This is a genomic window from Pseudomonas duriflava (assembly GCF_007830155.1).
GTDB lineage: Bacteria > Pseudomonadota > Gammaproteobacteria > Pseudomonadales > Pseudomonadaceae > Chryseomonas > Chryseomonas duriflava.
Genome location: NZ_VLKY01000008.1, coordinates 115343 through 173013, shown reverse-complemented (window position 1 = coordinate 173013; position 57671 = coordinate 115343). Strand labels below are relative to the sequence as shown.

Below are 57671 nucleotides of genomic sequence, written 5' to 3'. Positions count from 1 at the left end.
GGTCAGCTTACCGGCCTTAGCTTTCTTACCAAAATCGGAAATGGTGCCTTCTACTTCGGCCAGACTCATGAACTCAGCATTACGCAGGACCGGTACGACCAAGCCGCGATCGCTAGATACAGCAACCCCGATATCTTGATAACCGTGATAAACAATGTCGTTTCCGTCGATTGAAGCATTGACACCCGGGAATCGCTTGAGCGCCTCGGTGGCTGCTTTCACAAAGAAGGACATGAAGCCCAAACGTACTCCGTTGTGCTTCTTCTCGAACATGTCCTTGTACTTGGAGCGCAAGTCCATAATCGGCTTCATGTTGACTTCGTTGAACGTTGTCAACATGGCCATGCTGGACTGGGCTTCAACCAAACGCTCAGCCACTTTGGCACGCAAGCGCGTCATCGGTACACGTTTTTCGACACGATCCCCTGCAGGCACATTGACAGCAGGCGCAGCCACCGACGGGCTTGTAGAAGTAGCAGCCGGAGCGGACTTCTTGGCCTCGATAGCTGCAACTGCGTCTTCCTTGGTTACTCGTCCGCCTTTGCCAGTGCCTTTGATAGTCGCTGGATCCAGGCCATTTTCTTCAGCCAACTTACGTGCAGCAGGAGCTAGGATAGGATCTTCATCGGAGCTCCCTGCCGTAGCGGCTGGGGCAGCGGGCGCTGCTGCGGCCGGTGCGCTAGCAGGTGATGCTGCTGCCGCACCCTCTTCTACCCGGGCAATGACTTCTTCGCTCAGAACGGTATCACCTTCGTTCTTCAAAACTTCAGCGAGCACACCATCAGCCGGAGCCACCACTTCCAAAACAACCTTATCGGTTTCGATATCAACAAGCAGCTCATCCCGCTTGACTGCCTCGCCAGGCTTTTTGTGCCAAGTCGCTACGGTGCCGTCTGCAACCGATTCTGGAAACGTTGGGGCTTTGATCTCGATAGCCATTCTCAGGGGTTCCTTAATTCGTTTTTATACGAGCGCGTTAAACTATGAAAGCATCGGAAAGCAGCTTTTCTTGCTGCTCGGCATGCATTGAAGCGTAACCAACAGCCGGGGCAGCCGACGCCTCACGTCCTGCATACTTCAAGTCCAGATTTGGTTTCTGGGCAGCAATTACCCGACGCATATGATGCTGACTGCAGTACCAAGCGCCCTGGTTCATCGGCTCTTCCTGACACCAAACGATGTCGGTAAGATTTTCGTAAGCAGAGAAGATTTCAGCGAGATCATCCTCAGGGAACGGATATAACTGCTCGATACGTATGATGGCAATATCGTTGCGCCCTTCGTTACGGCGCTTTTCCAACAGGTCGTAGTACACCTTACCACTGCACATGATCAGTCGGGTTACGCTCTTCGGATCAAGCGTGTCTAGCTCAGGAATAACAGTCTGGAACGAGCCTTCCGCCAAATCTTCTAGAGTGGAGATTGCCAATTTGTGGCGCAGCAAGGATTTTGGCGTCAGCACAACAAGCGGCTTGCGCAACGGACGAATTACCTGACGACGTAACAAATGATAGATCTGAGCAGGTGTTGTCGGTACACAGACCTGGATATTTTGCTCAGCACAAAGCTGCAGATAACGCTCGAGTCGCGCGGAAGAATGCTCCGGCCCCTGCCCTTCATAACCATGGGGTAACAGCATGGTTAAACCGCATAGGCGGCCCCACTTAATTTCGCCACTGGTAATGAACTGGTCAATAACAACCTGCGCACCATTAGCAAAGTCGCCAAATTGCGCTTCCCAGATGACTAATGCATTAGGCGTCGTTGTCGCATAACCATACTCAAACGCCAGAACGGCTTCTTCCGACAGTAATGAGTCGTAAATTTCGAAGCTGGGCTGATTTTCGCTTAGATGCTGAAGCGGGACATAAGGTACAGCATCTTTCTGGTTATGCAGCACAGCATGACGATGCGAGAAGGTACCGCGACCAACATCTTGTCCAGTTAAGCGGATAGGATGCCCTTCATGGAGCAGCGTGGCATAGGCCATTGTTTCAGCGAAACCCCAATTGATAGGCAGTCCACCTGCAGTCATCTTCTGACGATCTTCCAGGATCTTGCCTACCTGACGCTGAACGACCACACCCTCTGGCAACTGAAGCAGCTTGTTGGAAAGCTCCTGAAGTGTCTTCAGATCAAAACGCGTGTCATGACGAGCAGTCCATGCATGTCCCAGGTAAGGGCGCCAGTCAACGAACAGACCTTTATTAGGCTCTTTAACAAGGCTTTCTACGACATGACGACCTTCATCCAGAGCACTACGATAATTCTCAAATTGAGCCTGGACTTGCTCGGCACTCATGACTCCAGCTTGAACCAGGGCATCAGCATAAAGATCACGAGTAGTACGCTGCTTGGCAATCTGCTGATACATCAACGGTTGAGTACCGCTGGGCTCGTCGGCTTCGTTATGTCCACGGCGACGATAGCAGACCAGATCAATAACCACATCACGCTTAAATTGCATGCGGTAATCAACAGCAAGTTGCGTGACGAACAGGACAGCTTCCGGATCATCGCCATTCACATGAAGAATAGGCGCTTGAATCATCTTCGCTACATCGGTTGCGTACTCAGTTGAGCGCGCATCTTCCTGACGACTCGTAGTAAAACCAACCTGATTGTTGATGATGATGTGCAGTGTTCCACCCGTCTTGTAAGCACGAGTCTGAGACATCTGCAAGGTTTCCATCACTACGCCTTGCCCAGCAAATGCAGCATCGCCATGGATGGAAACCGGCACAACCTTCTCGCCGCTTCTGTCTTGACGGCGGTCCTGACGAGCACGAACAGAGCCTTCCACTACAGGAGAAACGATTTCAAGGTGAGAAGGGTTAAACGCCAAAGCCAGATGAACTTCACCGCCAGCCGTCATTACGTTAGACGAGAAACCTTGGTGGTATTTGACATCACCAGAGCCCAGCTCTACGACTTTCTTGCCTTCAAATTCATCAAACAGATCACGAGGGTTTTTGCCCAAGGTATTAACCAGGACATTGAGTCGTCCCCTGTGAGCCATACCGATGACCAGCTCTTGAGCGCCATACGAGCCCGAACGCTGAATAATTTCATCAACTAGAGGAATTAAGCTTTCGCCCCCTTCTAGACCGAAGCGCTTGGTGCCAGGGTATTTAGTACCTAGATACTTCTCGAGACCCTCAGCAGCAGTTAGCCGCTCTAGTAGATGCGTCCGTACTTCGGCGGAGTACTGTGGACGGCCACGCACGCTTTCAAGACGCTGCAAGAACCAACGGCGCTCTTCAGAATCCACGATATGCATGAACTCCGCACCGATGGTGCGACAATACGTCTCTTGCAGAGAATCTCTAATTTCGCGGAGAGTTGCTTCTTCTTTACCGAAGAAAAGCTCACCCGTACGGAACGTAGTATCAAGATCAGCGTCGGTCAGACCATAATTGTTAATAAAAAGATCTGCAGGCGCTTGGCGCTGCCAAAGTCCTAGCGGATCAAGTTGCGCCGCCTGATGACCACGCATGCGGTAAGCCTGAATCAGTCGAAGGACTTCAACCTGCTTTTTTTCATGCTCACTGCTAACAGTACCAGCAGATACCGGCTGAGCACGGCGCTGATTTTTGGCTAGCAGGACGAAATGATCACGAATCGCTGAGTGCGAAACATCAGGAGAGAAACTTCCATCAGACGGAAGCTTCTGAAAATAGGAGCGCCATTCCTCTGGAACGGCATTGGGATCGTGCAGATAGAGCTCATAGAGTTCTTCGACATAGGCAGCATTCCCACCTGATAAGTGAGCGCTTTCCCACATCCGCTGCATAACACTTTCGTGCATTTAAGTCACCCCTCGGCCAGGGACAACGCCATCATGCGATACAGCTGAGCGTAAATGCTGCAGTGATATCGATTGATGTCCGGGCACCAACCCAGTTGCCCCTAATAATATATTCAACCAACCCATGCACGTATGCCGGGAATAGCTGTACTAAAGGACCGGCAATCCGAAGGAAACCTCTGATTGCCGGTACCAATTCGTCATGCGTTATGTTCCGCTCTGAAGCAGCATATTACGGACATGGCCGATAGCTTTCGTCGGATTCAGCCCTTTGGGACATACAGTGACGCAGTTCATAATAGAACGGCAGCGGAATACGCTAAAAGGGTCATCCATTGCTGCTAAACGCTCCTGCCTATGCGTATCACGGCTGTCAGCCAGGAATCTATAAGCCTGCAGTAGCGCCGCAGGACCTAAAAACTTGTCTGGATTCCACCAGAACGACGGGCAAGAAGTCGAACAGCACGCACATAGAATACATTCGTACAGCCCATCAAGCTTCTCTCGTTCTTCAGGTGACTGAAGGCGCTCAATAGCCGGTGCCGGCGTTTCGTTTTGCAGATACGGCTGAACCTTTTCGTATTGCCGATAGAAGATGCTCATATCAACAACAAGATCACGAATGACAGGCAGACCTGGCAAAGGGCGAACGATCAGCTTGTTGCCCTTGACTACGCTAGAAAGCGGCGTAATACAGGCCAAACCATTCTGACCATTGATATTCATGCCATCGGAACCACACACGCCTTCACGGCAAGAGCGACGGTACGAGAATGTAACATCTTGTTCTTTGATCAACGCTAGCACATCAAGAACCATAAGGTCCTTGCCGCCCGTATCGATCTGAAAATCCTGCATGAAAGGAATTTCATCCTTTTCAGGGTTGTAGCGATATACACTGACTTGCAACATGACGGCAAACCTCAGTATGTACGAACCTTAGGTTCGAACGTAGGAACAGTCTTCGGAGAGAAATTGACAGCACGCTTGGTAACGCGCTTGTCCCCAGGGAAGTACAAGGTATGGCAGAGCCAGTTCTCGTCGTCCCGCTCTTCAAAATCTTCGCGAGCATGTGCGCCGCGACTTTCCTTGCGGGTTTCCGCTGCAATAGCAGTGGCTTCAGCAACTTCCAATAGATTCTGTAGCTCGAGCGCCTCAATACGGGCCGTGTTGAATGCCTGGCTCTTATCTGCAATCTTCACGTTTGCAATGCGCTCGCGCAGCTCGGCAAGCTGAGCGATCCCCTTCTGCATGTATTCGCCCGTACGGAATACACCGAAGTAGTTCTGCATGCAGCTCTGAAGCTCTTTACGCAGCGGAGCTACGTCTTCTCCAGTGCTACGCTCGTTAACACCTGCAATACGGGAAAGTGCATGCTCGATGTCGCTACCGCTAGCATCTCGCTGCTCGATCCCTTCTTTCAGGGCCTTTTCCAAGTGGAGACCTGCAGCTCGACCAAATACAACCAAGTCAAGCAGTGAATTACCACCGAGGCGGTTTGCACCATGCACCGATACACATGCCACTTCACCTACGGCAAACAGACCATCAATGATCCTGTCATTGCCATTGGCATCTTGAGTAATGGCTTGACCATGAATATTTGTAGCTACGCCGCCCATCATATAATGGCACGTCGGGATAACCGGAATCGGTGCCTTAACCGGATCAACATGTGCAAATGTCTTGGACAATTCACAGATACCAGGCAGTCGGCTATGCAACACCTCTTCACCCAAATGATCTAGCTTGAGCAACACATGATCGGCGTCCGGGCCGCAGCCATTACCGGCAATGATTTCCTTGATCATGGAACGAGCAACAACGTCGCGCCCCGCTAGATCCTTAGCATTAGGCGCATAACGTTCCATAAAGCGCTCGCCATGCTTATTGACAAGGTAACCACCTTCGCCACGACAACCTTCAGTCACCAGAACACCAGCTCCAGCAATACCGGTCGGATGGAACTGCCACATTTCGATATCTTGGACCGGGACGCCTGCACGCAGGGCCATACCAATACCATCACCAGTATTGATCAAAGCATTAGTAGTAGACGCGTAAATACGACCCGCTCCACCTGTTGCCAGCACAGTAGCCTTAGAGCGGATATAAACGGTCTCGCCAGTCTCAATACAGACCGCAATGATGCCTACGATTGCACCGTCCTGGTTCTTTACTAGGTCAACCGCATACCACTCATTCAAGAAGACCGTATTATTCTTCAGGTTATTCTGATACAGCGTATGCAGGAGAGCATGACCAGTACGGTCAGCGGCAGCGCAAGTACGAGCGGCCTGGCCGCCTTTGCCGTAATCCTTTGACTGACCACCGAACGGACGCTGATAGATACGGCCCGTTTCGGTACGGGAAAAAGGCAGCCCCATGTGCTCAAGCTCAAACACAGCTTCAGGGCCAACTGAGCACATATATTCGATAGCGTCTTGGTCACCGATATAGTCCGAGCCTTTGACAGTATCGTACATATGCCAGCGCCAATCATCATTCGGATCTGCCGAAGCGATGGCACAAGTAATGCCACCCTGAGCGGAAACAGTATGAGAGCGAGTCGGAAAGACCTTCGTAACTACGGCTGTCTTATGGCCCGACTGGGCCAACTGCAGCGCAGCACGCATGCCGGCACCACCACCACCTACGATGATGGCGTCAAAAGAAAGAGTACGGATATTGGACATGACTCAGACACCCCAGAGAATCTGTACGCCCCAGACAAACAAGGCGAACATAATGACGCCGCATACAGCCTGGAACAGGAAACGTACAACAGTGGCTCCCTTGCCTAGTGCCATGGGAGTCAGATAATCGGTAGAAATGGTCCACATACCTACCCAGGCATGAACGCCCACCGAAACCAGTGCCAGAAGACTGAAGATACGCATCCAGCCATTACTGAAAAGCGCATGCCACTGTTCAAAAGACATATTGGGGTGCAGCACGACATATCCAAGCAAGAACAGCGTATAAATCGCCAGAATTACTGCAGAAACGCGCTGTGCCATCCAGTCATAAAGACCTGAACGCGAAAAGTTAGTGACGCTAGTTACCATATCCAGACCCCCACCAAAACAATCAGCACCGCCGATATGATCAATACGATCTGAGAGCCCAACTTACCGCCTCGAAGCGTCTCACCCACCCCCATATCCATCATCAGATGACGCACGCCAGCGACAAGGTGATACAGCAGAGCGGACAGTACAGCCCAGATCACAAGCTTGACCAACGGATACGCCAGGAATGCTTTCACCTGACCAAACCCTTCCTCCGAAGCTAGCGATAGGTCGAGCCCATATAGCAGCGCAGCCAGGCCGACAAAGAGAATAACGCCAGAAATACGGTGAAGGATCGAGGTGTAAGCTGTGATAGGGAGTTTTATGGTCCTGAGGTCTAGATTTACAGGTCGTTTACTATTCACGGCTTCTTTCACACTGAGAGCCCAAAGTTGCCGGGCTAGTTATTGGGAGTTGCTTAAATAGACATCCATTACTGGATTGACAACCGCATTTGAAGAGGCGCATTGCCTGTAGCGGTCGGCCACGAAGTATAGACAGTTAGGCCCCTCATGACAACGTAAAGCCCCTTACGAATAGACTTATGTCGCCGCCAAAAATGTGGCTCAATAGTGTAAGTTATCGGCACGTTTGAAACCGAAACATTGAATGGCAATATATTTTCGTAAATTGACTTTCAAATGATTGCCTCTATAGTGGCCTTGGCCCTGCGTGGGGGTTGTATTAATGATTTCAAGCATAAATAAGGAGGCCTTTGATGGCTGACAAGAAAGCGCAGCTAATCATTGAGGGCGCAGACCCAGTACAGCTGCCCGTGATGTCTGGAACTCTAGGTCCCGATGTTGTGGATGTTCGTAATCTTACGAACTCGGGCGTTTTCACCTTTGATCCAGGCTTTATGTCAACTGCCTCCTGCGAATCGAAGATTACCTTTATTGACGGAGATCAAGGCGTTCTCCTTCACAGGGGTTATCCCATTGAGCAACTGGCAGAGAAGTCCGACTATCTAGAAACTTGTTACCTTTTACTCAAAGGTGAATTGCCAAACGAAGAACAAAAGCAGCTCTTCGTAAGCACAATCAAGAACCACACGATGGTTCACGAACAACTCAAGACATTCTTTAACGGTTTCCGTCGTGACGCACACCCAATGGCCATCATGTGCGGTGTTGTAGGCGCACTTTCTGCCTTTTATCACGATTCACTTGATATTCAGGACCCTCATCACCGCGAAATCTCGGCCATGCGTCTTATCGCCAAAATGCCGACCCTAGCAGCCATGGTATATAAATACTCCATGGGCCAACCCATGATGTACCCTGATAATCGCTTGGGCTATGCAGAAAACTTTTTGCATATGATGTTCAATACGCCCTGCGAGATAAAACCCGTAAACCCGGTTCTTGCCAAAGCCATGGACCGCATTTTTATTCTGCATGCAGATCATGAGCAAAACGCTTCCACCTCAACCGTACGCCTGGCTGGATCTTCTGGAGCCAACCCCTTCGCCTGCATCGCGGCAGGTATCGCTGCACTTTGGGGCCCTGCACATGGCGGCGCGAACGAAGCTGTATTACGCATGCTTGATGAAATCGGTGACGTTAGCAATATTGATAAGTTCGTTGCCAAAGCTAAAGACAAGAATGACCCATTTAAATTAATGGGATTCGGCCATCGGGTCTATAAGAACTTTGATCCTCGCGCCAAAGTCATGAAACAAACGTGCGATGAAGTTCTTGCTGAACTAGGCATTAATGATCCGCAACTTGAGTTAGCTATGCGACTAGAAGAACTTGCCCGCCAAGATCCATACTTCATAGAGCGCAACCTGTATCCTAACGTAGACTTCTACTCAGGCATTATTCTTAAAGCCATTGGAATACCGACCAGTATGTTTACTGTTATCTTTGCCATGGCACGGACAGTAGGCTGGATATCACACTGGCAAGAGATGCTTTCAGGTCCATATAAAATTGGCCGCCCGCGTCAACTTTATACAGGACCAACACAACGGAACATCAATTCTATACAAGAGCGTTAATTAGGCAGAGTAATAAAAAGCCCCTAGTGGGGCTTTTTATTATTTAACCTTTTAAATATGACATAAAAAAACCGCATCAATTGATGCGGTTTTTTTGTAATTGGCGACTTTAATCAGCCAGATTACTTAGCCTGAGCTTCTACTTCAGCCTCAACGCGACGGTTAACGGCACGACCAGCTTCAGTGGAGTTGTCAGCAACAGGACGGGATTCACCGTACCCGACAGCATTTACACGACCACCGGAAACGCCGTACTGATTAACCAGAACATCACGAACGGCATTCGCACGACGCTCGGAGAGACGCTGGTTATAGGCATCAGTACCAACGGAGTCAGTGTGACCTTCAACAGTAGTACTGGTCTGCGGATACTGCTGCATAAAGTCAGCTAGGTTCTTGATATCACCATAGCTTTCAGACCTGACGGTAGCCTTGTCAAAATCGAACTTGACGTCCAACTCAACACGAACAACCTCAGCCACTGCTGGGCAACCATTAGCGTCTACAGTTACATTAGCAGGCGTACTCGGGCACTGGTCCACATTGTCACAAACGCCGTCATTGTCAGCATCGGAACATACTTCGGCAACTGGCTCAGGCGCAGCAGCAACTTCCTGCTGGCGAGAAGAACCACCAAAGTTAACACCCACGCCCACACCGGCCATCCACTCGCTATCGCCCTGATCGATATTGTACATACCGTCAACGCCAGCACGAGCAAACAGATTCTCAGTGAAATAGTACTTCAGACCTGCGCCCACATTTGCAAAGGTGCTGTGGTTACGGCCGCTACGATCAGCCTGACCGATACTCTGATGTGCAAAACCACCAGAGACATAAGGACGCAGACCTACACCCGGCTCACCAAAGTGATAGATAGCATCAAGAGAAGCCAAGCTGCCTTTGATATTCTTATGACCGCCATCAGGCTCAACGCGATCATTAGAGTTCATGTCATGGTACTCACCATACGACAATGCCAGGGAAACATCGTCAGTCAGGTAGTAACCAATGGATGCGCCGTACAAATTACCATCTTCGGTATCACGCTGGCTGTCTGTAAAGTAGCGCTTGGCAAATGCCTCCGCCTCAACTGCACCTTGACCTTGCGCGAATGCGCTCAGAGAAGAAGCTGCGACCAGGGAGCCTATAACGACGCCTAAGGTGCTCTTCAATTTCATCCTTTGTATCCCCATCTTAGTGGTATTCATATCCGGCAATCTCCGGAAGCTTAGACAACAAGTTATTAGGAAGTTCATATAAAACAACGAGCCATAACAATAGTCAGCTTTCAACTTCCCCTGCGAACTTGTCACGCAGCTTATCCAGCGCGCGCTTATAACGCATTTTTGTAGCGCTCAGTCCCATATGCATGATGTCAGCAATTTCTTGGAACTCTAGCTCCGCCACGAAGCGCAACACCAGAATCTCGCGATCAATCTGATTCACATGTGACAACCAGCGATCCAACCCCCCGCGCTCATCTACTCTCGGCGCCTTTTCATCCGAAGCCTCTTCCACAGGCTCCAAACTTAAAGCATCTACAAGACGCCGCTTACGGCGCTCTTTGCGATACTGTGTGATGCACTCATTATATGTAATGCTATATAGCCAAGTTTTGAATTTGGATTTTCCTTCAAAATTCTTTAACCCGTATAGCACCTTCAACATCACTTCTTGGCAGACATCATCTGCATCGCGGTCGTTCCCCAAATACCGTGCGCATACATTAAAGAGCGTGCGCTGATAACGACGCATGAGCTCTTCATAAGCTCGCGTAACATGAAAAAGCTCTGTATGAGCACGCAGCACCAGCTCCTCATCCGTGAGCTGGCGTGGGTCATAAGCGGTAGATAAGGATTCGTTCAAGACGAGCGATGCCGGACTGCCATTTCGAGCCGGGCATGATATCTGTCTCTCGATGCAATGTCGGCAAGTTTTTCATAGGTTAACGGGTCTTTACACGGTGATCGAGCAGGCGCTTATTTGGAATAGAAACCAACTCATCAGCCGAAGTAAGCAGCCAGGTCTTAACTGTGCCGATCTCCTCAATCACACCCTCGATTTCGTCGAATTGAATGGATTGCCCTACCTCGAAGATTTCGCGCACATAGATACCAGCAAGGATTTGACTAGCTAAATCTCGACTACCCAGCCCTAACGCCAATGCAACCGCAAGCCCTAACGAGGCCAAAACGATTCCAATAACCGTATTAAGCAGCTCGGTCTTAATTTCCAGCTGACCAATAGCAACGGATATGCTGATTACAATAACAAGCGCCTGCGCTACACGCCCAAGCCCAGCAGAGTAATCCAGGCCAACACTTTCTGCCGCCCCATGAACGACTCCATTAACTAATTGAGCTAGCAATACGCCTACCACTAGCACCAAGGCAGCGCCAAAAACCTTTGGCAGGTACAAAGCAAGAACATCAAGCGCCGACGAGACCCGTTGCAATCCCAAAGATTCTGCCGCCGAGACAAGAAAGACAAGCAGAACAAACCAATAGACAATGCGCCCGATCAGAGTACTGACCGGAACCTTAACCCCGACACGGGTCAACATTTTGGTCAGACCTGTTCCCGTCATCAAACGGTCCAAGCCAAACCTTGCCAATATTTTAGAAAGAAGCGTGTCTAGCAGCTTGGCAATAAAAAAACCGAGCAATACGACCAACAATGCCCCAAATAAATTGGGAATAAAACCTGCCACCTTGCTCCACAAGGTTGTCATGGCGGATAACAGGCTTTGGGTCCAGATATCGAATTCCATAATTACTCGACTTTTTTAGCTGAACATTGCGAGACACCGGAACCACGACGAGACACCGGACTTACATGACCAGCTCCACTATTGATAGCGATCAAACAGCCCGTAGCCCAGCGGCCTATCAGACTGAATAAGTCGCCCGCCCCAATCTGACGATTCGCCGTTTTCAGAACACGATCCAGACGCACCTTGTCATCGGGCATATCTGATGTATCGCTCAGCATATCTTTCAACGACTTTTCGAAGGGATCGTGCATAGCGCACCTCTCGCCATTATCCAACCTAGACGGCGATCACAATAGTTGAGTCACACTTACAACCATCGTAAACGCCGAAACAGCCACCACTGAAACAGTGCGATAAACAGAATTGCCCCACAGGCGATCAAAAAGCCATGAGAAAAATCTGAACCAGGAATACCTCCCACATTCATACCCAGTAAACCGGTTACAAAGCTCATGGGTAGAAAGAAACCTGTAATGATGGCCAACAAATACATGGTGCGCCCCATGCGCTCGGAGGCGCTGCGCTGCTCGACTTCTTGAATAAAGCCGATGCGCTCGCGCATAAGATCAAGTTCTTCTAAGTTGCGGGTAAGACTGTTATGGAGTTCACTCCAGTACTCTGCATCACCATTACTCACGAACCAGACAGGCTTTTGCCGGGCCAAGTCGTAATAAATGTCACGCTGAGGTGATAGATAGCGCTTGAGGCCAGCCACCCGACGTCTAGTACTCAATACATCATGATGCTCAGGCAGGTTGCGCTCGTCCAACTCGATGCGCTCCTCCATGTTATCTAATTGCTCAGCTAGTTCAGCTATTAATGTATCGACCCGACTGGTCATGTAGCCTGCCAGTTGAAGCACAAGCTCCTGGGCATTTTCTGGACCAACACCCGCTTCGAGATCCTCTTGAACTTCAGCGGCCGCCTTTAACGGCCGAAGGCGTAATGAGAAAACACGCTGTCTATCCGCAAAAATACGTAGAGACACCATATCTTCAGGCACAGCGCCTGGATTGAGATTTACGCCTCGTAGAAACAGCAACAAGTTTTCAGCAGGTAGCGGAACCAAGCGAGGCCGGGTAGCTTCCTCGAGAAGCAGATTACAAGCAAATTCCGTGAGGCCACTATTATGACGAAGCCAGGACTGCGCCTCAGGAACACTTCTATCCCAGTGCAGCCATAAAGTTTCTTCTGGCTGAAGATCGACTATATCAAGAGCGTTACGCTGAATGCGGCGAGCCCCTCCTCGACCATTCAACACATAGCCATATACCAGCCCGCGCTCGTTATCACTTTCATACTGCTGCATTGCAAAAATATCCGCCTTAAGAGCCAGGCATATGTAGCGCCTCGGAAGACACTAGAAGACCGTTATTGTCGGCATAAAGATAATGTCCTACATGAAAGGTAATACCTGCGAAGGTTACCGGCACATCCCTAAGTCCTACGCCACGCTTCTCAGATCTCATAGGGCGGGAAGCCAAAGCCTGAATGCCTAGATCGGTTTCGGCCAATACATCTACATCCCGAACACACCCATAGATAACCAAGCCGGCCCAACCGTTTCGGGTAGCTTTTTCAGCAAGCATGTCCCCTAACAGAGCACAACGTCGAGAGCCTCCGCCATCAACAACCATGACGTTACCCATGCCATTTTCCTCGACCCGCTCCTTGACAAGAGAATTGTCTTCGAAACATTTGACAGTGACTATTTGGCCACCAAATGAGTCGCGACCACCAAAATTGGTGAATAGAGGCTCGGCAACTCTAACGAGGTCAGAATAAGCATCACACAGGTCTGGCGTTATATAGCGCATGCTATTTCCTCAAGGGAATTAAACGTCTATACCAATAAGGTCCTGATCATAGGCGATATCCAGCACCCTAAGACTGGGACAGTGGGCATTGAGTGCTTTCCCGGAATCCAAGCTGAATAAAATTCCATGCTGCGGACAGCGAATCGCACGCTCGGCCAGTGTTCCTTTTTCCAAGGAAGCGCCTTGATGAGGACATTGAGCCTCAATCAGCACAGGTCGCCCATCCACGACAAGCAAAACGACAGGCAATCCGTTTACGACGAAGCGTCGACGGTAACCTTCTTCTAGGTTGATCAGACGCTCCAGAGGAATAAACATGACTTCTCTCCACACATTCTGTGTTGTGACCGATCAAGCCTTGGCCTCCCTCTAACCAGACGCGACTAAAGCACCATAACTATGTAATGAAGTGGAGCCGACCGGGGTTGCGAATGAGTTCAACCAGTCAAGCACGAGGTGCGACAAGTGCGTATGTGCTTCCCTCTGAGACAGTAACGGTACGGTTGGCGCCAACTTTGCAGAGGAAACGTCAACGGTTTGAAATATCTTTCGCGGAGCCCCACAGGCATCAAAAAGCGCTTGGCATTGTTCAACCGGCACTAAAGGATCATGGTGGGCAGCCATAGACAACAGTGGAACCGTGATCCGCTCTAGTCCAGGCATGATAGAAATCGTTTCTTTACGCAGCCGTAATGCCCTGGAACCTCGCTCGACATCCACAAGCAAACCAACAGGTTCATCCTCAGCCCCCCTCTGCGTACGATGCCCAGAAAGAATGGAACGGCGACGTTCGATCCAGGATAACGGCCTCCATTGGCGCTCAAGGGTCGTTCCCCACATGACGAGCGAGGCCACTGATGTATGCTGCTTAAGATGTCCATCTACCATACCGTGCAGCACAGACAGCCCTCCCATAGCCTGGCCAATCCAGTGGCTTGGCCAACCTGTTTGCTCTTCAACAAAAGCAGCAATAGCTGGCAAATCGTATCGAGCATAATCCGCTAGGCGATTATGGACATAGTCGAGATTGCGCGGAGAAAGGCCATGCCCTCGCATCTCGGCAATCCATACATCAAAGCCTGCCTCGACCAACGTCAAGGCCAAGCCCTCTCCCCGAGGGGTATACCAAGCGTAGCGATTGTCAAAAGCCCCATGAAGCAAAACGACAGATTGCCCAAACGAACTTGGCGCGTTCAGACGGCCCAGTCTTGTCAACGCCAGCTCGACACTTGGGTCAGGGCTATTGTTGGGCTTCAATAAATAAACATCTTCGGTGAGATTTCCGTATAACTCGGCGCGAATCAGACCGACAGGAAAAAGCTGGCTACTGCTTTGCATGAGGTCCATACATGAAAAAGGCGGGGTGTCCCCCGCCTGTTGAACAAAGCGCTATTTTAAGCCTGTCCTTCCGCCAGGAAAAACCATGTATCGAGAACAGAGTCAGGATTGAGAGATACGCTTTCGATACCCTGCTCCATCAACCAGCGGGCCAGATCCGGGTGGTCGGAAGGCCCCTGACCACAAATTCCAACGTATTTACCCGCCTTGTTACACGCGGTTATGGCATTGCCTAGTAATTTCTTCACAGCCGGATTCCGCTCATCAAACAGGTGAGCAATGATTCCCGAGTCGCGGTCAAGCCCCAGTGTTAACTGAGTCATATCATTAGAGCCAATAGAGAAGCCATCGAAGTACTCAAGGAACTCGTCAGCCAGGATGGCATTGGAAGGCAGCTCACACATCATGATGACACGCAGGCCATTCTCGCCGCGCTTGAGCCCATAATGGGCCAACAGATCGACAACGGCAGAAGCCTCCTCCAAGGTACGAACGAAAGGCACCATCAGCTCGACATTGGTCAGCCCCATAACATCGCGCACTTTGCGCATCGCTCGGCACTCAAGTTCGAAACAGTCGCGGAAATCTTCACTGATATAGCGTGACGCACCCCGGAACCCTAGCATGGGGTTCTCTTCTTCCGGCTCATAGAGCTTGCCGCCTATAAGGTTGGCATACTCATTGGATTTGAAATCTGACAAGCGTACGATGACTTTTTTCGGCCAGAACGCCGCAGCCAGGGTACTTACTCCCTCAACCAATTTTTCGACATAGAAATCCACGGGGTCGCCATATCCTGCGATACGCTTGTCCACGTTTTCTTTCACATCGAAGGGTAATTTGCTGTAGTTCAGCAGTGCCTTCGGGTGAACACCTATCATCCGGTTAATGATGAACTCTAAACGTGCAAGCCCAACACCCGCATTAGGCAACTGGGCAAAATCGAAAGCACGGTCGGGGTTACCTACGTTCATCATGATCTTAAACGGAAGCTCCGGCATTGCATCAACCGAACTCTTGCGCACATCAAAGCTCAGCTCACCTTCATAGATGACGCCGGTATCGCCCTCAGCGCAGGAAACCGTGACAGTCTGGCCATCCATTAACAGCTCTGTGGCATGCCCGCATCCGACAACGGCTGGAATACCCAACTCACGCGCAATAATAGCTGCGTGGCAGGTACGCCCGCCGCGATTGGTCACAATGGCGCTGGCGCGCTTCATGACCGGCTCCCAGTCTGGGTCGGTCATATCTGATACCAACACATCGCCTGGCATAACCCGGTCCATTTCGGATACATCCCGGATAATCTTGACGGGACCTGCGCCTATACGCTGGCCAATAGCGCGTCCCTCAATGATGGCCTGACCTTTTTCCTTAAGTAGATAACGCTCCATAACCGTAGCACTGGCACGGCTTTTCACAGTTTCTGGGCGAGCCTGAACGATGTAGAGCTTGCCATCATCTCCATCTTTAGCCCACTCGATGTCCATCGGCCGATCGTAGTGTCGCTCGATGATTAATGCCTGCCTGGCCAACTCGGCCACTTCGTCATCAGTAATACTAAAACGCGCCCGATCAGCCGCCGCTACATCAACTGTCTTGACTGAGCGTCCCGCCTTAGCCTCATCGCCATAAATCATTTTGATAGCTTTACTGCCTAGATTTCGGCGCAAGATAGCAGGCCTTCCGGCAGCCAACGTAGGCTTGTGCACATAGAACTCGTCTGGGTTGACAGCACCCTGAACAACTGTCTCACCCAGACCATAAGCTCCAGTGATGAATACAACATCCCGGAAGCCCGACTCGGTATCGATGGTAAACATCACTCCCGCCGCTCCGGTCTCGGAGCGCACCATACGCTGGACCCCAGCGGAAAGCGCAACGAGTTTATGATCGAAACCTTGATGCACGCGATAAGCGATAGCACGATCATTGAACAGCGAGGCAAAGACTTCTTTGGCAGCACGAATGACATTATCCACGCCGCGGATATTCAGAAATGTTTCCTGCTGTCCTGCAAAAGATGCATCAGGCAGGTCTTCAGCAGTAGCCGAAGAACGGACTGCGACAGCCAGGTTGGGATTGCCAGCAGATAGCTCGGCGAAAGCGGTACGGATATCGGCATCAAGCTGGGCCGGAAACTCGGCATCCATGATCCACTGCCGAATTTGAGCGCCAGTCTTAGCCAGAGCAGTGACATCATCTACATCCAAAGCATCGAGCGCTGCATGGATGCGCTCATTCAAACCGCTCTGATCAAGAAAATCCCGGTAGGCTTGGGCCGTAGTGGCAAAGCCGCCAGGTACTGAAACTCCGGCACCCGCGAGGTTGCTGATCATCTCGCCTAGGGATGCGTTCTTGCCGCCCACGCGCTCAACATCATGCACCCCGAGTTTGTCTAGGGAAACTACGTACTCGTTCAAGGTGTTCTCTCCATATTTATAGTTGTGGGAAAGCTTGTACGCATTTGGCACGTTCATCAGACGAAGCGCCTTATATCAACGGAGCTATCATGCAATCCATTGTCGTCCCCGACATAATGTCCAAGAACCGACTGACTTGGAGTTTCGCCAGATGAAACGAACCGCCTTCTTCATATCCGACGGCACCGGCATTACGGCCGAAACCCTCGGTCAGAGCCTGCTCGCACAGTTCGAAAACATCAGTTTCACAAAACTGACTCGGCCTTATATCGACACCGTTGAAAAAGCCCGAGCCATGGTGCAACAAATTAATTATGCCGCCATTTCGGACGGCGCTCGCCCCATCATTTTCGACACTATCGTTAATCGGGAAATACGCGCGACTCTCGACCAGTCAAATGGGTTCATGATTGACATCTTTTCTACATTTTTATCCCCACTGGAACAGGAACTTTCTGCGGAGTCGTCTTATTCGGTAGGTAAGTCACACTCCATCATGCACAATTCTCGTTACATGGAGCGCATTGAGGCCGTCAATTTTGCGTTGGAAAACGACGATGGTGCTCGTACTCATCACTATAATGAGGCAGACCTTATCCTTGTAGGCGTATCCCGCTGCGGCAAAACGCCTACCTGTCTGTACATGGCCTTACAATTCGGAATCCGCGCTGCAAATTACCCCTTAACCGAAGAGGATATGGAAAGGCTGCAATTGCCTCACTCGCTAAGACGGCATAAGCAGAAATTGTTTGGCCTGACTATAGATCCGGACCGGCTTTCCGCTATTCGACACGAGCGCCGCCCTAACAGCCGCTATGCCAGCTTTGCTCAATGCGAATTTGAAGTAAGAGAAGTCGAGACGCTATTCCGGCGCGAAAATATCCCCTCGATCAATTCGACGCATTTTTCGGTAGAAGAAATATCAGCCAAGATTCTGGTTGAGAAAGGCGTAGAGAGGCGATTGAAGTAAGAATACTAGTAGCGAACAACAGGTGCTCGGCAGTCTTATTAGCTTGAGCACACTGGCCTGAAAAAGTCCCCGTGCTAGAATGCGGCGCCCTTATCTTGGCATGCCCTTGGACAAAGGGGCTGTTAAAGCCAGACAGTTACGCTAAGAAGTTGATGAAATTTATACCCTACCTTGTATCCAGCCTATTACTGCCATGGCCCTCTTTATCAGTTTCAGCCGAAAAATCCGTTTATGGATTGCATGAATACGTGCAATTACCAGAGCTGAATATAAGGGTGAAGGCCAAACTGGATACCGGCGCCGAGACTGCATCCCTGAGCGCTCATCATATAGAGCCGTTCACGCGAGATGGCGAACCGTGGGTTCGCTTTACCATGGCGCATGACACTATTCATGCGCCATCTATCGAGCGGCCCTTGGTAAGAATGAGCTATATCAAGCGACGCCAAGGCGATCACATGTCCGGCGTCGAGCTACGACACACCCCGCGTCCTGTCGTAACCTTGGTCGCCTGCTTAGGTAGCCAGCTACGCACCATCGAGGTAAACCTGACCGACCGGAGTCATTTCGATTATCCCCTGCTGATCGGTAGCAAGGCTCTAAAACATTATGGTGCGCTGGTGGATGTCTCCCGTGCCTATTCAGCCGGCACGCCGGCTTGTCCTACTTGAATCGAGTAAGTCCGCATGCGCTCCATTAATCTGCACTTAAAAGTCCTTATCATCATGCTGCTTCTGCTTGGGGTATCGATTACGGCCTATCAGATTCTCGGCTTGGGCATTCCTGTCACTCAGGATGAAACCGATGATCTATGGAGTATCGACACCAAGGTGACCTTTACGGCCATTCCCCATACGCCAGTCAAAGTGCAGATGTTCGTCCCGCCGCTGACGCAGGGGTATGTCAGCCTGAACGAAAGCTTTGTTTCTAACAATTATGGCGTGAGCGTGAATCGGGTAGATGGCAACCGTCAGTTGACTTGGTCGGCCCGCCGCGCAAAGGGTGAACAGACTCTTTATTACCGCCTAGTCATGACCAAGCGCTTTAGTAATGAGAAGCCGAGTGACGAAAAGGGCCCGGTTACACGAGATCCCATTCAATTACCTGACGGCCCAGAGCGCCTGGCCGCCGAATCTCTGATTGCTCCAATCCGACAGCATTCAGCGGACATCGAGACCTTCATCAGCGAAACCATCCGGCGCGTCAACAATACAAATGACGATAACGTCAAACTTCTGCTAGGTAATGACAGCAGCATTGGTAAGAAAGCCCAGATTGTCGATCTTCTAGTATCTATGGCGCGAGTTCCGTTGGAAAAGGTCCATACCTTACGCCTGGCGGCCAACCTCCAGCAAAACCCGGAGCTGTGGCTACGTAGCTATAACGGCAAAGAATGGCTGTATTTCAACCCTGAAACAGGCGAGCGTGGATTACCTAACGATCGGCTGATCTGGTGGAGCGGTGATACCCCTCTGATTACCGTGGACGGCGGACGCAAGCCTGATGTGACTTTTACATTTGACAGCAGTCAGCTCAACGCGATTCGCCTGGCACAGCTGACCAACTCCAGTATTGAAGCCGCATTCATGGACTTCTCGCTGTATGGCTTGCCGTTGCAAACACAGCAAACCTATCAGACTATGATCATGATCCCTATTGGTGTGTTAGTGATCCTGATCCTACGCAACCTGATTGGTTTGCAGACCCTAGGTACATTCACACCTGTCTTGATTGCGTTGGCCTTCCGTGAAACCGGATTACAATGGGGAATCGGCCTGTTCACTATCATCACGGCCCTGGGCTTGTCGCTGCGCTCCTATTTGGAGCACCTTCGCCTACAGATGTTGCCCCGATTATCAGTCGTTTTGACTTTTGTAGTTGTGATGATTGCTGCCATTAGCCTGCTCAGTCATCGCCTAGGCTTTGAAAGTGGCCTTTCGGTTGCCCTTTTCCCAATGGTCATTCTGACAATGACTATTGAGCGTTTATCGATTACATGGGAAGAGCGTGGGGCCAATCATGCGCTCAAGGTAGCCATCGGCACCCTGTTTGCAGGCTCGCTGGCTTATTTACTGATGAAAATTCCCGCCCTGGTGTATTTCATCTTCACGTTCCCGGCGACCCTGTTGATTCTTGTAGCGTTCATGCTGGCTATGGGACGTTACCGGGGTTATCGCCTGACCGAACTGGTGCGCTTCAAGGCGCTGCTCAAGGACAATTGATATGTTCGGTCTAATCAAGACGTGGAAAGCCTTATCTGCCATGGGCATCATGGGCATCAATCGGCGAAATGCCGATTATGTGCTCAAGTACAACAAGCGCAGCCTCTACCCTGTCGTAGACGACAAAATTTTGACCAAACAGCGGGCAATTGAAGCTGGTATCAATGTGCCCGAGCTGTACGGCATTATTTCGACCGAGCACGATATCAAGCTGATCGATACAATAATCGACACTCACCGGGATTTTGTTATCAAACCTGCCCAGGGCGCAGGGGGCGACGGTATCCTGGTTATTGCCGATCGTTTCGAAGGTCGCCTGAAAACAGTATCCGGCAAGATCGTGGCGCGATCGGACCTGGACTACCATATCTCCAGTATCCTCTCTGGCCTTTACTCCTTGGGCGGACATCGAGATCGGGTACTGATCGAGTACCGCGTTATTCCCGACGAGTTATTCAATAACATCAGTTATGAAGGCGTACCGGATATTCGTATCATCGTACTGATGGGATATCCCGTCATGGCAATGCTTCGTCTGCCAACCCGGCAATCCGGCGGCAAGGCCAACCTCCATCAGGGTGCTATCGGCGTAGGCGTTGATCTGGCTACTGGGTTGACGCTACGCGGCACATGGCTGAATGCCAAGATAGAAAAGCATCCAGATACCGCTCACCCGGTAGATGGCGTGCAACTACCGGACTGGGATGGCTTCATGCGCCTGGCTGCATCCTGTTATGAGCTGTCTGGCCTAGGCTATATCGGGGTCGATATGGTTCTGGACAAAGACAAGGGGCCGCTCATTCTGGAGCTTAATGCCCGGCCAGGCCTGAACATCCAGATTGCCAACGATAGCGGCCTAACGCAGAGGACCCAGGCCATCGAAGGCCGCATGGCCGAATGCCTAGCCGAAAATCGAGCAGACTCCGTAGAGGAACGTGTGGCCTTTGCACAACGCCTGTTCGGTCATCAGACGCCAGTGCAGCCTCTGTAGTTTTCACGGTATAACGCGTTATTGAGTCACTGAACAAATCATTATGCAGACGTGTAGCGTACACGCACTTCCCTATCGTGCTGATCCAACAACTTACTTCGATCTTATTAAGGAAGCGGAAGGTGCTGTTTTACTGGACTCCGGAAGACCTGTAGCCACACGGGGCCGCTATGACCTCATGAGTGCCTGGCCTCTAGCTACCGTACAGATTAAGCCTGACGAATCCGGGCGGGTCTATTTCGACCGTCTTAGACATGCCTTGGATACATTGGGAGAGGCAGCTCTACCCGATGATATGGAACTTCCTTTCGCTGGGGGCCTTATTGGTTACTTGGCCTATGACTTTGGTCGTCGCCTGGAGCGTCTACCAAACCATGCTCAAGATGATCTTGGCCTGCCCGAGGCGCGGCTAGGGCTTTATGGTTGGGCCCTGATCAGTGATCACGAACGAATGAGCAGTCAGCTCGTTTTTCACCCATCGTTGGCCGATTCTGAACGAGAACACTTAGTCGCTTTGTTTTCTTCCGCGCCCGCCCCGGCACAGCACGGTGTATTTCGTCTTGAAGCACCCTTCAACGCTGACATCACGGCGGAACAGTACAGGCAAGGGATTGAATCCATACAAGCCTACATCTCTTCTGGAGATTGCTACCAGATCAATTTCACCCAACGCTTTCAGGCCCCTTGCACTGGGTCGTCCTGGCATGCTTACCGTGCCTTACGTGCCGCTTGCCCTACACCATTTTCCGGTTATATCCGTATCGAGGGAGGCGCTGTGCTCAGCCACTCCCCCGAACGCTTCCTCCAGCTAAAACAACGACAGGTCGAAACACGCCCGATCAAGGGTACTCGCCCCCGCGGCACTGATCCTCAGAGCGACGCGGCACTAGCCGCCGAGCTTTTGGCGAGCCCTAAAGACCGCGCTGAGAATGTAATGATTGTGGACCTGTTGCGTAATGATCTGGGGCGCAGTTGCCGTACCGGCTCTGTTCGCGTGCCTGAGCTGTTCGCGCTGGAAAGCTATCCCAATGTCCATCACCTAGTCAGCAGCGTGAGGGGTGAACTGGCCGACGGGCTAGACGTTTTCAACCTGCTTGCAGGAAGTTTTCCCGGCGGATCGATTACAGGCGCCCCCAAAATACGGGCCATGGAGATCATTGACGAGCTGGAAGCCACACGACGCGCATTGTATTGCGGCTCACTCCTTTATATTGATGTGCGCGGCGAGATGGACAGCTCGATTGCCATTCGCAGCGTTCTTATCAAGAGCAACCGGGCCTATTGTTGGGGCGGCGGTGGGATTGTGAAAGATTCTACATGGCAAGAGGAATACGCCGAATCCATCGCCAAGGTCAGCGTTTTGATGAAAACATTAGAAGCGCTGTAAGCACCATCTGGCTGTGCAGCCAAAGAGTGGCTTTGCTACCATGCCGGACTTCTTCTCATACCGCTCGGAGTCCTGCCATGTCATTCGACCTGGACCGTATCAATGCCGAATTCGCTAACCAGCCAGAGCAACTGATTGCCTGGGCGATAGGGTTAGGCAAGCCGGCTATCTGTACGACCAACTTCCGTCCTTTCGAGGCGGTAATCTTGCACATGGTGACTCGCGTCAAGCCGGATATTCCTGTGGTCTGGATGGACAGTGGTTATAACACCGAGGCGACTTACCGGTTCGCTGACGAGGTAGCGCGTACGCTGAATCTTAACCTTATCACTTACCTGCCCAAACGCTCGCGGGCTCATCGTGAAGCACTCGACGGCCCGGTCCCGGCGCTGGACGATCCACGTCATGCAGCCTTTACCGAAGAGGTCAAACTCGAACCTTTCGCTCGTGCATTGCGCGAGATGGCGCCTAGCGTCTGGTTCACGGCATTACGTGCCAGCGACACGGCCGTCCGAGCTCAAATGCAGCCGGTTAGTCTCAACCAAGACGGTCTGATAAAGGTAGCTCCTCTACTGCAATGGACCTCCAAGGATCTATATCAGTACCTTACCGCCCATAACTTGCCGAACAACTTTGACTACTTCGACCCTACCAAGGGTGAAGAAAACCGGGAGTGCGGCCTGCATATCCAGCACTGAGTCATACGGTAGACACAAAAGCCACTTCCTGAGAAGTGGCTTTTTAGTTTCGCTTACCTGGTATTTAGGCTTGGGAATAAGCCTTCATGGTCAATTTACGCTCGAGACGGTTATAGACAAACCAAGTCATCAGCAGACCTATGCAGAGCACAGCCGTCAGGAAATAGAGCCCTGACGCCAGGGTTCCTGTGTAGGCTTTCAACGCGCCGATACCAAACGGGCCGATATAACCACCCAGATTCCCTACCGAGTTGATGAGCGCAATGGCTGCCGCTGCACTAGCGCCCGAGAAGAATCGCCCAGGCAACGTCCAGAAAATGGCGGTACAGGAGAACAGACTGAAGGCCGCAAGACTAAGGGCTGCTAATTGCAGAACCGGTGCAGTCAGCGAGGCGCTGCAGAAAAAGCCGACAGCTCCGAGCGCATAAAGCACAGCCAGATGGCCATAGCGATCATTCAGGCGATCCGAGCTGCGCGGCATAATCAAAAGGCCAATAATACCGAATATATAAGGGATCGCCGAAACAAACCCCGTCGTCAGGTCACTGCCTCCAAATTGGTGCACCAGTGTAGGCAGCCACAGCCCCAGACCATAAATACTCAAAGTGACCGGTAGATAAAACAGCGCCAGCAGCAAAACTCGCTTGTCCTTTAATGCATGCAGGGGGTTGCCATGGCTCGTCTGGCCAAACGCTTGAACGTCTTTGTCGAGTTCACTGGTCAGCCAGCGCTTCTCATCCTTCGACAGCCAGGCTACCTGGGCAGGACCATCCGGCAAAAAAGCCAAGGTCGGCCAGGCCAACAGAACGGCCGGCGTTCCGATCATGAGAAATAGCCATTGCCAACCATGTAAACCCAGCATGCCATCCATACCCAGCAATGCCCCTGAGAGGGGCCCCGTCACCATCATTGCAATCGGTTGGGAAAGGATGAACAGGCCTAATATCTTGCCCCTGTGCCGAACCGGGTACCACTGGGTAATGTAATACAGCACTCCTGGGAAGAAGCCTGCTTCGGCGACCCCTAGTAAAAATCGCATCACATAGAAACTGGTCGGCCCTTGAATAAAGGCCATTCCCATCGTTATGAGACCCCAGGTAATCAAGATACGGGCAAACCAGCGGCGCGCCCCAAAACGCTGAAGAAACAGGTTACTGGGAACCTCGAAGAGAAAATAACCAATAAAGAATAGCCCTGCCCCCAGCCCATAAGCTGCATCGCCGATACCGACATCAGCGCCCATATGTAGCTTGGCAAAGCCTACGGCAGAACGATCGATATAGGCGACCAGATACAAAAGAATGAGGAAGGGAATAAGTTTGAGCGTGATAAGGCGGATCAGCCGCATTTCTGGACTCATGACCAAGTCTCCAATTGTTTTTGTTATGAGCAAACAAGGCGGACTCTGGATGCTCCTTGCCAGACTATAAAGTAATACTTTTTAATCAACAACGCTTCCAATAAACCGATTAAAGGTCTAGATTCGCTAAAAATAAAATCTTTAGTCTTACGATAAGAGAAAAACATGACTAATAAAAAAACAGCTCTACGCTCGGCCCAATGGTTTGGCAATGCCGACAAAAATGGCTTCATGTACCGCAGCTGGATGAAAAATCAAGGTATTCCGGATCATGAATTCCAAGGCAAACCCATTATTGGAATTTGTAATACCTGGTCCGAACTTACACCGTGCAATGCTCATTTCCGCAAGATTGCGGAACATGTGAAGCGCGGCGTCTATGAAGCAGGCGGTTTCCCCGTCGAGTTTCCTGTATTTTCCAATGGCGAATCTAACTTGCGACCTACCGCCATGCTGACGCGCAACCTCGCCAGCATGGATGTTGAAGAAGCCATTCGGGGTAATCCGGTTGATGCTGTGGTTTTGCTGACAGGATGCGACAAAACCACCCCAGCCCTACTCATGGGCGCTGCCAGCTGCGATGTCCCGGCAATTGTGGTGACCGGTGGACCGATGCTCAACGGCAAGCATCATGGTCGCGATATCGGAGCCGGAACCATCGTCTGGCAAATGCACGAAGCCTACAAAGGCGGACTGATCGATCTGAACGAGTTCCTCTCAGCCGAGGCCGGGATGTCACGCTCGGCTGGTACTTGCAATACTATGGGAACAGCCTCAACCATGGCCTGTATGGCTGAAGCCTTAGGTACGTCATTGCCGCACAATGCGGCTATACCGGCAGTGGATTCACGCCGTTATGTACTGGCTCATCTATCCGGCATGCGTATCGTCGAGATGGTTCATGAAGATCTTCGCCTGTCTAAGATCCTTACTAAAGAAGCCTTCGAAAATGCTATCCGGGTTAATGCCGCCATAGGCGGTTCGACGAACGCCGTTATTCACTTGAAGGCCATCGCTGGCCGGATCGGTGTTGATCTACAGCTGGATGATTGGACCCGGGTCGGGCGTGGCACACCCACAATTGTTGACTTGCAGCCCTCTGGCCGGTTTTTGATGGAAGAGTTTTACTACTCCGGTGGATTGCCTGCAGTGATACGACGTATAGGCGAAGCTAATCTCCTTCCCCATCCTGAGGCGCTGACTGCTAACGGCAAAACACTGTGGGAAAATTGCGCGGGAGCGCCCATTTACGGTCAGGATGAGGTTATTCGCTCCTTGGATAATCCCCTTCGTGAAGACGGCGGAATTTGTGTACTTCGCGGTAACCTGGCTCCCAAAGGCGCTGTTCTCAAACCGTCAGCCGCAACCCCATCACTTATGCAACATCGTGGCCGCGCTGTGGTTTTCGAAAATCTTGAAGATTACAAAGCGCGGATTATCGATCCGGACTTGGATATCGACGAGACGTGCGTAATGGTCCTAAAGAATTGTGGCCCAAAAGGTTATCCAGGCATGGCCGAGGTAGGCAATATGGGCCTCCCGCCCAAACTCCTCGCCAAAGGGATTACCGATATGGTTCGTATCTCCGACGCACGCATGAGTGGTACAGCCTATGGGACCGTGGTTTTGCACGTTGCGCCCGAGGCCTCGGCAGGGGGGCCGCTGGCTGTAGTGCGCAACGGAGACATGATCGAACTCGACTGTGTCAGTGGCCGTCTGCACCTGGATATATCTGATGAAGAATTACAGGCCCGGCTAGCCGACTGGCAGGATCCGAATGCTCAGATGATCGGAGGCGGTTATCGCAAGCTCTATGTGGATCATGTGTTGCAGGCCGATGAAGGGTGCGATTTTGACTTTCTAGTCGGGTGCCGTGGCTCCGAAGTGCCTCGGCACTCCCATTGACAGCACTTATAACACCTTCTGCCGCACCGGCAGGAGGTGAATGCTATGATGCGCGACACCGAAACAGGATCGCAACGCCGCGCCTCATGGAATATCGAAAGCCCTCCCTTCGCAAAAGTATGCATGCTCGAATCGTTCAGGAGCTAGGTAGACAGATTGTCTCCGGCCACTTTCCAGTCGATTCCAAACTTCCGGCAGAGACTTCGTTGTGTGAAGACTACGCGGTCAGCCGTCCGGTCTTACGAGAAGCCACTCGTGTCCTAGTGGCCAAGGGACTGGTGTACTCGAAGCCTAAAGTAGGTACGGTCGTAAGACCTCGCCGGGAATGGCACATGCTTGACCCAGATGTACTGCACTGGCTGATGGAAACGACACCTCAGAACGAGTTTTTTGACGTATTGTCCAGCGTACGCTGCATCATCGAGCCCGCTGTTGCAGCCTTGGCTGCCACAAACGCCACAGCTGAAGATATAGCAGCCATTGAAGATGCCTACTATCGGATGGAAATGGCGGAAACCCCGGAGAATCTGCTTCAACCAGACCTCGATTTCCACAGCCGAATCGCCGATGCGACCCATAATGACTTACTGGCCAATCTATGCAACATGCTTTCCTTAGCGCTGCGTGAGTCTTTACGCCAGTCCAATCGCCGCCCTAATTTGCATGAGTTAGCCCTACCCCGTCACAAGGCCATCTTGACCGCCATTCAGCATCGCGATGCCTTAGGCGCCAAGCACGCTACGCTCGTACAGTTGGAAGACGCGCGGAAGGCACTCTCCCTAGTGCTCGAAAGTGAATGATGCAGACATAAAAAACCCCGGTAAACCGGGGTTTTTTATTTGAGTCGATCAGCTCAAGGCATCCTTGGTCGTCGTACCGTTGACGAGACGCGCAACTCCTAGCGGATTAGCGTTCTTCAATGGGTCCGGTAGCAAAGCATCGGGGTAGTTCTGATAGCAGACGGGACGTAAGAAGCGATCAATCGCCAGTGTACCCACAGAAGTACCACGTGCATCAGATGTAGCCGGGTAAGGCCCGCCATGCACCATAGAGTCACAGACTTCTACACCTGTAGGATAACCATTGATCAGCAGGCGGCCTGCTTTCTGCTCAAGCACCGCTGTTAGCTCGGCGCCATACGTCTCTAAATCAGATGTCTCGGCAATCAGCGTAGCAGTCAACTGACCACGTAACCCATGCAGAGCCTGCAACAACTCGGCGCGGTCAGCTACTTCGACCACAACGGTAGTTGGGCCAAAGACCTCTTCCTGCAATAGCTCATCGCCACTCAGTAGCAGACTGACATCCGCTTTGAACAATTGCGGCTGAGCCTGATTTCCCTGTTGAGCGGAGCCGGCCAAATGAGTAATGCCAGGATGAGCGTTCAAATGCTCAAGTCCTTTGGTATAGCTCTTCAGCGTGCCAGCATTGAGCATCGTCTGTGCAGGCTGGTCATTCAGGGTAGCGGCAAACCGTTCAAGGAATGCGGAGAACTCTGGCGAGCGAATCCCAATGACCATGCCTGGATTAGTACAGAACTGACCACACCCCAATACAACCGATGCTGCTAGCTCATTAGCAACCGTATCGCCACGCTGCTTAAGCGCTTCTGGCAACAGCACGACAGGATTAATGCTGGACATCTCGGCAAAGACCGGGATCGGTTGCGGACGAGCGGCTGCCATATCACAGAGCGCACGGCCACCACGCAACGAACCGGTAAAACCTACAGCCTGGATAGCGGGATGCTTAACGAGCAACTCGCCAACGCCGCCACCGTAAATCATATTGAATACGCCAGCCGGCATGCCAGTACGTTCGGCAGCCCGAACGACAGCATTGGCGACGTATTCCGCCGTGGCCATATGACCGCTGTGAGCCTTGAACACGACCGGGCATCCCGCCGCTAGCGCCGACGCGGTATCACCACCTGCCGTAGAGAAGGCTAGCGGAAAGTTGCTGGCTCCAAAGACAGCGACCGGCCCTAAGCCCATACGGCACTGGCGTAAGTCAGGACGTGGCAGCGGCTTACGATCAGGCAGGGCCCGATCGATGCGCGCACCATAAAAATCACCACGACGCAGGACGGTAGCAAACAGGCGCATTTGCCCACTGGTACGTGCGCGCTCGCCCTGGATACGACCTGCCGGTAGGGCAGTTTCCTGGCAGACTAACTGAACGAAATCATCACCCAGAGCATCCAGTTCATCTGCGATAGCCTCTAAAAAGGCGGCACGCTTCTCGGCACTCAGGCTGCGATAGATCGGATAGGCTTCCTGAGCAGCGCGAGCAGCCGCATCTACTTCTTCAGGAGTAGCCTGATAGAAGTCATAGGACAACCTCTCACCTGTCGTGGCGTCAACGCTGTATACAATCGTTTCGCCTTTGGCACTACGTGCACCGCCAATATAATTCTGTCCGGTAATCTGCATGCTTTACTCCTTGACCATAAAGGGTTTCAGGACGCTGCATAGGGAATATCCCCTGCAGCCAGAATGAAAATAATCGTACTGTCCGCCGCCTACCTTTCAGACTAGCGCCACTTAAGTCATCATACAACTATAGGTTTGTGTCGCCCAGTGATTAATGAAGCCGCTGCTAAAGAACATGTTTCATGTCATGGATATTTGGCCATTAGTGACAAGCCATTATTACAGCCCTTTTACCCCACCGACTGTAAAAGCCATTTCACTCGGAACGATGCCATTGATTAACGGCTCGCCAAATTCCGGCATGCTGATCTCAAAGCGATCGCCCGGCTGAGCCTTGACTCCATCCGCAAAAGACAGCGTAGCTGTTCCAAAAAAATGCACGTGAACATCGCCCGGACGAAGAAACTGGTTGTACTTGAAGTGGTGATACTCCAGGTTTTCCAGGCTATGACACATATTGTCCTCGCCAGAAAGGAACTCCTTTTCCCACAACACTTCACCGTTACGGACGATACGGCTCTGCCCGGTCAAAGCACGGGGTAGCGCTCCTACCCGCAGCTCAGGCCCATACGCGCAATAGCGCAGCTTTGAATGGGCCAGATAGAGATAGTTTTTGCGCTCCATAACATGATCGGAAAACTCGTTACCCAAGGCGAATCCAACTCGATATGGCTGCCCATCATCGCCAATAACATAAAGACCGGTCAGCTCAGGCTCTTCGCCCGCATCTTCAGCAAACGGTGGGAGTTGGAAATCTGCACCAGGACGCACCACGATACTGCCGTCCCCCTTGTAAAACCATTCGGGCTGGGCACCAGCCTGTCCAGCCGGCGGACGACCACCCTCAAGCCCCCAGTTGAACATACGCATACTGTCCGTGAGCTTGGCTTCGGCCTGAACGGGCTGTTGATGCATCTTGTCGCGGGTCGACGCGCTTCCCAAATGGGTCAATCCCGTCCCGGTCACCAAACAATGAGCAGGATCTTCATGGTCAAGAGGAGGCAATAGCCGTTGGGCCTCTCTCACCTCGCCATAGCGTGGTCCGACGTCCAAACCTTGCACGGCTACTTCATCAGCCAAACCACGGCCATGCCGAATAGCGTTTAACGCCAGATCACGAGTAGTTCGTACATTCCGGACGACTTGAACGCTATCGCCTTCAATAAGCCCTACGTGACGACGGCCTTCAGGGGTTTCGAACTGAATCAGTCTCATGGGTGACTCTCTTATCATTGTCGTCGAATCGTAGACGGCACTTTACGATCTGCTGCCAACGCTGCCTAATGAGAGCTGCTAATTGAGCGATAACAAAAAGTTATTCCCATGCTGCCTTCTTTGAACTCCATCGCTTCACGTTTGCGCCTCAGACAATTGCGTTTATTGATTGCCCTTGACGAACACGGCTCGTTGCATAAAGCAGCTGAGCTCATGGCCATTACTCAGCCCGGCGCAACTAAGTCCCTTCATGAGATCGAGACGACGTTAGGTGCCACATTATTCGTTAGATCAAGCCAAGGGTTGCAGCCAAACGACCTAGGGCGATGCGTCATTCGCTACGCACGTTTGATTCTTTCGGACCTGGCTCATTTGCGAGAGGACATGCTGGGTATTCTTAAAGGCCAAGGTGGGCGTCTTTCCATCGGGGTGATCATGGGTGCAGTTCCCTTGCTGATGCGTGCAGTAACCCAACTGCGCCAGACGCAACCGGAGTTATCCATTCATATTGTGGAAGACACCAGCGCACGGTTACTCGCCCTGCTCGATCAAGGCCGTCTCGATGTAGCTATTTGCCGCCCCAGTGTTAGTAGTCAACCCGGCACCTATGTTCGACTAGCGGAACAATCGGAAAGCCTGTCTGTAGTTGTTCATCCCGATCATCCACTGACTCGAATATCTGCCCATAGCCTAGCGGAACTAACCGGGTATCGTTGGGTGGTCTATCCCAGCCACATGCCTATGCGTATTACACTTGAGCAGGCTTTTCGCGAGGCAGATTTAGAGTTTCCGCCCTACCCAATCGAAACAGCCTCAACTTTTATGACATTGAGTCTGCTTCAGGAAGATCCGCTCCTGCTGGCAGTCATGCCCAAGGAGGTCGCACAGTTCAGCGAACAGTTTGGGATGGTTCGCTCACTCCCTATCCCTCTACGCCGTACCGAACCTTATAGTCTAGTGGCCAGGCAAAACGCCGAACTCACTGCGCCGGCGCGGATGCTAGTTGAAGAAGTACGTCAGGTGATGCGCCTTGTAGAAGGCTAGCACTGGTGTTCTGAACTCTGGAAACCCGCCGATAAACATGCCAGATCAAATGTTGCTATGCCTTACGGCAGGGCAATAATCTGTAGCAGCAGTACAGCATAAAGCCTTGTGACTGCCCTTATCCCTTTAAAGTCGAAAACTTGTAGATGGTAGTCTGCTTGTAGGTTTCCCCTGGATTAAGGCGCGTAGAGGGAAATGAAGGCTGATTAGGCGCATCTGGAAAATGCTGTGCCTCAAGCGTGAAGGCTCCCCAATGCGGATATACCTTTCCTTGCTTGCCCTTGATGCTCCCATCAAGGAAATTTCCTGTATAAAACTGTACGCCAGGCTCAGTGGTGTACATCTCCAAACGACGCCCAGACGCAGGGTCAAATGCTGTCACCGCAACAGCGTCCAGTTGACCCGACCTGTCAAATACCCAGTTGAAATCGAAACCGCCAGCCTTAGGCTCTGCAAACATAAGTTGTTCGCTTTTGCTCCCTAAATACTTTCCAATAGCGGTAGGATGAAGAAAGTCCATAGGCGTGTCGGCTACTGGGGCTAGCGTTCCGGTCGGAATAAGCTCCGCATCGACAGGCGTTACATGCGAAGCATGAATCGTGATCTTCTGATCCTTAATAGTACCGTTACCCGCTCCTGCCAGATTGAAATAACTGTGATTGGTCAGATTAACAACGGTAGGCTTGTCAGTATGGGCGGTGTACTCGATCTGTAACTCATTCTGCTCGTTAAGCGTATAACGGACCGTAGTGGTCAGCGTGCCAGGAAAGCCCATCTCGCCATCAACGGAAACGTAATTAAGCGACACGCCTTTCCAGTCCTTACCCTCGATAGGCTTGGCCTGCCAGAGCTTGGTATTGAATCCCTCTGGCCCGCCATGCAATGAGTTCGGCCCATTATTGACCGGTACCTGATAGGCTTTTCCCTCCAGCTCGAAACGCCCCTGCTTTATTCGATTACCAAACCGGCCAATGATTGCCCCGAAATAGACATTGCCATTATCAAGATATTCCTGGATATCATCGAATCCTAATACAACATCATCCACCACTCCTCTTGCATCTGGCACCTCAATGGATTGAACGATACCGCCATAAGTAATGATGCCGACACGCATGCCATTGCTGTTGTGAAGCGTGTATTTCTCGACCGGCCGGCCATCAGGCAACACGCCGAAAGCGGAACGATCTACATGAACCGCAGCGAACGCAGAACCAGACATAAGGACAAACCCTATTCCAAGGAGCGATACGAGCGTATGGGAAGCCTTCATCAAGGACACCTCGTGTTGTTGTTCTTGTCTGGGATGCGGACGAGTCTTGAATCCTCATTCACCCCTTGAACACGATAGTCCAACAATACGGGTTTAGTATGATGATTGATAGCGATCAATAGGTAGGCAGTGTCACGTCCGTAAACAACTCATCCACCTCCTGGCGACTGTGACACTGCATTGCCTGCATGATTACATCACGTGTCAAATGCGGCGCGAAACGTGTGATGAAATCACACATGTAACCCCGCAGGAAGGTCCCGCGACGTAGACCGATTTTGGTGATACTGGCTTCGAACAATTCACTAGCATCAAGTGCCACTAGATCACTGTCCAGCTTATGATCAACCGCCATGTCCGCTACAATACCTACGCCCAATCCCAGCCGTACGTAAGTCTTTATTACATCAGCATCAGCAGCCGTAAAAACTACTTTAGGCTCCAAACCTTTCTTGCTGAACGCCTCGTCTAACTTAGAACGTCCCGTAAACCCGAATACATAAGTAACGATGGGATGCTCAGCCAGTGCCTCTAGCGTCAATTTAGGCAACTTGGCCAGGGCATGCTCATGCGGCACGATCACACAGCGGTTCCATCGATAACACGGCAGCATGATCAAGTCGCCAAAGTGTTCTAATCCCTCGGTCGCGATAGCGAAATCTACCGTACCGTCAGCTGCCATCTCGGCAATCTGCATCGGCGTGCCTTGTTGCATATGCAGTGCAACATCCGGATATTGCTTCATGAAATCCCGGATAACGTCTGGCAAGGCGTAACGCGCTTGAGTATGCGTTGTGGAGATAGAGAGCGTGCCCTTTCGTTCGTTAGAAAACTCTTGGGCAATCTGCTTGATACTTTCACATTTGCGCAGGATTTCGCCTGCCGTTTGGATGATACGCTCCCCTGCAGGGGTTATGCGCGTCAGATGTTTGCCGCTACGTGCAAACACCTCAACACCTAACTCATCCTCAAGCAGGCGAATTTGTTTGCTGATGCCTGGCTGTGAGGTATAGAGGCTCTGGGCCGTAGCGGAAACATTCAGATCATGATGCGCTACCTCCCAGATGTAACGCAATTGCTGAAGCTTCATGATGGCTCCTTCGTATCGCTAGCAGCTGCTTTTCTTATAACTTAAGTATGATATATAGCCAAGCTTTTATTACTTTACTAACTTATCAGCCATGACCTCTATGCTGCAACATAGGCACAAGATATACAGGAACCTCTGCAGCCTGCAGAATTTTCCCCGCAGTCCGTCCTAACGGTGTACCCCATGAACTAGCATGACTATGACTACCTATCACCAGTAAATCCACAGCAAGATCATGGGATTGTTCAAGAATGACTTGGACAGGGTCACCTTTGATTACCCGAACAAGTCGAATCCGATCGAAGTCCTGATGTGCATCTCCCATTTCATCCCGTAAACACTCCATTACCTTTCGCTCGATACTTTGTAGAACAGTCGTGAACCCCTGCTCACGTAGTTCTTTTAACGTAGGCGTATCAACATAGGTTTGCAGAACAGAATCTGCAAACAGCCCTAGAGGCTCTACTGCATGGACAACATAAAGCTTGGCCTGATGGGCACGGGCAAGACATAACGCATGCTGGAGAACTGAAGACGAATAAATACCCAGATCAGTTGCGCACAAAATCGACTGTATCAAACGGCCTCCTCGACAGCTGACGTGGCCGGCCACTTTCCGCCAGACAACACTTTAGATTTATCGATATCAAAAAAAGCGTAGCAGCCTCTTGCGGATTCGTACCGAGGCCAAACACAGGATGAACAGTTTTGAGAACCCTGTCTTGCTGCTGAACTAACCCAGCGCGCTCAAGGCAACTCCTCAGGCACTTTCCCCAAGCAGCGAACAATAGCGTCCGACAAGGCCTGCTGAGTCAAAGCAACATTTAAAGCACCGTAAAACAGCCCTTCTCGTATAACGAAAAGAGCGGGCAAGTGATAAACACCATAACGTTGTACTAATCCCCCATTACGTCCTGCATCAACCCAGGCGATGCGATCAACTGGCAACATCATTGCAGGCAGACGCTGACGCGCCCAGCGACAACTGGCGCACCCTTCTGCCGTGAACAGGAGCAACGTTGCTCCAGACAGACTCAACAACGCCTGATCGGCGTCAAGATCATTAAGCTCCACAGATCACTCCATCGCTATTAAACGTTCACTTATTCATCCGCTCATGCATAACCGTTGTCCGCCTGTGCCGAACACGTTAAGGTTATTGTTTTCCATCATCTACCGCGTAGCGTCTGCACGTCTTGCCGTGTGAGCATCGTGGCCTACGAGAACACCATGCCCGATTTACCCATCAATGACTTGAATGTCATCTCAAATGACCCGCTGATCACGCCCGAGCAGCTGAAAAAAGAAATCCCTCTGACGGAGAAGGCTCTCCAGACGATCGTGGAAGGCCGCCAGGTCATCCGCGACATCCTGGATGGTAAAGACCATCGTATTTTTGTGGTGATTGGACCTTGCTCTATTCATGACGTGAAAGCTGCCCATGAATATGCCAATCGCCTCAAAGTTCTGGCTGAACAGGTATCCGATACTCTCTATCTGGTCATGCGCGTCTACTTTGAAAAGCCTCGTACTACGGTAGGCTGGAAGGGATTGATTAACGATCCGTACTTGGACGACTCATTCAAGATCCAGGATGGCCTGCATATTGGTCGACAATTGCTGCTCGATTTGGCAGAGAAAGGATTACCCACCGCTACAGAAGCCTTGGATCCTATCTCACCTCAGTACTTGCAAGACTTGATCAGTTGGTCGGCCATTGGTGCTCGTACCACCGAGTCCCAAACTCACCGTGAAATGGCCTCAGGCCTCTCTTCGGCAGTCGGCTTCAAAAACGGTACTGATGGCAGCCTCACAGTAGCAATCAATGCACTGCAGTCGGTATCCAACCCTCATCGCTTCCTGGGTATTAACCAGCAGGGGCAGGTTTCCATCGTAGCGACCAAAGGCAATCCTTATGGCCATGTAGTGCTGCGCGGTGGCAACGGCAAGCCGAACTACGATTCAGTTAGCGTGGCAGTATGCGAGCGCGAACTCCTCAAGGCTAAAGTAAAGCCTAACATTATGGTGGATTGCAGCCATGCCAACTCAAACAAGGATGCTGCCTTGCAACCGCTCGTTATGGATAATGTGGCGAACCAAATCCTGGAAGGCAATCGGTCTATTATCGGCCTGATGGTGGAAAGTCACTTGGGATTCGGTAATCAACCTATCCCGACAGATGTTTCCCAGCTGCAGTATGGCGTATCTGTCACAGATGCCTGTATCGACTGGAACATGACTGAAGAAAGCATTTTGAACATGCACGCTAAACTCCAGGCTGTACTGCCCCAACGCAAACGCGACTAATAAAGCGGAAATATACGAGCCGGGCTAAATGCCCGGCTTTTTATTAGGTATGTCGCCTCAGCGTGAGGAATTAGCCGAATTCTGGCGCCGCTCCATATACCACTCGACATAAGAGCAGGACGGAATAACGCTATAGCCGCGCGACTCTGCATACACGAGGGCATGCTCTGCCAAGGCCGCTGCGATCCCACGGCCTCGTAGTGTATCCGGCACGAACGTCCGGTAAAAATCCATGGTCTGCTTGCCCAGATCCATATAAGCCAGATAGGCACGCTGCCCGTTGACCTGAATCACAAACTGATGGGAAGAGAGATCGTGATCAATGGAAAACGACTCGTTCATATCGGCTCCTTAGCGGAATACCCATAACCCGCCTTATCTGTCTTATTAATGAAGCGACATTGCTACAAAACCTACCCTTCAGTTCGCATGAAACAGAGTCCGAGGCAGTTACCATACGAAAATCAAGATCTTAGGCTGGAGACTGCAAGCAATCTGACGCCGGAGTAGAGCTCAATAGTGCGTTTAAGTTCTTATCATTACAAGCCGTGATGAGCAAACTCCCTGCGATTTTCTTCTTAACTGCATCAGCTCTATTAAATAGAGATGCGTCAACTTTGGACACTTTTTAATCAGGGCATGGTCAATTTATCGAGCATGCCCAGTCAAAGTAAAAAAAACATGACTTGTGCATGCTCGCTTAGTTTACTTACTACGCGTAATGGGTAGTATGTAGCCCGCAATTTTCCGTTGGAAATTTGCACTCTATATGGAAGTCCACCTCAAGGGGATAATGATGAACAACGCTCTGAAATTTGCCGCTCTGGCTCTGGCTGCCGCTCTGGCCACTGGTTGCAGCAGCGCTTCCAAAGAAAGCGAAGCTCGCCTGACCGCTACTGAAGATGCCGCTGCTCGTGCACAGGCTCGTGCTGATGAAGCCTACCGCCATGCCGACGAGGCTCTGGCTGCTGCTCAGAAGGCTCAGCAGACTGCTGACGAAGCCAACGAGCGCGCTCTGCGCATGCTGGAAAAAGCTAGCCGCAAATAATAGGTCTCTGACCTGTTGGCTGGCCTCCGGGCTAGCCTTTGCGAGCAAATAAAAAGCCCGCCAAATGGCGGGCTTTTTATATTCTGAAAGACCTACATCACTTTACCGGAAGACTGCAATGTAGCGGTTTGCTCCGAAGCATTAGGCTTTGCCACTTCAACAGGCAGACCGTCCTGAGCCGTTACGATATCGCGCACCAAGTCCCAGTTCAGATCAACCTGACCGTTAAGATCTTCTCGGCGGATCATGGCATTCACTACAGCCGTGTGCCGGTCAAGCATAGCTGGTTGACCATCATCTGTAGACAAAGGCTCATGCGCCTCCAGATAAAGCTTGCCATCACTAATACCAAACTTATAAGGCTCGTTGATAATGCGCACCGGCGTTCCTACCGGAATCATTCCAACAAGCTCAGTGAGGTTGTTATTTAGCATCCGGAAGCAGCCGTGACTGACACGCATGCCAATACCGAACTTCTTATTCGAGCCATGAATCAGATAACCCGGCAGTGCTAGCGTCATCTTGTAGGGGCCTAATGGATTATCTGGGCCCGGCGGCACGACCTTGGGAAGCGGATCGCCTTCAGCTGCATGTTCTGCTCGAATTGAGGCCGGCGGATACCAGCTTGGATCCTTGATTTTACCTGTAATACGGGTATTCGTTATCGGCGAGCCCCAGCCCTCCCGTCCAATACCCAAGGGGTAGGTGAAAACGCTACTCCCATCCTTAGGGTAATAGTACATGCGGTATTCGGCCAGGTTGATAACCACACCCTCCCGAGGCCCTGGCGGCAGGATGAAGCGGGTCGGTAAAACGACCTCTGTACCAGCTCCAGGCAACCAGGCATCTACGCCCGGGTTAGCAGCCACCATTTCCAGATAGCCGATATCGTAGCGCTCTCCCAGATCCGCAAAGGTATCTTCGTAAGCAGCCTTGATGACCTGCACCTGACCTACGATATCTTCGCCTGGCGGTGGAAGCGGTAATTCGAGAGCCGAAGCGGAACCGGCCGCCAACAGGGTTGCCAGGGACAAACAAGCAACAGACGATGCACGCGACAACATCGGAAAATCCTTGCTATATAAATAAGAAAGTCAAGTGGGTTGTGGCAGTGTAACACTACGACCGTTTCGCTCGTGAGATCTCAAAGGAACGAAACAGCGCTTACCTCGCCCCGTTTATTTGCTTTGAGACGCTCAATACAGTATGGGCATATATGGGCCTGCCGGAGTGCCTGACGGCCGAGTGGCCGAAAGACAGGCTCTGCCGGTAAGAGGCTACCGCACAGTGTGCGGTCGGCATGTCCACCGAGCTCAAGCTGGCGAGCCACTATATGCACCTGGGTCGTCCGACAGGCGAATAGATCGAGCTGGGCGCCAGGAACAATAAGTTGAAAACCAAACAAGGACCAGGCGTGACGCGACATTTCGGGCTCCAGAGCGGGGGCGCAACCTTAACGGAAAGGCGCATGCCTGAAAAGCGCCCCACCCAGTAAATTGTCCTCTGCATGCTAGTAAAAGCCCATTAGAAAGGCTCTTGCCGACGAACGTCAGCCAGACGCCGACTTATCAGCCTCTACCAAGGGCTGCAATACCTGCCAGGCATTATCCAGCAAACGAGACTGAGCCTGAGCGTTAGGATGAATACCATCACCTTGCATATAGCGGGGATCTCCGCCAACACCTTCTAGAAAGAATGGTACCAAAGGAACATTCTTTTCATGGGCTACCGCTGTAAAAACAGATGCGAATGCCTCGGTATAACGAACACCGTAATTAGGTGGTAGACGCATACCAAGCAAGACAACTTGAGCCCCGGCAGCTTTTGACTGATCAACCATCGAAGCAAGATTTTGTTGCAATTGCGCAGGGGGCTGCCCCCGCAGGCCATCATTACCGCCAAGTTCGACAACCACTATGTCTGGCTTATGCGTCTCGAGCAGCCCAGGCAGTCTCGCAAGCCCACCAGCACTGGTATCACCGCTAATAGAGGCGTTTACTACCGTATGCTCACCCCCCGACTTGGCAAGGCGTTTTTCCAATAGGGATACCCATCCCTGACCAGTTTCCACGCCGAAACCGGCACTGATACTATCTCCAACGATCAAAAGCGTCTGTGCTGCGGCATTTTGAGCCAGCAAGCACAACGCCAAACAGCCGCTCGAAAACCAACTTCGCATCCGGGATCCTCAATGAGTGCCAGCATTCTTATCGCACAGAACCTTAGCAAGGTTGTTCCCAGCACGGAAGGTGAATTGACGATCCTGCATGACCTCGACTTCGAATTGGCCCAAGGTGACAGCTTGGCAATTGTCGGCAGTTCAGGCTCGGGAAAATCCACGCTGCTCGGTTTACTGGCCGGGCTCGACCAGCCAAGTGGTGGCGACGTAGTGCTGGCGGGACACGCACTGAGCGGCCTGAACGAAGACGCTCGCGCTCGGGTACGAGCCGAGCACGTCGGTTTCGTATTCCAATCCTTTCAGTTGTTGGACAGTTTGACGGCCATGGAAAATGTCATGCTTCCTATGGAACTGGAGGGGCACCGGGATGCGCGCATGCGTGCCGAAACGCTGTTGACACGCGTTAACCTTGGCCATCGACTGACCCACTATCCTCGACAGTTATCAGGTGGAGAACAGCAGCGCGTCGCTATTGCCCGTGCTTTTGCAGCAGACCCTAAAATACTGTTTGCCGATGAGCCAACCGGGAACCTCGATACAACTACCGGCGCGCGGATCAGCGATCTGCTCTTTGATCTCAACCGCGAACACGGCACCACGCTGGTGCTAGTCACCCATGACGAGCGGCTAGCTCATCGCTGCAATCGGCTGATCCGGCTGGAAAGCGGTCGCCTAATAACGCCGGAGGCTTGAGGTGACCCGTCTTCCCCTAACACGACTAGTTAAGCTTGCCAGCCGCCAGCTTCGCAGAGAGCTGCGAGCCGGAGAGTTACGTGTCCTGTTCTTTGCGCTATTGATTGCTGTGGCGTCCAGCTGCGCTATTGGCTATTTCACCGCACGCCTGAACGAGGCCATGACTGTACGTGCCACAGAGTTTCTAGGCGGTGACCTGGCACTTCGCGGCACCTCACCAGCACACCAGACGCAGATTGATACGGGACTTGCGATTGGACTCAAGCATGCCCGTACGATCGAATTCTCTAGCGTTATTGCTGGTGAACAGGCAATCCAGCTGTCCAGTATTAAAGCTGTTGATGGAGCCTACCCCCTGAGAGGCCAGCTTAAAAGCGCCACTGAGCCTCAAGGCATTGAAACAGTAGGTGGTCTCCCTGCACCTGGAGAAGCCTGGGTTGAGGCTCGACTGTTACCTGCACTCGACCTTAAGGTAGGTGACCGTATCGAGGTGGGTCGTAAGACCTTACAGATTACTCGTATCCTGACATATGAGCCTGATCGAGCCGGCGATTTTTATAGCCTCACGCCTCGCATCCTTATGAACCTGACCGATCTGGCCGCAACGGATGTTATCCAGCCAGGCAGCCGGGTGCGCTATCGTGACTTGTGGAGTGGCGAACCTGAAAGTATCGCGCGTTACCGGACACGTCTCCTAAGCACTCTTGATCCAAGCCAACGTATCGAAGATGCTCACAGCGGCAATCGGCAGCTGGGTAGCGCCCTCGACCGTGCCCGCCGCTACTTGGGACTGGCGAGCCTCGCTGCCGTTTTGCTGGCGGGAGTGGCTGTCGCCATGTCGGCCAATCGCTTCGCCGTACGACGCTTCGATGCTAGCGCTCTGCTTCGCTGCCTGGGATTATCGCGTCGAGAAGCACTGCTGCTCTATACCATGCAACTGGCCATGCTAGGGCTAGCGGCCAGCCTACTGGGAGCCTTTCTAGGCTGGCTTGCTCAATTTTTACTGTTCTACCTCATGGCCGATCTGCTGCCAGCCGTGCTACCCAGTGGCGGTATCTTTCCTGCACTGGCTGGCATGGGTACAGGCCTGATCGCTCTGGCCGGTTTCGCTCTGCCGCCTCTTGCCGCCCTGGGTCGTGTGCCGCCGCTGCGCGTGCTACGCAGCGACCTGCTGCCAGTACCGCCCCGCAGCTGGATAGTCTATGGCATGGCTCTTTTGGCACTCGGCCTGATCATGTGGCGCCTTTCACTCGACTTGAAGCTGACTCTTGCCCTTTTAGGTGGAGGACTCGTAGCCACCCTACTATTGGGCACGTTGCTATTGCTTGGACTCAACGGCCTCAGACGTCTGCTAGCTTCGGCACCTCTGGCCTGGCGGCTCGGGCTGGGTCAGCTGCTTCGTCATCCCCTGGCGGCTGCCGGACAGGCGCTGGCATTTGGCTTGATCTTATTTGCCATGGCCTTGATCGTTTTATTACGCAGTGAATTATTGGACCGCTGGCAGGACCAGCTCCCTCCCGATTCTCCGAATTATTTTGCCCTTAATATTCTTCCTGCCGAGCGAGACACTTTTACGGCCCGCGTGGCTGCGCTATCGCCTAATGCGAAACCACTTTATCCGATCGTGCAAGGACGACTGGTCACAATCAATGGCGAGCCGGCACGAGACGTTGTTGAAAGGGAGTCACGGGGTGATAGAGCTACGCGCCGTGACTTGAGCCTAACCTGGACCGATACGCTACCTACCGGGAACGTCATTACGGCTGGCACTTGGTGGAGCACGAAGACGCCAGATGATTTACCAGGCGTCTCGGTAGAAGCGCAGTTAGCTGAAAGTTTGAAAGTAGGCGTAGGTGATCACCTAAGCTTCAATATAGCTGGCCGCATACTTGAGACACGTGTTACCAGTTTGCGCACAGTAGACTGGAACACCTTTCAACCTAATTTCTTCATGATCTTTGAGCCTGGCTCGTTCACTCATGTACCTGTTACCTACCTGACCAGTTTCTATATACCTCCAGGTAACGATCGAGCCATGGTGGCACTCGCACGCAGCTTCCCGGCGACAACGCTTCTACCTATCGACTCTATCTTGGGGCAGCTACGCAGTATTCTCGATCAGGTCACGATCGCCGTAGAGTTCGTTCTATTGTTCGTCTTGGCCGCTGGCTTGACTGTGCTTTTTGCTGGCTTGCAATCCACTTTAGATGAACGTGTTCGTCAGGGCGCATTGCTTCGGGCCCTGGGCTCCGAGCGCCTTTTGCTGATCCGTACGCGTCGGGTAGAGTTCGCATTGCTAGGCGCCACTAGCGGCGTCTTGGCTGCGCTTGGTTGTGAGCTTGTTACCGCCCTGCTCTATCGGCTGGTCTTCGACCTGTCTTGGCAACCTCACCTAGGGCTATTAGTTTTGCCTCTTGCAGGCGCTCTGCTAGTGACAGGTGCTGGCCTGCTGGGAACACGCCGTGCCCTGACTGTGAGCCCGCTGCGTATCTTAAGAGAGGGGTAAATAGAATTTTTTGACTGGAAGGAAACATGAGTCGTTATCGTCCCCCGCGTACAGCGGGCACCCCCTTGATTACACCGGAAGGCGAAGCCCGACTGCGTGCCGAATTGCATGAGCTCTGGAACGTACGCCGCCCACAGGTAACCCAGGCCGTCAGTGAAGCTGCTGCGCTGGGGGATCGCTCGGAAAATGCCGAATATATTTACGGTAAGAAAATGCTTCGCGAGATCGACAGCCGCGTACGCTTTCTGCGCAAGCGCCTGGAGAACTTGAAAGTGGTCAGCGAGCGGCCCGCTGATCCAAGCAAAGTTTATTTCGGCGCCTGGGTTACGCTGGAAGACGATGACGGCGAGCAGGTACGTTATCGGATAGTGGGGCCTGATGAGTTCGATGTGAAATTAAATCAGATTAGTATTGATGCGCCTCTCGCCCGGGCCTTGGTCGGCAAACCGCTGGATGCTGAGGTCTCGGTGCATACACCGACTGGCGAGAAGCATTGGTATATTGTCGAGATCAATTATCCCTGACGACGGGTAATAATGCCCTGACGAGCAACCCGGACCAGCTCGTGTATCACAGGAGTCACTGTATCGGCCGTAGGCGCTTCGATTACCGCGAAATCGAAAGCGTCGCGGTCAAACTGACGCAGCTCTTCATATTGCAAGGCAAAGCGAATCTGGAAGGACCTCGAAAGCGGCCAGCGCTTGGGCCAGCCGTCAAGATAGCGCAGCAAGGTAGGCTGGTGCAGACCGCCCAATAAAATACGGGGACTGGAGCATAATGCGCCGTGGGTAATGGGCGCCAGACGAAACAAAGGATAGGGATGTGTCATAGTGCAGGTATCCGCCTCGATAATTCCGCTGGACAGCGGTGAGGCACACACCGGCCAGCGCTTTAGCGGTATTTCTTGGACAGATGTCCGCGCCCCGCAAGTTGCTGTTTAAATCGGCGCAATGAGATCCTAAGCAAGACGCGCACAGGCGTCAAGCGCGCCTGCCAAGGCATGATCACCGGCTGGTAAGACGCAAATTGGATGAGCGTTGGCCAGGTTCCAACCGGGAGCGCTCGCGGGCATAGGCTAAATAATACTTATTGACGCTACTAACGTAGCTCACAACCCCCATTCCTATTTCTTCAGCAGCAATGCGCTCTACCTGGAAGAACCATTTATTAGGGTCCAGCCCTTGTTTTTTAGCCTTGGCTCTTAGCCGTTGCACTCGCTCCGGCCCCATATTGTAGGCCGCGAGAACGAAGGCGCGCCGCTCACGTTCATCAATGAGGCGACTGGAAAAGAAATTTTTGCGCAGCTTGGCCATATAGCGTGCCGCCGCCTGAACATTACCATCCACCGTGCGGATATTTTTAACCCCCACGCTACGTGCCGCCGAGGGCGTAATCTGCATCAGCCCTGTCGCACCACCACTTCCCTTTGCGGTACCGTCCAGTCCTGATTCCTTGTAAGCCATGGCTGCCAGGGTCAACCAGTCTAAATCATAAGTAGACGCATAACGTTGCAAAACCGGACGCACCTCGACCAGCCGTTCGTGATCGTCTTTACCAAGCGGATTACGGACCTTGTGCATCCGCTGGTAGGCTTGCTGAAAGGCTGCATCGCTGGAAGGCAAGCGATAATCGGCCAGAAAGTGATTAAGACTAGTACGCAAGTTGGGAGAACCGCGGCGGACAACCCATGTCATATCCTGCTGTTTGGCAACAACCAAGCGTCGTTCTACACGAAGCTTGGGCAGTATCTTGGCCCAGCGCTCAGCAATCGGCTGCTCAACCACGGCCAGCGGAAAAATTCCGGCATTGACCATTTCTAAGACATCCTCGACCGCCAGACTGGGATCTACCGATTCTAACTTGATGGGCTTGAGCTTGCGCTTGATCAATTGCTGATTAAGTTCACGCAGCGGGGCTTCAGCTGCACTGCCAACGGGCAAAACTACCTGGCGTCCTGATAACTGCTCAAGCCGGCCTAAACGTCGGTGGCCTTTTTTACCCACCACGACCAAGGGTACATTTTCTATTACTGAGTCACTGCGCACGAGATGCTTATCGAGCGGACCAGCAAGTAGCTCGCCAGGTGCTACCAGATCGCCCTCTCCCTTCAACAGGGCAGGCAGCAGTTCACTCTTGGGCTTGGGAATGAACACAACCTTAAGCGGCCGCCCCTTGGGCAAAGACTTATTAAGGTAACGCTCGAATGCTTCCAGCCTCCGGTATTCGGTTCCAATGGCTTCGCCGTTAAACTCGCCCGAACTGGCACGGCTCTGGTTAACCAAAACCCGCAGCACGCCTGCAGAACGTATGCCGGAAAGATCACGAACGGCGCCGTATTGCTTTAGGTGCGGTGTCTCACCTACTCGCGCAAAGGAGGTGGTGGGTGCCAGCCACAGGCAACATACAAAAACTAACCAACGTGTCATCCGGTTCTCCATTGCTTGGCTGTGCGCAAAACACAGCGTCAAGTTGGTCTCCGTCATGGAAACCATGGAAGCCGAACTAATCGTGAACGTCGGCCAAGCCGTGTTCACTCTCGACTTTTGAATAGAATGGGCAGACTGATAATCAGCTGTCCTCTTTCATTTGGGTATGCACCATGCAACTGATCGACATTGGCGTCAACCTTACTCACCCGAGCCTTGCCCGCGAAGCAGAGGCCATTATCGAACGCGCACGAAACGCAGGGGTGGTCCAGATGGTGCTGACAGGTACCAGCCTCGAAGAGAGCGAAGCGGCCTTAACATTATGCCAGAGCCTCGGCAGCTCCCATACCCTCTTCAGCACAGCGGGTGTTCACCCTCACGAAGCGGCTAGCTGGACAGGCACTAGTGCCGTTTGTCTTAAAGCACTAGCTCAGGAGGAAAGCGTCCGCGCGATAGGCGAATGCGGGTTGGATTTCAATCGCGACATCGCGCCACGCGCCGTTCAGGAAAAAGCTTTTGAAGAACAGCTTGCCTTAGCGGCAGAACTGGAGCTTCCGGTGTTTATCCACGAGCGGGACGCCAGTGAACGCCTCCTGGCCATCCTGCGAGATTTTCGTGATCACCTGATTTCTGCTGTCGTGCATTGCTTTACTGGAGAGCAGCGAGCTTTGTACGCTTATCTTGATCTTGACTTGCATATCGGTATCACGGGCTGGATCTGTGATGAGCGGCGCGGCACGCATTTGTACTCTCTTATACGCGACATCCCTCAAGGTAGGCTGATGTTGGAAAGCGATGCTCCATACTTGCTGCCAAGAACACTCAGACCCAAGCCGAAAAGCGGGCATAACGAACCTGCTTTTCTTATCGAAGTGCTGCATGAGGTTGCCCGCCATCGTGGCGAGACGCCAGATGAAGTGGCCGTGCATACTACGACCACAGCGCGGCGCTTTTTCAACCTACCCACTCTCGACGATACCCATGTGCTTTCGGTCTAAAGCATTCCTTATGCTATTAACCTGAGCGAGCTGAAGCGATCCTTTTTTCATGCTGGATCGCTCAAGCTTTAATGTGTTAGCCCGCCAAGACAAACCCTACTACAAACGCAACATCCATATGTGATTCGCTTCGAGCTATTTTCTTTGAACTTTATAACGTAAGCGGCCCTGTGCTTTCACAACACTGATGCCCGTACTGTTTTCGATGTAATTGCAGCAGAGACGCCTGGAAACTACTCGCGAAGCAGCTAAACCTAAGCGCTTCTGCTTGCAAACCTGACAGATGTCTAAACCTTCTACTGGCTAATACAGCCATAAGCTCAACGCTGTCACCCTGACCGGCAAACAGGGCTGGTCGTATTCAGGATAAGGCAGGCACTCTATAGATGAGATCGCTGCATGATCACTCCTTAGCAAGCAGGAAGACGATGCAGTGGAATTCAGGCAAAGAAGTTAGATCAAAGCACATGGATGTGTCGCGCAGGCTATCAGGGACGGGCGAAACGCAGCGATTGTTAGCGCGATAGTATTCATATGCGACAGCAGTGCATAGATTGCCCTAGTGGCAGAGCAAAAGTTTGTTGCCAAGACCATAAGCCGGTCAGTTATAGGAGTACGAGCCCTTACCTAGCGTACGGCTCATCAAACCCTAGCTTTCTGTAGTAAGCCAGTAGCTGGTAGAGCTAGCGGTTTCAACCAGACGATCCGGCAGTCGAAGATTTGACCTTATAACATCTATGGATTTGATAGTTAGGAATGATTCGCCTGTCCTTTAGTAAGACCTTACTGTATGTACAACATTTGGAGGTACAGCATGGTTAAAGAATTAGAAAGCAAACACGATGCCGATACCGCTCTGCTCATGTCGGTGCCGCTAATGGCGATATCGGTCCTGAGCATAATTAGTGGGCTCCTTTGCCCAAGCATGGCTAGCTTAGGCATTGGCATTGTCGGTGCTGTAGCGGCCCTGACCATTCAATTCCACGAGCAGGGTAAAAAACCTCACTCACTGCTCGCCCATTAATGGAGCGTGCCTATTCTCTCTGCGAGTGAGATAAGCTCCTCTTTACTGCTTGTAAGTGGCGTTCAAGCACAGAAGAGTCATGCGATTCATGACCATAGCGCTGCCTTTCGAATTCCAAGCCAAACGCCTTGATCTGCTCTGCCTGCTTAGGTAATGCCTGCATTGCCCGTTGCGTAAAGGCATGCGCACCCTCGCCTGTCTCCCGTTTCAAGCCATGTCTTTGCAGTAAACGCTCAAAACGGGAAAAAATCCTCTTATGAGTATCGCGCTCCCGTTGCCAAGGCTTGAATAGCCAGAGCCCCGCAAGGCTGAGCAGTATGACCATCCCACTGACAAGCGCCACGACGAATACAGTTGTATCGAGCCGGCCAAACCAGTTACGCAAGAGCGTACTCTGAGTTTCAGCTTGATAGCCTAATACCCACCGCTGCCAACTGTAATTCAGACGATCCCAGTTCAAGCGTGCCTCGTTCAACCAGGCGAATTGCCGATAACGCATGGGTGAAAATGGTGACTGCTCCAGAAAGGCGCCTTCGCCCCGGACACTGCCCAAAGCCTCTTCCAGTCCCTGCTCGATACGTTCCGGAGCAACCTGGGCTGTAGGGTCAGCACTGACCCAGCCGCGCCCCGGCAACCAATATTCCACCCATGCATGGGCATCGAGTTGACGTACGGTTAGATACTGACCTGTAGGATTGAACTCACCGCCTTGGTAACCAGCCACCATACGGGCCGGAATACCTGCAGCGCGCAAGAGAAAGGTCATGGCGCCGGCATAATGGGCACAAAACCCCCGCCGGTGATCAAACAGGAAAGCATCGTTAGCATTTTCCCCACCGGCCGGAGGCTTAAGCGTGTAGACGAAAGGCTCGGTACGAAAGGTTGCCAAAATGGCAGCAATGAGGGCGTGAGGTTCAGCATAACGCTGCCGCAGCGCTTGTGCCCACGCCCGAGTACGCGGATCGCCTTTCGCGGGTAATTGAAGTGATTGCTGCAACACGGCTGGACTCAATGTCAGTTCTCGTGTCGCCTGCGGCCAAGAGCTCACCGAATACATGAGAGGAACATTGACTGGCACACGGCGATGCAGGTGAAAGTCGCTAGCCAGCTTGACGTCTGCCAAGCTGGTCTGCGGAACATCCAGCGCGAAAAGCCACGGTCGCCTACTGGGCTCCATGATGACGGTATACCGAAGCGGCACTCCAACAGGCTGCCAGGAAGGAGAAGGCAAATAGGCGGAGTTCGGACTGATAGACCAACGCTGCCCATCAAAACGTTCAAAGGTCACGGCACGCCAATAGAGCAATGTACGGGGCGGTACAGGACCTTCGAAGCTCACCCGAAAAGCACGCTCAGTCGACTGCGATAGTTCAGCAATTTCGCCAGGCGCAATGGTGTCCGATAGGCCGGTCACGGCTTTGTCTCCCGCCTGCGGCATAGACCACAATGGTCCCAGGCGGGGGAAAAACAGGAACAGAACGATCATAAGGGGAACGGCTTGGAGCAGCAGAACAGTCGCCAACTTGAGACTGGCCCATGGGCGAGTAGCAAAGCGACTTTGTTGCAGCCCAATCAGCGAGGCCAGCAAGGCCGCTACAGGCAACAGGCTATATGAGGCAGCTAGAACGCTGTCGTTAAATAAATAAGCGATAACAACAGCAAAAAAACCTAGGAAGATCACTACGAGGGCATCACGCCGAGTATTCATCTCGACCAGTTTCAACACGAACATAGCAATCAACAGGACAGTGCCGCCTTCAAGCCCGATGATAGAACCACCTGCCAACCAAACGCCTATGCCAGCGGCCAACATCAGACCAACTTTCTCCAACCGCCGAGGCGCACGCGCACGCATTCTGAACTGCTGGACTCGCCAACCAGCACAGCCAAGCCAAAGCCCTACAATCCACAGAGGTACGTGTCCAAGATGAGGCAGAATGACTAGAACCTGAGCAACCAGCAACCAGGTAAGAGCAACCCGCGGAATGTGCTGCATCGCACTCATCGGGCCGCTCCGTACAAGGCCAGCGCACGTAATGCCGCTTCACGATGTGCCTCACCTGCAGCAGGTGGCAAGGTAATATTCGGCAACCGAAGGCCAAAGCTCTGTTGATTGGCGGAACAGGCCAACACCCAATGACAGAGCCTTGACAATCGCATTTCTACATCGCCATCCAGCAGAGTGAAATCGAGCCAGAGATCGCTACCCGTCAACGTCGCAAAGTTTCTGACCAGCAGCCCCTGCCCGCGCGAATATGCTTTCCAATCGAGACGCCGTCGCGAATCGCCCGCCTGGTAGGGTTTAAGTCCCAAAAAATCATCGACCCCTGCCCCTTGAGAACGAGCCCCCTCGTGTTTATCGGCCTCGCTACCCACTGACAAAGGCAAATCGCCTGCCAAAGGCTTGGGATAGATTAGGGCACGCTGATCAAGGTCCAACCAGCTCCAGGCCACCATTAACCCTAGTGGAAAACGACTTTCGACACGTACCCGACCTGGTTTGAGCCACCCCCGCTGCCCAGGAGTCAGAAACAGGTCTATGTCTGCGCTTTCACCTACCTCCACGTCGGTGTAAAGCATATCGTTCGGCTGCCAGCCGATAGCAATGGCTTGATGAGGCCGTTGCCCATCAAGGCGTATCTGAAAACGCACCGGCTCATCTACAAAAGCAGTAGCACTCCCATGTGCAGTAAGCCTCAATCCCGCCAGGTTCCGGTAGGTGTGCAGTATGGTAAGAAGGAATACTGAACCTAAAAGAAAGGTCAGGCCGTAGGCAAGGCTGTTCTGGTAGTTGATTGCAGCCAGCAGCATCAGAAACAAGGCGGCAATAAAAGCCATTCCCTGTTGTGTTGGCAGGATAAAGATACGCTTCTGGCGTAACTCCAGGGAAGCTGCAGCCGGTATCCGCCTATCAATCCATGCCATCCAGAAATGCCTAAAACAGTCTGGTATTTTCATGAACTAGAGCGCCGGAATTTCACGTAGCAGCCATTGCACCAGAGCATTACCACCTTGGCCAGCCGGATCGGCCCGGTCACGTAAACGGTGTCCAGCTACAGAAGGCAACACGGTTTGTACGTCCTCGGGGATGACATAATCACGCCCCTCCAATAGCGCCCAGGCACGCGCCGCACTCAGCAGAGCCAGACTTCCACGTGGCGACAAGCCCAGCGCAAATGCTGGCTGAGTTCGTGTGGCATCGACCAGGCGGAGCACATAATCGATAACCGCATCACTAGCATAGATTTTAGGCACCTCATCCTGGATTGCTGCCAATTGGCTGTGATCCAATAGGGCCTCCAGCTTAGGAAGCTGCTCGCGCCCCGAGCCACCCAGCAATAGCGCACGCTCTGCGGCACGGCCGGGGTACCCTAACGATAAACGCATCAAGAAGCGATCAAGCTGGGACTCAGGCAAGGCAAACGTACCGCCCTGCGTAATAGGGTTTTGTGTAGCAATGACAAAAAAGGGCTCAGGCAGCGGACGTGTTGCCCCCTCAATAGTGACCTGTCCTTCCTCCATCGCCTCCAGCAAGGCACTCTGACTTTTAGGCGTAGCCCGGTTGATTTCATCAGCCAGCAGCAACTCAGTAAACACTGGCCCAGGATGAAAGACGAATTGCCCGGTATCCTTGTCGAACACAGAGGTTCCCAGGATGTCACCTGGCAAGAGGTCAGACGTGAACTGGATACGTTGAAAAGATAGCCCCAGCACCTTGGCCAGTGCATGACTCAACGTTGTCTTGCCCATTCCGGGCAAGTCCTCAATCAATAGATGTCCTTTAGCCAATAGACAGGTCATTGCTAACCGCACCTGTCTGTCCTTGCCCAGAAGAACCCTGTCGACAGCTTGCAGACAGGTTTCCAATTGCGCGTGCATACTGCTCTCCCTACTTGAACGGCCCGATACTACTTGAACCGAACAAGCGGAAAACAGGGCCTGAAATCTTTTGTGATGCTCAGTCTAGAGCAGAACGAGTATCCAATATCAGCGTAGATCAGCCAGGATTGCCGTCAATGCTGTTGCCGGATCAGCCGCCTGGCTGATAGGACGACCAATTACTAGATAATCCGAACCGGCCTGCAAGGCATCACGAGGCGTCAGAATTCGGCGCTGATCATCCTGGACACTGCCTGCCGGACGAATACCGGGCGTAACTAACTGCAATCTAGGATGCACGGATTTGAGCGCAGCGGCTTCCTGGGCTGAGCAGACCAGACCATCCAACCCTGCCTTCTCAGCCAGACCAGCCAACCGTAGTACTTGCTCTTTCGGAGCGATATCCAATCCAATAGCTGCCAAGTCTTTCTGTTCCATGCTCGTTAGTACCGTGACACCGATCAATAACGGTTTCGGTCCGGTCAAGGCATCCAGCGTTTCACGACAGGCGTTCATCATGCACAGACCGCCAGAACAATGAACATTGACCATCCATACACCCTGCTCGGCAGCTGCCTTGACCGCCATGGCCGTCGTATTGGGAATGTCATGAAATTTCAGATCGAGGAAAACTTCAAAACCTTTAGTATGCAAAGCTTCAATAATGGTCGGACCACAAACGGTAAATAACTCCTTGCCCACCTTGACGCGACATTGGCTCGGATCGAGCCGTGCAGCCAGCGCCAGGGCGCCCTCAGCAGTAGGAAAATCCAGGGCAACGATGATGGGAGTCTGGCAGGCAGGCATAGCACTCTCTCGAACAGGGAAACGGAAAACACGTATTGTCGCAGAAGCGTTTTACAGGCAAAACTATTCCACCGCCATAATGCCTACTACTGACGCTCCTACAGGAATGTGTTGTCACAGCACATATTCAAAAATGCACTCCTGCTTTACCTCTAGGTCCAAGCATAATGACCCCACTTTCACAAGGAGATCATCATGCCCTGGTATGCTTGGTTATTTCTGATTCTTGCTGTTGGCTCTATCGTGGGAAGCTTGCTCATGCTTCGTAATACAGCCCATAAGGTAGAACTAACCGATGAGGAGCGTGCGCGCATTCATAAACGTAATGCTGAAATGGATACCCAAGATGCTCGAGACCGTTAGCGAACAAGTACTAGCGTCAAACGTTAACGCTTGAATTGAAATTGAAGCTCAGCGCCCTCGAAATCATCGGATCGCTCCCGGCTTAGAAGGCGACCGTTGAGATTGAAATTGTCGTCATCCTCGCTAGAAAACAGGGGTGGCAGTAGGCGAGACTCATCCTTTTCTTCCACTATCTCGTCCAGCTGCTCAACCAACTCTTCTGGTAGGCTCAGATCAACTGAGATAGGTGGTTCTTTTGGTGAAGGTACTTTGGCCGGAACCGTCTTAGGCACGGGCTTGGGCTTGGGCTTCTCGACTACCAGCTCCGGCTTTTTTTCAGGAGCAGACGCTGGCTTGGGCTTATCCTCAAGCGTTTCCGGCACACGAGAGGTCAGAACTGGCTCATCGCGCTGGCCTGAATCATCATCCGGCCTGGCTGGGTGAGTGGCATCAAGAACCGGGTATACAGCCTTCGTGTCATTGTTTGAATGTTCCACGGCAGCCTTAGCCGGCTCCGCTGGTTTTTCGGGCGGCTTCTCGTCAGGCTTGTCGCATGCACTTAGGGCAAGCAGTACAAACAGGCAACAGAATTTGTATCGACACGTGCTTCGCAGAGTACCCATAATCGACTCTCAGGCAGAACGATGCGAATTCCTTCCCGTAAAGATGGCCCACAGCAATAACGCATAACATCCCGCTGTGATTAGATTGCCCAATGCGTTCAACAAGGCGAATGCCCAACCAGGTGCAAGGTCGACCTGCCATAAGGGCAGCAGAACAGGAAGCATGAGGGTCAAGCAGGTCTGTATCACGAGCCAAAGCAGCAATACCACCATGCTTATCAGACATAGCATGCTAGAGCGGCGGTGTATTCGCCACCGTAAGCAGGCCACTAGCAACCCTATCAACCAGACCAGTATCAACGGCACGGTGCCCAGGACACCTACCATAGGCAACCAACGTGCTTCATCCGTCGACCCCATCGGCACCAGTGCTCTCCTCTTGCCATGAAAAACAGACTAGCAGAGCCGTAAACAAGTTCAGTTATGCTGCCGCATGTGACTCCTGGCATAACTGGTCGGCCAACAGACCTATAGTCATCAATGCCTGTTCGGTCTGCCGATTCCACGGCATGCCGCAATTCAAACGGATACAGTTGTTAAACTGATCGGTATTACTAAAGATGATACCGGGCGCAATGCTAATACCCTGCTCAAGCGCACGCCGATGCAAATCCTTAGTATTGACCTTGGCTGGCAAGCTAACCCATAGAATGAACCCCCCAATTGGACGGGTCATCTGAGTACCATCGGGAAAGTACTGCTGCACCGCCAACTGCCAAGCCGTCATGTTTTTACGGTACTCCTGCCGAACATGCCGTAGATGTCGGTCGTAGCCACCATTTTCCAGATAAGCGGCCACGCCCATTTGTGTGAGGCTGCACGCTGAATGCGTAGTAAATGTCTGAAGCCGCTGAATATCAGCCTGATATTGATTGGCCAATACCCAGCCAATACGAACACCGGGTGATAGCGTTTTGGAAAAGCTTGAACAATAAATAACTCGCCCGTTCCGGTCATAAGCCTTTAAGGCTTTAGTCGCACCGGCATCATAGAGAAGCTCACCGTAAATATCGTCCTCAATGATCATGATATTTCGTTCATTGGCCAAGCGTAGGAGCTGCTTCTGCCGCACTTCAGGGAGGGAGCCTCCCAAAGGATTACTCAGCCGGGCCGTAATGACTAATACTTTAACCGGCCACTGATTCACAGCCAGCTGCAACGCCTCCACGCTCAAACCCGTCTGTGGGTCGCAAGGGATCTCAATCACCTTGAGACCTAATACATCAGCTAATTGCAGCAAGCCGTAATACGTGGGTGACTCAGTAGCAATCAGATCCCCTGGCTTGGTCAGGACTCGAAGCGACATCTGCAGAGCATCTACACATCCATGCGTAATCACTACGTCGGCAGGGTTTACTACTACCCCAGCATCACGCATGCGAATAGCAACTTGCCGCCGCAGAGGCTCATAACCAGGGCTATACATATAGGTAAATGCACGCTGACTTTGAAAGCGTGTCACTTTACTGATTTGCTGATGCAGAGCTCGCAAAGGGAAATAATCAGCACTGGGAATTGCCGCCCCGAAAGGAATCACATCCTCGCGTCGCGATTCGAAAAGCACCTGGTTGATGATATCACCCCGGGTCACCAGACTCGGACGCTCTACCTTGGCAATATCTGGTGTGGGAGCCGTCAATACAGGAGTCTGATGAACATAAAACCCTGACTGAGGGCGCGCCCGGATAAGACCTTGATCTTCCAACGTAGCATAAGCTTGCAAGACGCTGGCATGACTGACGCCCAGTTGCTGGCTCAGCTTACGTACAGAGGGCACTCGCTCGCCCGGCTGATAGACGCCACGGCGAATATCCTCAGCCAACTGCCGGGCAATGCGCTGGTAAAGCAACAAGTTAGTCATTGAGCACAATCCTTGGTGACCGGACCGAAACAGTAGCACTGTACCGGTAAAATGCACCGGTACAGACTAGTGCATTTAGGCGATAACAGCCCAGCCCGCTATCAAGGTCAACAGACCCGATACATCAACGCGCCGGAACGAAATTACCGCTCTCATCGGAAAAAACGACTTCCACCCGGCGGTTACGGGCTCGGTGCTCAGTCGTATCGTTGCTGGCTACAGGGTAATCTTCACCATACCCTACTGTTTGTAATCGCCCCGGGTCGATGCCTAAAGCGCTTAATGCATTGGCTACCGCATTAGCGCGCTGTTTCGACAAGTGCTGATTGAGCTCGTCGTCGCCCTGATCGTCCGTATAACCCTCGATCCGCACTTCACGCTTGGGATTGATGCGCAAAAACTGCGCTAGCTTGAGCACGGTTTCACTGGCGGAAGGGTCAAGTCGCGTGTCCCCTGGTGAAAACAGAACATCGCCCAAGGTCATGACGAGACCGCGTTCTGTACGAGCAGTCCCAAGACTAAGTAATTGATCGACTAACCAGTCGCCACGCTCCCTTGCCAAGCGCAACTCATGCTCACGAGTTTGCAGCTGTAAATGTTCAAGCGATAATTGCAACTGCGTAGCCTGCTCTTCCTGCAAACGAATGCTGGCATGCTCACGTGCAATGTCGCTATAACGTTGGCTAAGGTAAGCGAAATGGCGTACGTCCTCGTCACTCCCCCAATATCCGCTCAGTTGCTTGGCTTTATTAAGTGTTTCCTCTGCCCGCACAACATCTTTAGGTGCACTACGCAACACATTAGAGTCGGACTTGATACGATCGAAATGCAATTGAGCGTCCAGTAAAGTTTTATCTATAGCAGGGCTGCTTGCACATCCAGGCAATAGAGCAACACTCATCACCAACGGAGCAGCGAAAAAATAGCCTTTCATTCCGGCTCTCCTAGGCGCTTGCGTAGTCGCTTGATCTGCTTATTCAACTCTTCGATATGTGCCTGGCTCTTGCCGCTGACGGCTTTGGCTTCAGCCAAGCGCGCATCTAGCTCAGCTTGCTCGGCCAGGACACGGGCCATCTTATAGTTCTCTTCACGCATGGCCTGCTGGGCTTGAATGAGCTTGGCCTGTGCCAAAGAGAAGTCACTGGAGTCTTCTGTTGCGCCTACTTCCCTAGCCTGCTCTATGGCCTGGCTCGTCAACTTCATTTGCTCGACCGGTGCGGGGGCATTAGCGCATCCCGCCATAGCCAGCATGACCATAAGGGCCATACCTATGTATTGAATGTTCACTATCGGATCCTACGCTGAGCTCAACCTATTCCAGCCAGTCAAGGCCTGTTAAAGCGAAATTCTGGCATGTTGCAGTCAATTTGTCTGACCGGCCTAATAAAAAGCCCGCTCTGGGAGCGGGCTTTTCGTACGGGACCGTAAGGGATTACAAAGACTTCTCGAGCTCAGGTACAAGTTCGAACAAATCGCCCACGAGGCCGTAATCGGCGACTTGGAAGATCGGCGCCTCTTCGTCCTTGTTAATTGCGACGATAATCTTCGAATCCTTCATTCCGGCCAAGTGCTGGATTGCACCCGAAATACCCACTGCAATGTACAGCTGTGGCGCTACGATTTTGCCAGTCTGCCCTACCTGCATGTCGTTGGGTACGAAGCCTGCATCTACAGCAGCGCGGGAAGCGCCTACCGCTGCGCCTAGCTTGTCAGCCAACGCATAAAGAATCTTGAAATTATCGCCACTCTGCAGACCTCGACCGCCCGAAACTACAACTTTCGCAGCGCCCAGATCAGGGCGATCCGTCGTAGCCAGCTCTTCGCTTACAAAACGAGAAAGGCCAGCATCCTGTACCAAAGAAACCGGCTCAACAGTAGCGGAGCCACCTTCAGTCGCTACCGGGTCGAAGCCAGTTGCACGGACAGTAATGACCTTAACAGGTGCACTGGATTGTACGGTTGCAATAGCGTTACCCGCATAGATAGGACGCTTAAAGGTATCGGAGCTCTCAACAGAAATGATTTCGGAAATTTGATCTACATCCAGTAGCGCAGCGATACGCGGCATGAAGTTCTTGCCATTGGAGCCGGCAGGAGCCAGCACATGGCTATAGCCGTTGCTCTTGGACAGCTCGACGACCAGCGGAGCGATATTTTCCGACAATTGCTGAGCATAAGCTGCATGGTCAGCGACTAGCACCTTGCTGACACTGTCAGCTTTAGCAGCTGCTTCGGCTGCACCAGTGCAGTTCTGACCGGCAATCAAAACATGAATATCGCCCGCGGCAATCTGCTTGGCCGCTGCTATCGTGTTGAGCGTTGCGCCATTGAGCGTGGCGTTGCTGTGTTCGGCAATGACCAGAATAGCCATCAGATCACCTTCGCTTCGTTCTTGAGTTTTTCGACCAGTTCAGCCACTGACTTCACCTTGATACCAGCCTGGCGGCCTGCTGGAGCTTCAACCTTGAGCGTCTTGATGGTTGAGGCCGTAGAAACACCCAACGCATCGGGTGTAACGACATCAAGGGGCTTTTTCTTAGCTTTCATGATATTCGGCAGCGAGGCATAACGCGGCTCGTTCAGGCGCAGGTCAGTAGTCACCACTGCCGGCAAATTCAATGCGACAGTCTGAAGACCGCCATCGATTTCGCGAGTCACATTCAGAACGTCACCGTCACGCTCTACCTTAGAGGCGAAAGTGCCCTGAGCAAATCCACACAGCGCTGCCAACATTTGCCCGGTCTGGTTGTTATCGCTATCAATAGCCTGCTTACCCAGAATAACCAGTTGGGGCTGCTCTTTGTCCACTACGGCTTTAAGCAGTTTGGCAATGGCCAACGCGCTCAGCTCTTCAGTCGTATCGACTAGAATGGCCCGATCAGCACCTAACGCCAATGCCGTACGCAATTGCTCCTGCGCTGCAGTCGGCCCTACCGATACGGCTACAATTTCGGTCGCGATGCCTTTTTCCTTCAGGCGCACCGCTTCTTCAACAGCGATTTCGCAAAAAGGGTTCATCGACATTTTGACATTGGCCAGGTCAATGCCTGAATTGTCAGGTTTTACGCGGACCTTTACGTTGTAGTCCACCACTCGTTTTACAGCTACAAGAACCTTCATGAGTTCCTCATTATTCTGTAGTGAATAAATAGG

General features: G+C 52.2%; 57 protein-coding genes (1 of these 57 cut by a window edge). 19 read left to right on the top strand and 38 right to left on the bottom strand.

Annotation, left to right across the window (positions count from 1 at the left end; genetic code table 11):
- From odhB to sdhC, 6 genes are all read right to left on the bottom strand, one after another.
- A protein-coding gene (odhB, locus tag IQ22_RS13250; protein ID WP_145142614.1) for a 2-oxoglutarate dehydrogenase complex dihydrolipoyllysine-residue succinyltransferase crosses the window boundary here: on the bottom strand, positions 1-939 show its 5' portion. It extends 282 nt beyond the left edge of the window; the window shows 939 of its 1221 coding nt (coding positions 1-939); its start codon is at positions 937-939; the stop codon falls past the left edge of the window.
- A 37-nt stretch (positions 940-976) separates the two neighbouring features.
- Entirely contained in the window at positions 977-3808 is a 2832-nt protein-coding gene (locus IQ22_RS13245) for a 2-oxoglutarate dehydrogenase E1 component (protein ID WP_145142610.1), read from the bottom strand.
- Positions 3809-4015: 207 nt separating this feature from the next.
- Positions 4016-4720 (bottom strand): succinate dehydrogenase iron-sulfur subunit, encoded by a 705-nt coding sequence (locus tag IQ22_RS13240; protein WP_145142607.1) that lies wholly within the window; start codon positions 4718-4720, stop codon positions 4016-4018.
- Between the two features lie 11 nt (positions 4721-4731).
- Positions 4732-6504: a succinate dehydrogenase flavoprotein subunit gene (gene sdhA / locus IQ22_RS13235; RefSeq protein WP_145142604.1), complete on the bottom strand. Its 1773-nt coding sequence runs from the start codon at positions 6502-6504 to the stop codon at positions 4732-4734.
- Positions 6505-6507: 3 nt separating this feature from the next.
- The gene (sdhD, locus tag IQ22_RS13230; protein ID WP_145142601.1) at positions 6508-6876 is read right to left on the bottom strand and encodes a succinate dehydrogenase, hydrophobic membrane anchor protein; all 369 of its coding nucleotides are present in this window, start codon (positions 6874-6876) and stop codon (positions 6508-6510) included.
- A complete protein-coding gene (sdhC, locus tag IQ22_RS13225) occupies positions 6870-7256 on the bottom strand; it encodes a succinate dehydrogenase, cytochrome b556 subunit (RefSeq protein WP_208733639.1) in 387 nt (128 codons plus the stop codon). The genes sdhD and sdhC overlap by 7 nt, the downstream gene beginning before the upstream one ends.
- 341 nt (positions 7257-7597) lie before the next feature.
- Between sdhC and gltA the strand changes: the two genes are divergently transcribed.
- Positions 7598-8881: a citrate synthase gene (gene gltA, locus IQ22_RS13220; RefSeq protein WP_145142594.1), complete on the top strand. Its 1284-nt coding sequence runs from the start codon at positions 7598-7600 to the stop codon at positions 8879-8881.
- Between the two features lie 122 nt (positions 8882-9003).
- Here the strand turns inward: gltA and IQ22_RS13215 are convergent, their stop codons facing one another.
- From IQ22_RS13215 to ppsA, 9 genes are all read right to left on the bottom strand, one after another.
- The gene (locus IQ22_RS13215; RefSeq protein ID WP_145142590.1) at positions 9004-10062 is read right to left on the bottom strand and encodes an OmpA family protein; all 1059 of its coding nucleotides are present in this window, start codon (positions 10060-10062) and stop codon (positions 9004-9006) included.
- A gap of 103 nt (positions 10063-10165) precedes the next feature.
- The gene (gene sigX / locus IQ22_RS13210) at positions 10166-10750 is read right to left on the bottom strand and encodes an RNA polymerase sigma factor SigX (protein WP_145142587.1); all 585 of its coding nucleotides are present in this window, start codon (positions 10748-10750) and stop codon (positions 10166-10168) included.
- 79 nt (positions 10751-10829) lie between these two features.
- The gene (locus IQ22_RS13205; protein ID WP_145142584.1) at positions 10830-11654 is read right to left on the bottom strand and encodes a mechanosensitive ion channel family protein; all 825 of its coding nucleotides are present in this window, start codon (positions 11652-11654) and stop codon (positions 10830-10832) included.
- 2 nt (positions 11655-11656) lie between these two features.
- Positions 11657-11908: a CrfX protein gene (locus IQ22_RS13200; RefSeq protein ID WP_145142582.1), complete on the bottom strand. Its 252-nt coding sequence runs from the start codon at positions 11906-11908 to the stop codon at positions 11657-11659.
- A 56-nt stretch (positions 11909-11964) separates the two neighbouring features.
- A complete protein-coding gene (locus IQ22_RS13195; protein ID WP_145142579.1) occupies positions 11965-12966 on the bottom strand; it encodes a zinc transporter ZntB in 1002 nt (333 codons plus the stop codon).
- A 16-nt stretch (positions 12967-12982) separates the two neighbouring features.
- On the bottom strand, positions 12983-13474 hold the full coding sequence (rraA, locus tag IQ22_RS13190) for a ribonuclease E activity regulator RraA (protein ID WP_145142576.1): 492 nt from the start codon (positions 13472-13474) through the stop codon (positions 12983-12985).
- Between the two features lie 18 nt (positions 13475-13492).
- Positions 13493-13792, bottom strand: coding sequence for a Rieske (2Fe-2S) protein (locus IQ22_RS13185; protein ID WP_145142573.1), 300 nt, complete (start codon positions 13790-13792; stop codon positions 13493-13495).
- 51 nt (positions 13793-13843) lie between these two features.
- Positions 13844-14812: an alpha/beta hydrolase gene (locus IQ22_RS13180; protein ID WP_158635433.1), complete on the bottom strand. Its 969-nt coding sequence runs from the start codon at positions 14810-14812 to the stop codon at positions 13844-13846.
- A 56-nt stretch (positions 14813-14868) separates the two neighbouring features.
- The gene (gene ppsA / locus IQ22_RS13175) at positions 14869-17238 is read right to left on the bottom strand and encodes a phosphoenolpyruvate synthase (RefSeq protein WP_145142567.1); all 2370 of its coding nucleotides are present in this window, start codon (positions 17236-17238) and stop codon (positions 14869-14871) included.
- Positions 17239-17389: 151 nt separating this feature from the next.
- Here ppsA and ppsR point away from each other — a divergent pair, with 151 nt between their 5' ends.
- The 6 genes from ppsR to IQ22_RS13145 all read left to right on the top strand — a co-directional run bounded on the left by ppsR (position 17390) and on the right by IQ22_RS13145 (position 23506).
- A complete protein-coding gene (gene ppsR, locus IQ22_RS13170; RefSeq protein WP_145142565.1) occupies positions 17390-18208 on the top strand; it encodes a posphoenolpyruvate synthetase regulatory kinase/phosphorylase PpsR in 819 nt (272 codons plus the stop codon).
- A 152-nt stretch (positions 18209-18360) separates the two neighbouring features.
- Entirely contained in the window at positions 18361-18879 is a 519-nt protein-coding gene (locus IQ22_RS13165; RefSeq protein ID WP_145142562.1) for an ATP-dependent zinc protease family protein, read from the top strand.
- A gap of 15 nt (positions 18880-18894) precedes the next feature.
- Complete coding sequence (rloB, locus tag IQ22_RS13160) at positions 18895-20430, top strand: osmotic stress tolerance membrane protein RloB (RefSeq protein ID WP_145142559.1); 1536 nt, start codon at positions 18895-18897, stop codon at positions 20428-20430.
- Between the two features lies 1 nt (position 20431).
- Complete coding sequence (locus tag IQ22_RS13155) at positions 20432-21421, top strand: alpha-L-glutamate ligase-like protein (protein ID WP_145142557.1); 990 nt, start codon at positions 20432-20434, stop codon at positions 21419-21421.
- Positions 21422-21464: 43 nt separating this feature from the next.
- A complete protein-coding gene (pabB, locus tag IQ22_RS13150) occupies positions 21465-22808 on the top strand; it encodes an aminodeoxychorismate synthase component I (RefSeq protein ID WP_145142554.1) in 1344 nt (447 codons plus the stop codon).
- Positions 22809-22885: 77 nt separating this feature from the next.
- Positions 22886-23506: a phosphoadenosine phosphosulfate reductase domain-containing protein gene (locus IQ22_RS13145; protein ID WP_145142551.1), complete on the top strand. Its 621-nt coding sequence runs from the start codon at positions 22886-22888 to the stop codon at positions 23504-23506.
- Positions 23507-23570: 64 nt separating this feature from the next.
- On the opposite strand, the gene IQ22_RS13140 is transcribed toward IQ22_RS13145, so the two are convergent.
- Positions 23571-24866, bottom strand: a complete 1296-nt coding sequence (locus tag IQ22_RS13140) for an MFS transporter (RefSeq protein WP_145142548.1) — start codon at positions 24864-24866, stop codon at positions 23571-23573.
- Positions 24867-25031: 165 nt separating this feature from the next.
- On the opposite strand from IQ22_RS13140, the gene IQ22_RS13135 reads away from it, so the two are divergent.
- Both IQ22_RS13135 and IQ22_RS13130 read left to right on the top strand, forming a co-directional pair.
- Complete coding sequence (locus tag IQ22_RS13135; RefSeq protein WP_145142537.1) at positions 25032-26771, top strand: IlvD/Edd family dehydratase; 1740 nt, start codon at positions 25032-25034, stop codon at positions 26769-26771.
- A gap of 86 nt (positions 26772-26857) precedes the next feature.
- Positions 26858-27571: a FadR/GntR family transcriptional regulator gene (locus IQ22_RS13130; RefSeq protein WP_145142534.1), complete on the top strand. Its 714-nt coding sequence runs from the start codon at positions 26858-26860 to the stop codon at positions 27569-27571.
- Positions 27572-27619: 48 nt separating this feature from the next.
- On the opposite strand, the gene IQ22_RS13125 is transcribed toward IQ22_RS13130, so the two are convergent.
- Together IQ22_RS13125 and araD1 are read right to left on the bottom strand one after the other, a co-directional pair.
- Positions 27620-29203 carry an aldehyde dehydrogenase (NADP(+)) gene (locus IQ22_RS13125; RefSeq protein ID WP_145142531.1) on the bottom strand — a complete coding sequence of 528 codons (1584 nt, stop codon included), beginning with the start codon at positions 29201-29203 and terminating at the stop codon, positions 27620-27622.
- 219 nt (positions 29204-29422) lie between these two features.
- Positions 29423-30418 (bottom strand): AraD1 family protein, encoded by a 996-nt coding sequence (araD1, locus tag IQ22_RS13120; protein WP_145142529.1) that lies wholly within the window; start codon positions 30416-30418, stop codon positions 29423-29425.
- A gap of 108 nt (positions 30419-30526) precedes the next feature.
- On the opposite strand from araD1, the gene IQ22_RS13115 reads away from it, so the two are divergent.
- Entirely contained in the window at positions 30527-31462 is a 936-nt protein-coding gene (locus IQ22_RS13115; protein WP_145142526.1) for a LysR family transcriptional regulator, read from the top strand.
- Positions 31463-31580: 118 nt separating this feature from the next.
- Here the strand turns inward: IQ22_RS13115 and IQ22_RS13110 are convergent, their stop codons facing one another.
- The 4 genes from IQ22_RS13110 to IQ22_RS13095 all read right to left on the bottom strand — a co-directional run bounded on the left by IQ22_RS13110 (position 31581) and on the right by IQ22_RS13095 (position 34899).
- A complete protein-coding gene (locus tag IQ22_RS13110) occupies positions 31581-32735 on the bottom strand; it encodes an aldose epimerase family protein (protein WP_145142523.1) in 1155 nt (384 codons plus the stop codon).
- A 115-nt stretch (positions 32736-32850) separates the two neighbouring features.
- Positions 32851-33825 (bottom strand): HTH-type transcriptional regulator CysB, encoded by a 975-nt coding sequence (gene cysB / locus IQ22_RS13105; protein WP_145142521.1) that lies wholly within the window; start codon positions 33823-33825, stop codon positions 32851-32853.
- A gap of 85 nt (positions 33826-33910) precedes the next feature.
- Positions 33911-34405, bottom strand: a complete 495-nt coding sequence (locus IQ22_RS13100) for a universal stress protein (protein WP_145142518.1) — start codon at positions 34403-34405, stop codon at positions 33911-33913.
- 167 nt (positions 34406-34572) lie between these two features.
- Entirely contained in the window at positions 34573-34899 is a 327-nt protein-coding gene (locus IQ22_RS13095) for a thioredoxin family protein (RefSeq protein WP_145142515.1), read from the bottom strand.
- 156 nt (positions 34900-35055) lie between these two features.
- On the opposite strand from IQ22_RS13095, the gene IQ22_RS13090 reads away from it, so the two are divergent.
- Positions 35056-36132 (top strand): 3-deoxy-7-phosphoheptulonate synthase, encoded by a 1077-nt coding sequence (locus tag IQ22_RS13090; protein ID WP_145142512.1) that lies wholly within the window; start codon positions 35056-35058, stop codon positions 36130-36132.
- 57 nt (positions 36133-36189) lie between these two features.
- Here IQ22_RS13090 and IQ22_RS13085 read toward each other — a convergent pair whose 3' ends face one another.
- Entirely contained in the window at positions 36190-36474 is a 285-nt protein-coding gene (locus tag IQ22_RS13085) for a GNAT family N-acetyltransferase (protein ID WP_145142509.1), read from the bottom strand.
- Positions 36475-36928: 454 nt separating this feature from the next.
- Here IQ22_RS13085 and IQ22_RS13080 point away from each other — a divergent pair, with 454 nt between their 5' ends.
- Positions 36929-37180 carry an Lpp/OprI family alanine-zipper lipoprotein gene (locus tag IQ22_RS13080; protein ID WP_145142506.1) on the top strand — a complete coding sequence of 84 codons (252 nt, stop codon included), beginning with the start codon at positions 36929-36931 and terminating at the stop codon, positions 37178-37180.
- 92 nt (positions 37181-37272) lie between these two features.
- Here IQ22_RS13080 and IQ22_RS13075 read toward each other — a convergent pair whose 3' ends face one another.
- The 3 genes from IQ22_RS13075 to IQ22_RS13065 form a co-directional block, all read right to left on the bottom strand.
- Positions 37273-38244 carry a L,D-transpeptidase family protein gene (locus IQ22_RS13075; RefSeq protein ID WP_145142503.1) on the bottom strand — a complete coding sequence of 324 codons (972 nt, stop codon included), beginning with the start codon at positions 38242-38244 and terminating at the stop codon, positions 37273-37275.
- An 80-nt stretch (positions 38245-38324) separates the two neighbouring features.
- Positions 38325-38606 (bottom strand): hypothetical protein, encoded by a 282-nt coding sequence (locus tag IQ22_RS13070; RefSeq protein ID WP_145142500.1) that lies wholly within the window; start codon positions 38604-38606, stop codon positions 38325-38327.
- Positions 38607-38729: 123 nt separating this feature from the next.
- Positions 38730-39359, bottom strand: coding sequence for an arylesterase (locus IQ22_RS13065; RefSeq protein ID WP_145142496.1), 630 nt, complete (start codon positions 39357-39359; stop codon positions 38730-38732).
- Positions 39360-39371: 12 nt separating this feature from the next.
- Between IQ22_RS13065 and IQ22_RS13060 the strand changes: the two genes are divergently transcribed.
- The 3 genes from IQ22_RS13060 to greB are packed head-to-tail and all read left to right on the top strand — an operon-like array spanning position 39372 to position 43082.
- Positions 39372-40052 carry an ABC transporter ATP-binding protein gene (locus IQ22_RS13060; protein WP_145142493.1) on the top strand — a complete coding sequence of 227 codons (681 nt, stop codon included), beginning with the start codon at positions 39372-39374 and terminating at the stop codon, positions 40050-40052.
- A 1-nt stretch (position 40053) separates the two neighbouring features.
- Entirely contained in the window at positions 40054-42558 is a 2505-nt protein-coding gene (locus IQ22_RS13055; RefSeq protein ID WP_145142490.1) for an ABC transporter permease, read from the top strand.
- Positions 42559-42584: 26 nt separating this feature from the next.
- Positions 42585-43082, top strand: coding sequence for a transcription elongation factor GreB (greB, locus tag IQ22_RS13050; protein WP_145142488.1), 498 nt, complete (start codon positions 42585-42587; stop codon positions 43080-43082).
- Here greB and IQ22_RS13045 read toward each other — a convergent pair.
- Both IQ22_RS13045 and IQ22_RS13040 read right to left on the bottom strand, forming a co-directional pair.
- A complete protein-coding gene (locus tag IQ22_RS13045; protein ID WP_145142485.1) occupies positions 43073-43387 on the bottom strand; it encodes a class I SAM-dependent methyltransferase in 315 nt (104 codons plus the stop codon). The genes greB and IQ22_RS13045 overlap by 10 nt on opposite strands.
- 175 nt (positions 43388-43562) lie before the next feature.
- On the bottom strand, positions 43563-44984 hold the full coding sequence (locus IQ22_RS13040) for an MltF family protein (RefSeq protein WP_145142482.1): 1422 nt from the start codon (positions 44982-44984) through the stop codon (positions 43563-43565).
- A 173-nt stretch (positions 44985-45157) separates the two neighbouring features.
- Here IQ22_RS13040 and IQ22_RS13035 point away from each other — a divergent pair, with 173 nt between their 5' ends.
- Both IQ22_RS13035 and IQ22_RS13030 read left to right on the top strand, forming a co-directional pair.
- Complete coding sequence (locus IQ22_RS13035) at positions 45158-45982, top strand: TatD family hydrolase (RefSeq protein WP_145142479.1); 825 nt, start codon at positions 45158-45160, stop codon at positions 45980-45982.
- A gap of 814 nt (positions 45983-46796) precedes the next feature.
- Positions 46797-47006, top strand: coding sequence for a hypothetical protein (locus tag IQ22_RS13030; protein ID WP_145142476.1), 210 nt, complete (start codon positions 46797-46799; stop codon positions 47004-47006).
- A gap of 10 nt (positions 47007-47016) precedes the next feature.
- On the opposite strand, the gene IQ22_RS13025 is transcribed toward IQ22_RS13030, so the two are convergent.
- The 4 genes from IQ22_RS13025 to pyrF form a co-directional block, all read right to left on the bottom strand.
- A complete protein-coding gene (locus tag IQ22_RS13025; protein ID WP_145142474.1) occupies positions 47017-49011 on the bottom strand; it encodes a transglutaminase TgpA family protein in 1995 nt (664 codons plus the stop codon).
- Positions 49008-49931: a DUF58 domain-containing protein gene (locus tag IQ22_RS13020; protein ID WP_244309135.1), complete on the bottom strand. Its 924-nt coding sequence runs from the start codon at positions 49929-49931 to the stop codon at positions 49008-49010. The genes IQ22_RS13025 and IQ22_RS13020 overlap by 4 nt, the downstream gene beginning before the upstream one ends.
- Positions 49932-49967: 36 nt before the next feature.
- Positions 49968-50885, bottom strand: a complete 918-nt coding sequence (locus tag IQ22_RS13015) for an AAA family ATPase (RefSeq protein ID WP_145142470.1) — start codon at positions 50883-50885, stop codon at positions 49968-49970.
- A 108-nt stretch (positions 50886-50993) separates the two neighbouring features.
- Complete coding sequence (gene pyrF, locus IQ22_RS13010; RefSeq protein WP_145142467.1) at positions 50994-51692, bottom strand: orotidine-5'-phosphate decarboxylase; 699 nt, start codon at positions 51690-51692, stop codon at positions 50994-50996.
- 195 nt (positions 51693-51887) lie between these two features.
- Here pyrF and IQ22_RS13005 point away from each other — a divergent pair, with 195 nt between their 5' ends.
- Entirely contained in the window at positions 51888-52055 is a 168-nt protein-coding gene (locus IQ22_RS13005) for a DUF2897 family protein (protein WP_145142465.1), read from the top strand.
- Between the two features lie 23 nt (positions 52056-52078).
- Here IQ22_RS13005 and IQ22_RS13000 read toward each other — a convergent pair whose 3' ends face one another.
- Entirely contained in the window at positions 52079-52657 is a 579-nt protein-coding gene (locus tag IQ22_RS13000) for a ribbon-helix-helix domain-containing protein (protein ID WP_145142463.1), read from the bottom strand.
- A 211-nt stretch (positions 52658-52868) separates the two neighbouring features.
- Here IQ22_RS13000 and IQ22_RS23180 point away from each other — a divergent pair, with 211 nt between their 5' ends.
- Positions 52869-53045 carry a hypothetical protein gene (locus IQ22_RS23180; protein WP_158635432.1) on the top strand — a complete coding sequence of 59 codons (177 nt, stop codon included), beginning with the start codon at positions 52869-52871 and terminating at the stop codon, positions 53043-53045.
- 33 nt (positions 53046-53078) lie between these two features.
- Here the strand turns inward: IQ22_RS23180 and IQ22_RS12995 are convergent, their stop codons facing one another.
- From IQ22_RS12995 to IQ22_RS12975, 5 genes are all read right to left on the bottom strand, one after another.
- Positions 53079-54518 (bottom strand): aminotransferase-like domain-containing protein, encoded by a 1440-nt coding sequence (locus IQ22_RS12995; protein ID WP_145142461.1) that lies wholly within the window; start codon positions 54516-54518, stop codon positions 53079-53081.
- Positions 54519-54642: 124 nt separating this feature from the next.
- Entirely contained in the window at positions 54643-55452 is an 810-nt protein-coding gene (locus IQ22_RS12990; protein WP_145142459.1) for an OmpA family protein, read from the bottom strand.
- On the bottom strand, positions 55449-55805 hold the full coding sequence (locus IQ22_RS12985) for a DUF4398 domain-containing protein (RefSeq protein WP_244309133.1): 357 nt from the start codon (positions 55803-55805) through the stop codon (positions 55449-55451). Before IQ22_RS12985 ends, IQ22_RS12990 begins: the two co-directional genes overlap by 4 nt.
- A 145-nt stretch (positions 55806-55950) precedes the next feature.
- A complete protein-coding gene (locus IQ22_RS12980) occupies positions 55951-56889 on the bottom strand; it encodes an electron transfer flavoprotein subunit alpha/FixB family protein (protein WP_145142457.1) in 939 nt (312 codons plus the stop codon).
- Positions 56889-57638 carry an electron transfer flavoprotein subunit beta/FixA family protein gene (locus IQ22_RS12975; protein ID WP_145142455.1) on the bottom strand — a complete coding sequence of 250 codons (750 nt, stop codon included), beginning with the start codon at positions 57636-57638 and terminating at the stop codon, positions 56889-56891. The genes IQ22_RS12980 and IQ22_RS12975 overlap by 1 nt, the downstream gene beginning before the upstream one ends.
- Positions 57639-57671: the final 33 nt, after the last annotated feature.

Excerpts from the sequence above, each read along its gene's own strand:
- IQ22_RS13245 (WP_145142610.1), bottom strand. The coding sequence starts at position 3,808 with ATGCACGAAAGTGTTATGCAGCGGATGTGGGAAAGCGCTCACTTATCA.
- IQ22_RS13240 (WP_145142607.1), bottom strand. The coding sequence starts at position 4,720 with ATGTTGCAAGTCAGTGTATATCGCTACAACCCTGAAAAGGATGAAATT.
- sdhA (WP_145142604.1), bottom strand. The coding sequence starts at position 6,504 with ATGTCCAATATCCGTACTCTTTCTTTTGACGCCATCATCGTAGGTGGT.
- sdhD (WP_145142601.1), bottom strand. The coding sequence starts at position 6,876 with ATGGTAACTAGCGTCACTAACTTTTCGCGTTCAGGTCTTTATGACTGG.
- gltA (WP_145142594.1), top strand. The coding sequence starts at position 7,598 with ATGGCTGACAAGAAAGCGCAGCTAATCATTGAGGGCGCAGACCCAGTA.
- IQ22_RS13215 (WP_145142590.1), bottom strand. The coding sequence starts at position 10,062 with ATGAAATTGAAGAGCACCTTAGGCGTCGTTATAGGCTCCCTGGTCGCA.
- IQ22_RS13205 (WP_145142584.1), bottom strand. The coding sequence starts at position 11,654 with ATGGAATTCGATATCTGGACCCAAAGCCTGTTATCCGCCATGACAACC.
- IQ22_RS13200 (WP_145142582.1), bottom strand. The coding sequence starts at position 11,908 with ATGCACGATCCCTTCGAAAAGTCGTTGAAAGATATGCTGAGCGATACA.
- IQ22_RS13195 (WP_145142579.1), bottom strand. The coding sequence starts at position 12,966 with ATGCAGCAGTATGAAAGTGATAACGAGCGCGGGCTGGTATATGGCTAT.
- rraA (WP_145142576.1), bottom strand. The coding sequence starts at position 13,474 with ATGCGCTATATAACGCCAGACCTGTGTGATGCTTATTCTGACCTCGTT.
- IQ22_RS13185 (WP_145142573.1), bottom strand. The coding sequence starts at position 13,792 with ATGTTTATTCCTCTGGAGCGTCTGATCAACCTAGAAGAAGGTTACCGT.
- IQ22_RS13180 (WP_158635433.1), bottom strand. The coding sequence starts at position 14,812 with ATGCAAAGCAGTAGCCAGCTTTTTCCTGTCGGTCTGATTCGCGCCGAG.
- ppsR (WP_145142565.1), top strand. The coding sequence starts at position 17,390 with ATGAAACGAACCGCCTTCTTCATATCCGACGGCACCGGCATTACGGCC.
- IQ22_RS13165 (WP_145142562.1), top strand. The coding sequence starts at position 18,361 with ATGAAATTTATACCCTACCTTGTATCCAGCCTATTACTGCCATGGCCC.
- rloB (WP_145142559.1), top strand. The coding sequence starts at position 18,895 with ATGCGCTCCATTAATCTGCACTTAAAAGTCCTTATCATCATGCTGCTT.
- IQ22_RS13155 (WP_145142557.1), top strand. The coding sequence starts at position 20,432 with ATGTTCGGTCTAATCAAGACGTGGAAAGCCTTATCTGCCATGGGCATC.
- pabB (WP_145142554.1), top strand. The coding sequence starts at position 21,465 with ATGCAGACGTGTAGCGTACACGCACTTCCCTATCGTGCTGATCCAACA.
- IQ22_RS13145 (WP_145142551.1), top strand. The coding sequence starts at position 22,886 with ATGTCATTCGACCTGGACCGTATCAATGCCGAATTCGCTAACCAGCCA.
- IQ22_RS13140 (WP_145142548.1), bottom strand. The coding sequence starts at position 24,866 with ATGAGTCCAGAAATGCGGCTGATCCGCCTTATCACGCTCAAACTTATT.
- IQ22_RS13135 (WP_145142537.1), top strand. The coding sequence starts at position 25,032 with ATGACTAATAAAAAAACAGCTCTACGCTCGGCCCAATGGTTTGGCAAT.
- IQ22_RS13130 (WP_145142534.1), top strand. The coding sequence starts at position 26,858 with ATGGAATATCGAAAGCCCTCCCTTCGCAAAAGTATGCATGCTCGAATC.
- IQ22_RS13125 (WP_145142531.1), bottom strand. The coding sequence starts at position 29,203 with ATGCAGATTACCGGACAGAATTATATTGGCGGTGCACGTAGTGCCAAA.
- araD1 (WP_145142529.1), bottom strand. The coding sequence starts at position 30,418 with ATGAGACTGATTCAGTTCGAAACCCCTGAAGGCCGTCGTCACGTAGGG.
- IQ22_RS13115 (WP_145142526.1), top strand. The coding sequence starts at position 30,527 with ATGCTGCCTTCTTTGAACTCCATCGCTTCACGTTTGCGCCTCAGACAA.
- IQ22_RS13110 (WP_145142523.1), bottom strand. The coding sequence starts at position 32,735 with ATGAAGGCTTCCCATACGCTCGTATCGCTCCTTGGAATAGGGTTTGTC.
- cysB (WP_145142521.1), bottom strand. The coding sequence starts at position 33,825 with ATGAAGCTTCAGCAATTGCGTTACATCTGGGAGGTAGCGCATCATGAT.
- IQ22_RS13090 (WP_145142512.1), top strand. The coding sequence starts at position 35,056 with ATGCCCGATTTACCCATCAATGACTTGAATGTCATCTCAAATGACCCG.
- IQ22_RS13085 (WP_145142509.1), bottom strand. The coding sequence starts at position 36,474 with ATGAACGAGTCGTTTTCCATTGATCACGATCTCTCTTCCCATCAGTTT.
- IQ22_RS13080 (WP_145142506.1), top strand. The coding sequence starts at position 36,929 with ATGAACAACGCTCTGAAATTTGCCGCTCTGGCTCTGGCTGCCGCTCTG.
- IQ22_RS13075 (WP_145142503.1), bottom strand. The coding sequence starts at position 38,244 with ATGTTGTCGCGTGCATCGTCTGTTGCTTGTTTGTCCCTGGCAACCCTG.
- IQ22_RS13070 (WP_145142500.1), bottom strand. The coding sequence starts at position 38,606 with ATGTCGCGTCACGCCTGGTCCTTGTTTGGTTTTCAACTTATTGTTCCT.
- IQ22_RS13065 (WP_145142496.1), bottom strand. The coding sequence starts at position 39,359 with ATGCGAAGTTGGTTTTCGAGCGGCTGTTTGGCGTTGTGCTTGCTGGCT.
- IQ22_RS13060 (WP_145142493.1), top strand. The coding sequence starts at position 39,372 with ATGAGTGCCAGCATTCTTATCGCACAGAACCTTAGCAAGGTTGTTCCC.
- greB (WP_145142488.1), top strand. The coding sequence starts at position 42,585 with ATGAGTCGTTATCGTCCCCCGCGTACAGCGGGCACCCCCTTGATTACA.
- IQ22_RS13045 (WP_145142485.1), bottom strand. The coding sequence starts at position 43,387 with ATGACACATCCCTATCCTTTGTTTCGTCTGGCGCCCATTACCCACGGC.
- IQ22_RS13040 (WP_145142482.1), bottom strand. The coding sequence starts at position 44,984 with ATGACACGTTGGTTAGTTTTTGTATGTTGCCTGTGGCTGGCACCCACC.
- IQ22_RS13035 (WP_145142479.1), top strand. The coding sequence starts at position 45,158 with ATGCAACTGATCGACATTGGCGTCAACCTTACTCACCCGAGCCTTGCC.
- IQ22_RS13030 (WP_145142476.1), top strand. The coding sequence starts at position 46,797 with ATGGTTAAAGAATTAGAAAGCAAACACGATGCCGATACCGCTCTGCTC.
- IQ22_RS13025 (WP_145142474.1), bottom strand. The coding sequence starts at position 49,011 with ATGAGTGCGATGCAGCACATTCCGCGGGTTGCTCTTACCTGGTTGCTG.
- IQ22_RS13020 (WP_244309135.1), bottom strand. The coding sequence starts at position 49,931 with ATGGCATGGATTGATAGGCGGATACCGGCTGCAGCTTCCCTGGAGTTA.
- IQ22_RS13015 (WP_145142470.1), bottom strand. The coding sequence starts at position 50,885 with ATGCACGCGCAATTGGAAACCTGTCTGCAAGCTGTCGACAGGGTTCTT.
- pyrF (WP_145142467.1), bottom strand. The coding sequence starts at position 51,692 with ATGCCTGCCTGCCAGACTCCCATCATCGTTGCCCTGGATTTTCCTACT.
- IQ22_RS13005 (WP_145142465.1), top strand. The coding sequence starts at position 51,888 with ATGCCCTGGTATGCTTGGTTATTTCTGATTCTTGCTGTTGGCTCTATC.
- IQ22_RS13000 (WP_145142463.1), bottom strand. The coding sequence starts at position 52,657 with ATGGGTACTCTGCGAAGCACGTGTCGATACAAATTCTGTTGCCTGTTT.
- IQ22_RS23180 (WP_158635432.1), top strand. The coding sequence starts at position 52,869 with ATGCTTATCAGACATAGCATGCTAGAGCGGCGGTGTATTCGCCACCGT.
- IQ22_RS12995 (WP_145142461.1), bottom strand. The coding sequence starts at position 54,518 with ATGACTAACTTGTTGCTTTACCAGCGCATTGCCCGGCAGTTGGCTGAG.
- IQ22_RS12990 (WP_145142459.1), bottom strand. The coding sequence starts at position 55,452 with ATGAAAGGCTATTTTTTCGCTGCTCCGTTGGTGATGAGTGTTGCTCTA.
- IQ22_RS12980 (WP_145142457.1), bottom strand. The coding sequence starts at position 56,889 with ATGGCTATTCTGGTCATTGCCGAACACAGCAACGCCACGCTCAATGGC.
- IQ22_RS12975 (WP_145142455.1), bottom strand. The coding sequence starts at position 57,638 with ATGAAGGTTCTTGTAGCTGTAAAACGAGTGGTGGACTACAACGTAAAG.